The organism is Celeribacter sp. PS-C1 (genome assembly GCF_019429625.1).
In the GTDB taxonomy this organism is placed as follows: domain Bacteria; phylum Pseudomonadota; class Alphaproteobacteria; order Rhodobacterales; family Rhodobacteraceae; genus Celeribacter.
Map to the genome: position 1 here is coordinate 1 of NZ_JAHXRW010000012.1, position 57,671 is coordinate 57,671.

Here is a 57,671-nt window from a genome sequence, read left to right on the forward strand (position 1 = left end):
AGCCCCAGTTCAGACAAATCCCGCCCAAGTTTTCGCGCTCGACACAGGCAACCTTGAGCCCCAACTGCGCCGCACGAATGGCGGCAACATAACCGCCAGGGCCGGCGCCGATCACGATGAGGTCGAAGCTTTGATCCGTCCCGCTCATGCGATGCCTCCCAAGCACACGTATTTCAGCTCAAGGAAATCTTCGATGCCGTGGCGCGAGCCTTCGCGGCCCAAGCCCGACATTTTGACCCCGCCAAAGGGCGCTTCGGCGGTAGAGATCAGCCCGGTGTTGACCCCGACCATGCCGTATTCAAGTCCTTCAGACACCCGGAAAATCCGCGCCACATCCTGAGCGTAGAAATAGGAGGCGAGGCCGAATTCGGTGTCATTGGCGGCCCGGATCGCCTCGGCTTCGTCGGTAAAGCGGAACAGAGGGGCGACGGGGCCAAAGGTTTCCTCGCGCGCGACCGCCATGTCCGACGTCACATCCGCCAAAACCGTCGGCTCATAGAAGGTGCCGCCCAGAGCATGGCGTTTGCCACCGGCAAGCACGCGGCCGCCTTTTTCCACCACGTCCGTCACATGGCTCTGCACTTTCTCCAACGCGCTCTCATCAATCAGCGGGCCAAGCTCGACGCCGCTTTCCATGCCGTTGCCGGTGCGCAGAGCCGAGACCGCCTTGGCAAGTTTCTCGGCAAAGGCGTCATAGACCGCGTCCTGCACATAAATGCGGTTGGCGCAGACACAGGTCTGACCATTGTTGCGGAATTTCGCGATCATCGCGCCCTCGACAGCGGCATCGAGATCGGCGTCATCGAAGACGATAAACGGCGCGTTGCCGCCCAGTTCCAGCCCGAGTTTCTTGATCGTCGGCGCTGATTGGGCATAGAGCATGGCGCCGATTTCGGTCGAGCCGGTGAAGGTCAATTTGCGCACCACCGGGTTCTCGGTCAGCTCAGCACCGATCTGCGCGGCGGAGCCGGTGATGACGCTGAAGAGACCTTTGGGAAGCCCCGCGCGCTCGGCTAGAACCGCCAGAGCGATGGCGGAATAGGGCGTTTGGGACGCGGGTTTCAACACCATGCCACAGCCCGCAGCAAAGGCAGGCCCGGCCTTGCGGGTGATCATCGCATTGGGGAAATTCCACGGCGTGATCGCGGCGACCACGCCGATAGGTTGCTTCATCACGAGGATGCGTTTGTCGGGCTGATGGCCGGGAATGGTCTCGCCATAGACGCGACGCGCCTCTTCGGCAAACCATTCTACAAAGCTCGCGCCGTAGGTGATCTCACCTGCGGCTTCCGCGAGAGGTTTGCCCTGTTCCAGCGTCAGGATTTGCGCCAATGCCTCGCGATGCGCGATCATCAGATCGAACCATGCGCGCAGCACGTTTGAGCGGTCTTTCGCGGTGCGCGCAGCCCAGGTTTTTTGCGCCTCTTCCGCCGCCTTGACCGCCTTGGCGACCTCGGCCCGGCCCAGTTTCGGGACGTATCCGATCAGCGCGCCGTCGGCGGGGTTGTGCACGGCAATGCCGGTCTCCGGATCGGCCTCGATCCAGTCTCCGGCCACCAGATTGGCGTCGCGCAAAAGCCCGGTGGCGCGCAGATCTTGCAAACTCAAACTCATTTTCATTCCTCCTCATGCGTCAGAAACCGCAGCATCTCCGTCAACTGCGCCTCCAACATGTGATGCCCCGGATGGATCATAAGCCCGCGCGCCTCGGCGGCGTGCAAAAGCGGCGTGATCTCCGGCTGCATGATGACCTCGGCGACCAATGTGCCGGGGTCGAGTGTGTCAGGATCAAATGGCAGCGCATCGTCGGGCTTCAGCCCCAATGAGGTGCCGTTGATCGCGATGTCATGCCCGGCGGGGTCCGTGGCGGCGGCGAAGTCCACATCGGGGAAATGCGCCGCCAGCCGCGCGATCAGGGCCTCGGCTTTCTCAACGGAGCGGTTCGCGACAGTCAGCGCCGCAATGCCACGTTCCGCAAGCGCAAAGGCGATGGCACTCGCCGCGCCGCCCGCGCCCGCGAGGAACACACGCTTGCCCAAAAGCGTCACACCCGCCTGTTCCAAACCGCGCGCAAATCCTTCGCCATCGAGGATATCGCCGTAGAGCGACCCGTCCGGCCTGCGCCGGATGACATTGACGCTTTGCGCCGCCGCCGCGCGCGCACTCAGCGCATCGCAAAGCGCAGGCACAGCGGTTTTATGCGGTACGGTGACCACGGCGCCCGCGAAATTGCGCGCACCTGCAAGACCTTTCAGCATCGGCTCCAAGGCCTCCGGCGGCACTTCGAGCGGGACCAAAATGGCGTCCACGCCCTCGGCCTCAAAACGCGCGTTGAGTGCCTGTGGTGTGCGCACATGGGTGACCGGATCGGCGAGGATCGCCAGCGTTTTGGTGTGCCCCGTGATCATGTTACACCAACAGGCTCATCGGGTTCTCGATGCCCTCTTTGAAGGCCACCAACCACTGCGCGCCCACGGCGCCATCGACGGTGCGATGATCGACCGACAGGGTCACGCTCATGACCGGAGCCAGCACAATCTGATCGCCCCGTCCAACGGGACGTTTTTCGGCGGCCCCGACGGCGAGGATACAGCTCTGCGGCGGGTTGATGATCGCGGAGAAGCTCTTGACCCCATACATGCCGAGGTTCGAGAGCGAGAACCCACCGCCCTGATATTCATCCGGCTTGAGACGGCCTTCGCGGGCCTTCGCGGCGAGCGCTTTCATCTCCGACGACAGCGTGCCGAGGCTCTTTTGATCGGCATTGCGCAGCACGGGCGTGATCAGCCCGCCGTCGGTCGCGACCGCCACGGAAATGTCGATGGATTTGAGCTGCAACAGCGCCTCATCGGTCCAGATCGCATTGGCCGCGGGCACTTTGGCCAGCGCGTTTGCGACAGCTTTGACGATGAAATCATTGACCGAAATCCGGTCCGCTTTCTCGCGGCCCTCGTTGATTTGGGCCCGGAGCGCCATGAGCGCCTCGATGTCGCAATCGGCCTCAAGGTAGAAATGCGGCACGGTGGTTTTCGACTCGAGCAGCCGCCGCGCGATGGTGCGACGCATGCCGGTATGGGGAACTTCCTCGTAGTCGCCGATGCCCGCAAGGTTGGGTGCAGCGGCGGCCTTTACAGGAGCTGCCACAGGAGCAACAGCCCCGGCCTCGGCAGCACGTTCCACGTCGATGCGCACAATGCGACCGCGCGGGCCGGATCCGGAAAGCCCCGACAGATCAACGCCTTTCTGTGCTGCGATCCGGCGGGCGAGCGGCGAGGCCGCAATCTTGTCGGAGGATTTCGCCACTGGGGCCGCTTCGGCTTTCGGAGCCTCAACCGGCGCTTCGACCGTCTCCGCAGGCGCAGCACCACCCGGCGTATAGCCGTCCAGCACAGAGGCGTCTTCGCCCTCCAACAGCAGGACCGCGATCACCGCATTCACATCGGCGCGCTCTCCGGCGGGGGTGAGGATTTTGCCCAACACCCCGTCAGCGTCGGCCTCGAATTCCATCGTCGCCTTGTCGGTTTCGACCTCGGCCAATGTGTCCCCGGCCTTCACGGCCTCGCCTTCGGCCTTGAGCCAATTGGCGATCACCGCGTCTTCCATTCCGGCGGAGAGCGAGGGCAGTATGATTTCCTTGGGCATCTTGTCTCTCCTTATTCCGCAGCCTCTGCCGCAAGCGGCAAGCCCTGATCGGCCATGACCTCGCGCAGGCCCGCTTCGATGTCTTGCGGACGCGCGCAAGCCGCCGCCTCCAAGACTTTGGAAATGCTGGGCGAGGCTTCCGCGCCATGCACCCGTTTGATCGGCTGATCGAGGAAGTCGAAACAACGGCGCTGAATCTCATCGGCGAGCCAGCCGCCATAAGACGTCCCAGAGGCACCCTGTTCGACGATCAACACATTGCCGGTCTTCTCGATGGAGGCTTCGATGGCCGCCCAATCAAGCCCGGCGCGGTCGAGGCTGCGCAAATCAATAATCTCGGCATCCACGCCCAGACGCTCGACCACCTCACGGGTCTTTTCGACCATGGCGAGATAGGTCAGCACCGTGACCCGCGCACCTTCGCGGACGACTTTGGCCTTGCCGAGCGGGATCATGTAGTCGAGATCATCGGCGGGCCCGACGCCTTTTGAGGCGTATAGATCGACGTGTTCGATCACCAGAACCGGATCCTCACACTGAAGCGCCGCGTTCATCAGACCGACATAATCATAGGGCGTCGAGGGCGCGACGATGCGCCAGCCGGGGGCCGTCGCAAAGATACCCGCCGGGTCCATCGAGTGCTGCGACCCATAGCCCGTACCCATCGCCACTTTCGTGCGCAAAACCAAAGGCATGGCATTGTCGCCGCCGAACATGTGACGCGCCTTGCCGATCTGGTTGAACACCTGATCTGCGGCCACCCACATGAAGTCCGGGTACATGAATTCGATCACCGGACGCACGCGCCCGTCGGCAGCCATACCTGCAGCGAGACCCGTAAAGGCGTTCTCGGCAATCGGGGTGCCGAGGCAGCGATCCGGGAACTTGTCCGAGAGGCCTTTGGTCGCGCCATTGGTGCCGCCTTTGAGACGGTGCACATCCTCGCCCATGACGACGACGCGCTCGTCCGTTTCCATCCGGCGCATCATGACATCGGCCACGGCGTCGATGAATTTCACATTGTCCTTGAGCGTACCGGAAAACTCTTCCTGCTCTTCGAACCGTGCGCCGTCGAATTCCGACAGATCGCCACGCAGACCGAAATCGCGGAAGCTCTCTTCGGGCCAGAGCGCCGGTTTGATGCGGCGTTTGCCGTCGACCTCTTCGATCAGCTCGCCCGCGATCTCTTCCATCATCTCTTGCGCCTGACCACGCAGGTCTTCGACCGCTTGCGCGCCGATGATCTGACGCTCCATCAGGTCGCGCGCCATAGCGTCGAGCGGGTCTCGGCCGCGCCATTCCTGCTCTTCTTCCTTCGTGCGATAGCCAAAGGCAGAGCCCGGAAGCGCGCCGTTTTGGTGGAAATAGCGGTAGACATCGGCCTCGATCACCACCGGGCCTTCGCCCGCACGCATGATCTTATTGGCTTCCTCGGAGGCCAGATACACGGACAGCGTGTCCATGCCGTCGACCTTCAGCGCCGGGATGCCAAAAGCCAGACCGCGCGCCGAAAGCCGCGTCTCTGCGGTGACTTCCTCGACATGGGTCGACACGGCGTAACGGTTATTTTCAATGAAGAAACAAATCGGCAGCTTCCAAGCGGCGGCGACATTCATGGTCTCAAGCACAGAGCCAATATTTACCGCGCCATCGCCGAAGTAGGTATAGACCACATCGCCCGTGCCCGCCTTCTTATGCGCCCAGGCCGCGCCCGCCGCCATAGGGACACCGCCGCCGACGATCGCGTTGGTCCCAAGGTTGCCGCTTTCGGCCCAACGCAGGTGCATCGAGCCGCCGCGGCCTTTGCAGAAGCCTTCGGAGAGGCCGAGAATTTCCGAAAGGGTGCGTTTCGACAGATGCCGCAGCGTCTCGCCAAAGCTTTTCTCCGGGTCGATCCCCTCAGGCGCGGCATAGGCCAGCGCCTTGGCGAGGAACTGATGGTGCGCGCGGTGCGAACCGTTCACCTGATCGGAGCCGCGCATCGCCATGGCGGAGCCGACAGCACCACCTTCTTGGCCAATCGCGGAGTGCGCAGGCCCGTGCACAAGCCCCTGCCCCGCAAGGTCCAACACCTTCTCTTCGAACGCACGAATGAGGTGCAAATGGCTCAGCATCGTGCGCCCGACGGTGGGGTCAAGCTCGGTGCGATCCTCTTTGGAGGCTTTGATGTCACGCCAGAAGGCTTTCGGCGTCAGATCGTCATAGATCGGCATGTGAGATGTCCTTTACAAATAGCTGTAGGAGGACCAGCCACCATCGGCGACCAGCGTTTGGCCGGTCACATAGGCGGAGGCGTCCGAAGCGAGAAACAGGGAGGCGGAGGCGATTTCCTCGGGCGTGCCGAGACGTCCGGCGGGCACCCGCGCGTTGAGAGCGTCCATATCCAAACGGCCTTGCGCGGCGAGCGTTTCGGTCAGAGCGGTGCGCACGTAACCGGGCGCAATGGCGTTGACGCGGATGTTGCGGTCGGCCCATTCGATGGCCAAAACTTTGGTGAGCGCCACAACGCCCGCCTTGGCGGCGCAATAGGCGGCACGTTCCGGCGCCGCGACGACGCCATACATCGAGGCGGTGTTGACGATACTGCCGCCGCCTTGTTCGGCCATGACACGACCGGCGGCCTGGGCCACGAAAAACGCACCGTTGAGATTGATGTCGATGCCCCGACGCCATGTGGCCTCGTCAAGGTCGAGCGAGGGTGCATTGCCGGAGATACCCGCGTTGTTCATAACCACGTCGAGCCGCCCACCAAAGGCCACCGCCGCCTCACAGGCCGCTTCCACCGCCGCAGGATCGGTGATCGAGCCCGCAAGGGCGGTGACCTGTCCGGGGTGATCCGCGTTCAGCGTCTCCGCCGCAGCCCGCACACCGTCCTCATCCAGATCGAAAAGGACGGTCTTCGCGCCCGCGTCCACGAAAGCGCGTGCCATGGCAAGGCCAAGGCCCGAAGCAGCGCCCGTCACAAGCGCGGTGCGTCCAGTGAAATCGAACGTGGTGGTCATGATAATTCTCCTCCGGTCCCGGAAACGCCCTCCTCGGGTCGCCGGGTTGAAAACAGTTAAATTTCTGCGCGCTGCGCTGGCTCAGCTCATGTAGAGCCCGCCGTTGACGTGAAGGGTCTCGCCGTTCACAAAGCTTGCCGCCTCACTGCACAGGAAGGCGATGACACTGGCGATCTCGGACGCCTGTCCGGTCCGCCCCATCGGCGTATGGCGCAGCGTGTCGTCGCCCCGCGTCGCAATCAGATCGCGCGTCATCGGCGTATCGATCACTCCGGGCGCCACGACATTGACCCGCGTTTTCGGCGCCAATTCATTGGCGAGCGCGCGGGTCATGGCGCTGATGGCGCCTTTCGACGCGCCGTAATGCGCGTTGGTCTTGGCGCCACGATGGGCGGCGAGCGAGCTGAGGTTGACGATGGACGATCCGGCTTTCAAATGGTCGACCGAGCGGCGGGTGAGGTAGAAGACGCCATCGAGATTGACGGACAGGGTGCGGCGCCATTGATCGTCGGTCATCTCGGCGAAAGGCTCCGCCATATAGATGCCGGCGGAGGGCACGAGAAAGTCGATGCCGCCGAGTTTGGCCGCGACTGCGACGATCCGGTCGGCGTCATCGGGATTGGCGGCGTCCACGGCGAGCGTTTCAATCGTGCCGCCTTTCGGAGAAGTCAGCGTGGCGGCAAATTCCGCCAGCGCGGCACCATCGAGATCGGCCAGCACCAGATTGGCGCCAGCGGCGTGGAACAATTCAGCCACGGCGCGACCGATGCCGCCATTGGCCCCCGTGAGAACCAGCGTGCGGTTGGTGAAATCGAACATCATGCCGACACCTCCGCAAGGTCTGCGCGATACTCGGTGATGTCGGCATATTCGACGATTTCGACGATATGCCCCTCCGGGTCGCGCAGGAAGGCGAGGAAGGTACCGGGGCGCACCTCAACCGGCTCATCGCCCGTCATCAAAGTGCCACCCGCCGCGACCACGCGGGCCACAACGGCGCGCAGATCGTCGACGATGAAGGTCAGGTACATCGCTTCGTGGCGGTCCAGAATGTGGTCCGTTGGCTCAGGGCGCTCGGCCGGAGCGATCTCTGGCGCGAGCAATTTGATCCGCTCCCCCCAAGAGGTTTGCAGCCGCACAACACGGTAGGCGCCCCGACTGAGCGCCGCGACATCCGCTTTCTCGGCGGGGACTGTCACATCGGCGGCAATCCTGAAGCCAAAGGCCTCTTGGTAAAACTCAAGCATTTTGGGCAGATCGCGCACGGTCAGCCCCATTTCCATCGGTGCGGTCATGTTCATCGCAGATGTCATCACGCGTTCCTCCCTTACACCGCGAGCCATTCGTCGGTGATTTCTGGCTTGGCGTTCAATTCGTCAGGCGTGCCCTCAAAAACGATCTGACCATGGCCCATGACACAAACCCGATGCGAGACCTGCATGGCGATGGTGAGTTTCTGCTCCACCAGCACCACGGAGACGCCGTGTTTGTTGATGTCCTTGATCACTTCGCCCACGACCGTGACGATCTTGGGCGCAAGGCCTTCGGTCGGCTCGTCGATCAGCATCACCAGAGGATTGCCCAGAAGCGAGCGGCACATCGTCAGCATCTGTTGCTCACCGCCCGAGAGGCTTCCAGCGCGGGTGTTGCGGCGCTCCTTGAGACGCGGGAAATAGGTGAACATCTGGTCGACGTCCCATTTCGGCGCGCCCTCCGGCCCGTTTTGGCGCCCCATTTCGAGGTTCTCATCGACGGTGAGGTTGAGGAAAATCTCGCGCTCTTCCGGGACATAGCCGATGCCCCGCCGACAGATCGCGAAGCTGCGCTGTCCGGCCAGATCGACACCGTCGAGACGCACATGGCCCTCAGACGGCGGGACCAGCCCCATGATGGATTTCATCGTGGTCGAGCGGCCTGAACCATTTCGCCCCAGAAGGCTCACGACCTCGCCTCGCGCCACATCGAAAGTGACGCCGTGCAGGATGTGACTTTTGCCGTAATGGGCGTGCAGCCCCTCGACGGACAGGATTGTATCGCTCACAGTCTCCATCACGCCGCCTCCTCGCCCAGATAGGCTTCTTTCACGCGGGCATTGCCGCGAATTTCCTCGGGCGTGCCGGTGGCGATGATCTCGCCGTAGACCAGCACGCTGATGCGATGCGCGAGTGAAAAGACGACGCTCATATCGTGTTCGACGATCAGAAGCGTGCGGCCTTCGGTGATCTCCCGGATCAGGCCGGCGGTGTAATCGGTTTCCTCATGCGACATGCCCGCCATGGGTTCATCGAGCAAAATCACCTGAGGATCGGAAGCCAGCGTCATGCCGATCTCCAGCGAGCGTTGCTCCGAATACGATAGCTGGCTGGCGAGCGTCTGGGCGCGGTCCGTGAGGCGGATTTTGGTCAGCAGATCATCGACCTCCTCATTGACCACCCGAAGCCGCGCGGCAGAGCGCCAGAACACGAATTGCAGGTTGTGCTTGCGCATGACCGCGAGACGCAGGTTCTCGAAGACCGTCACACCGGGGAAGATGTTGGTGATCTGGAACGAGCGCGCCAGACCGCGACGGTTGACCTCCGCCGGTTTCAACCCGGCGATGTTCTTGCCGTTCAAAAGGATCTTGCCCTCGGAGGGCGCGAACTGGCCGGAGCAGAGGTGGAACAGTGTCGACTTGCCCGCCCCGTTCGGCCCGATCACCGCATGGCGTTCGCCGGGGATCACATCGAGATTGGCATCCCGGATGATGTGGGCCTCGCCAAAGGACTTGTGAACATGTTGCAAAGACAGAATGGGATCGCTCATGCCTGTGCCTCCTTGCGCGCCGCGACGCGGCGGTTGACCATGGTGACCAAAGCGATGCCGATGCCGAAGAGACCGAGGCCAAAGGCCCAGGGCAGAACGGAGAGCGGCGCCCAGTCATAAGAGAAAAGCGCGATATCGGGCCAGTTGCCGTCGGTGACACCCGCGCGATATTCCGGCGACAGCACGCGTTGCAGGAATTCGATCAGGAAGACGGCGCCGAAAGCGGCAATCGCGAGGCTCGCCAGACGGGCCAGCAAAGTGCTGAGCGTGCGGGCAAAGCCTTCGCCGCTGGGATTACGGATGCGTTCAACCAGCTCGCCCACGAGACCGCGCGGCAGGAACATCATGACGAGCACGAAGATGATGCCTTGGTACAAGAGCCAAACACGGGTCAGGTCGGAGGTGACATGGCCGAAGAAGGTCATCACAGCACCGCCGATTGCCGGGCCGAGGAAGACGCGCACACCGCCGATGAAGCTGTTGAGCACCACAGCCGTAGAGATGTGGGATTCGAGCACGACGTAGTTCGCGGCTTCGATGTTCATCGACTGAAGCGCGCCTGCAATGCCCGCGAACATGGCGGAGACAGCAAAGATCAACGTGCCAAGCGCATGGGTGTTGTAACCCAGAAAGCGCAGACGGTGCGCGTTTTCACGCAGGCCCAGAGCCAGACGCCCAAGCGGGGTTTTGCTGAAGAGATAAAGCAAACCGATGCACAGAAGCGTCCAGACCAGCGTCAGGAAATAGACGTCATTGAGCGAGCCGAAGCCGATGCCCCAAGCGGGCATACGGAAAGAGGACACGCCCGCCTCGCCGCCAAAAACGGTTTTGAGGTGCGGCGCCAGAGCGTGCAGCAACTCGGCCAGCGCCAGCGTGATCATGGCGAAGTAAACGCCCGTGCGCTTGGTGGAAAAATAGCCCGCCAAAAGCCCGCTCACGAGGCCCGTCGCGCCACCGACCAGCGGCAGGAGCGGCGTCGGCAAAAGCCCTTCGCCCCCGAAGGCGTTCATCGCATGAACGGCGGCAAAGGCGCCGACGCCAAAGTAGGCGGCATGGCCAAAGCTCAGCATCCCAGCCTGCCCGCACAACAGGCCAAAGGCCATGGCGAAAAGAGCGGCGATCAGCATCTGAACAGCGGCGTTGAGCATGGAGCCGGAGACCAGCCACGGCAGGGCGATCAGCACGGCGACCGTGACCAAAAGAAGTAGAGGTGCGTATTTCATGAGTTATTCCTTCTCGCCCATCAGCCCGGAGGGGCGCAGCACCAGCACCAGAAGCATGATGAAGAACGGCAGGGTGGCGGCGAGGCTGGACATGCGCATGGTCAAAAGCCCGCCGATCTCCTCGGCCCAGCCGCCCATGCCGATCCACGTCAGAATATCCGCAATACGGAAATCGCTGCCGACCGCGAGCGAGTTGGTGATGCCGATCAACAGAGACGCCGCCATCGCACCGCCCATGGAGCCAAGCCCCCCGACCACGACGACCACAAAGACCATGACACCAAGCTCCAGAGCCATGTTGGGATTGGTGGTGTAGAAAGCGCCAGCGACAGCGCCCGCAAGACCCGCCAGAGCCGCGCCGATGCCGAAGACGCCCATGAAGACCATGGGGACGTTATGGCCCAGCGCCTCGACCATCTGCGGACGGTAAATCGCGGAGCGCACGACGATGCCCACGCGGGTTTTCGTCAGCAAAAGATAGATCGCGATGAACATGACGACGGCGATGCCGCCCATGAACAGGCGATAGAACGGATAGTCGATGCCCGACAAAGAGAAGGCCGCAAAGTTCAGCTCGGCCGGCACGCGGTAGTCCACCGCGAACTTGCCGTAGACCATCTTGATCATCTCGGCGATCACCACAGACAGACCGAAGGTCACAAGCAATTCATGCGCATGGCCGTGTTCGTGCACGTGGCGCAGGATGAAACGTTCGACCAGAATGCCGACACCCATCACGAGGATCGGGGCCAGAATGATCGCCAGCCAGAACCCGGTCAGGGGCTGAAGCGTGTAGGCGAAATAGGCGCCCAACATGTAAAAGGATGCGTGGGCAAAGTTCAAAACCCCCATCATCCCAAAGATAAGCGTCAAACCGGCGGAAACCATGAAGAGCAAAAGCCCGTAAATGGTGCCGTTGAGCAAAGCGAAGAGTATCTGGTCCACACTGACCTCCGTAGGCATCGGTATAGCTGCGCCCTGACCGGGGCCCTCTGGCCCCGATCACGACATGCTTTTCGTGTGTAAGGGAAGTGTCCGAGGCTTAGCCCGGACGTTTCATTTGGCAGCTGTCCTGCACCGGCTGTTCCGCGTCTGCGGCGGAAATCACCTTGATCGGAACAAAGCCGAATTGGGTGTCATCAGCCTTATACTGCGCCTCAGTGCTGACCTCTTGGACGATCATCGGCAGCACGGCCTGGTGATCCGCATCGCGCATGGAGATGCTGCCCATCGGCGTCTCGGCGGTAGCGTTTTCAAGGGCTGCGGCAAGATCAGCGGCGTTGAGACCGTCTTCTGTCGGCTCAACTTGTTTGAGCGCTTCTTGCAAAAGCATCATCCCGAACACGGTGGCGGGTTCGACATAGCTCGGGTAGTGGCCGGTCACGGATTTGTAGTCCTCCATGAAGACCGCGGTTTCTTCCGGGTTTACCTCCGGGTTGAACGGTGCGGAGAGATAATGCCCCTCGGCCACAGCGCCAGCGTTGCCGATGTTGCCCGGCTGATCGAGGAAGGCCGTGCCGAAACGCACGTCGAGACCTGCGCCGCTGGAGGCTTTCATCAACAGGAGAAGATCGTTGGACCAGTTGCCGGTGATCACCGTGTCAGCACCTGCGGCCTGCACGCGTTGAACATAGGGCGAGAAGTCCTGGATTTTGTTCACGTCATGCAGGGTCTGTTCCACCACGGTGAAGCCGAGACGATCGGCGGCGGCCACGGTGTTGTCCTGAACGTCGACACCCCAGGAGTAGTTCTGGTTCATCGCATAGACATTGTCGCCCAACACGCCCGCTTCGCTCATGCCGTCCAAAAGCGTGTTGACGCGGATTGCGGCGTTCGGGCTGGTGCGGAAGTGGTAGTAGTGACACTTGGAGCCGGTCAGTTCCATCGCCTCGCCACCGAGGTTGATGTAAAGAACTTCGTTGCCAGCGTTGCGCAGATTGTATTTGCGCACGTCTTCGGTCACCTGACCGGCCACAGCAGACGACGAGCCCTGAAGGATCACATCTGCGCCTTCGGAAATCGCGGCGCGGACGCGGTCAGCGGCGCCCACCGGGCCACCCTGGTTGTCGAACTCGAGCAGTTCGATCGGCTCACCGCCGAAGCCGCCTGCTTCGTTGATCTTGCCAATCTGGTATTTCACCGCATCGCGGTAGAGCAAACCGGTCGACGCCTGCGGCCCCGACAAGGTTTCCACGAGGGCGATCTTCAAAGGCTCTGCCTGTGCCGCAGCTGTAGCCCCCATGACAAGCGCCATAGCCGCCGTTCCACGTGCGAATTTCTGGAATCCCATACTGTCCTCCCTGACATATTTGGATTGCGAAGAGATCCTCCACCCCTTCGGCTTTTAATGTGATGGCACGAAATGGTCTTACCAGTCAACAACCTAACTGACCAATTTTATTAGACGCAAAAAATCACGTGAAAACTTGAAATTCACAAATTAAAATATTGAATTTAAATAATAAATTTTTCTTTAACCTGTCAGACCAGTCGGGTATCATGACAAAACAGAGGGAAAGAAATGTCAGTATCCAGTCGACTCACACAAGATCAATCGCGCACTACAACAGGGTCACGCAACGGGCATTTGCCCGATGAGATCGCACAGGACCTGAGCGCAAAAATTGCCTCTGGCGCCTTGTCGGTCGGCGATCGACTTCCCTCCGAACGCGACCTGTGCACGCAATATGCCGTCAGCCGCGCTGTCGTGCGCGAGGCGCTGTCGCAGCTCAAATCAGACGGCCTCGTCGCTGCCCGTGCTGGCAGTGGGGTCTATGTCACCCAACGCGATTCGACCAATGCCTTTCGGTTTCAGAACTTTTCGGTCTCCGATCTCGGGCGGCTCGAAGAGGCGATGGAGCTGCTCGTGACCATCGAGGTTGCAGCCACACGCATCGCCGCCAAACGCCGCACGCCCGAGGATTTGAAAAAAATCAAAAGGGCTTTGATTGGCATGGAATATGCCATCGCCAGCGACCGGTTGGGCGACGAGGAGGACTATCAGTTCCACCAAGCCATTGTCGAAGCTACGCATAATCAGCACTTCATCTCTCTGTGCCAGCACCTTGAGGCCAGCGCGCGCAACATCATTCGCCAAGCCCGTAGCAACACAAAAACCAATCACGCCGACTTGCTGGACGCGGTGCAAGATGAGCACAAGGCCATCTACAAGGCCCTCGAAGACGGCGACGAAGAGGCCGCGGCAGAGGCGGCGGCACGCCACCTTCACAACGCCTCGCAACGCATCCGCATTTATCTGGCCTAACCGCTTGGCGCGTTGTTCGCGCCTGATATGCGGCCTCCACTCCCCCCTGAATCTGGCATTCCTCGCGCGTCAACAGCAACGATCCACCCGACGGAAATGTGACGCATTTGATTCTTTGCATTCGTATTTCTGCACAGTCGCGCCATAGGTCGACCTGCCGCAACGTCGACGCTCAGAGCCCTCCCTCTTGTCAGTTCGCCCATTTCTCAGGCATAATAAAAACAGTTCAGCCATGTAAGATTGGGGTATCGGCGAGTCCTGTCGCAAAAATACCGGCAATTTGACTTACCACTTCTCCCCGCTTTTTGCGCATTTTCAAATGATCATGGGATTGCTCAACCAACAGTGGGCGATACCCCAAGAGCAGGTTACCTGCCGCCATTTAAACAGGGAGACTTAGGGTGCGATCGACAACCCTTGCCAAAGCTCGCGCTTGTCGCGGGTCCTTCGCGCTTCCGCGCATGGCACACCTCCGCTCGTCAGAGCGGGGCTTTCGCACTGCACCCGCTTGCGGTACGATTGGACAAAAGCGGTTCTCCGCCTCGCAACGCACACCCTTCTATCCGGTCCCCTTCCCCCGCCAACACGCAGTAGCCGAGGTACATCAACATGCGTGACTCCGTTAACATCCCCGCCCTCGTTGAACGTCGCGAAGCTTTCAAAAGCTTGGAAGCTCCGTTCTACACGTCTCAGGACGTCCTCGACCTCGATATCGAGGTGATCTTCGGCAACCATTGGATTTTCGTGGGTTCTGAGCCGGAACTGCCCGAGCCGGGCGACTGTATCACCGTCGAAATCGGCCCGGTTTCCGTGCTGCTTCTGCGCGGCGATGACGAAGAGATCCGTGGCTTCCACAACGTCTGCCGTCACCGTGGCGCCAAGCTCATCAACGAGAAATCCACCACCATCGGCAACATCGTCTGCCGCTACCATGGCTGGACCTACAACGAAGATGGCGAACTGATCCTGGCCGAGCACATGGGCAAGGATTTCAAAAAGAACTGCCACAACCTGCGCACCGTGCACGTCCGCTCGATCGCTGGCCTGATCTTCATCTGCCTCGCGAAAGACGCGCCGGCGGACTTCGAAAAGATGGCTGAGACGATGGAAAAATACATCGCTCCGCATGACATCAAGAACACCAAAGTGGCCTTCCAGTCCGAGCTGGTCGAAGAAGGCAACTGGAAGCTGACGCTCGAAAACAACCGCGAGTGCTACCACTGTGAAGGCAACCACCCGCAGCTGACCGTGCCGCTCTCCGAGTTCGGCTTTGGCTTCTCCCCCGACGAGCTCGACGAGCGCCGCTCCGAGGACGTTGCCAAATACGAAAAAGAAGTCGAAGAGAGCCACGCCCGCTGGGTTTCCTGCGGCCTGCCCTCTGCTGAGGAACAGCACCTCTCCGACGTCACCGGCTTCCGCACCATGCGCCTGCCTTTGATGTGGGAAGGCGAAAGCCACACCGTGGACACGAAAGTGGCCTGTAAGAAACTTCTCGGCAACTTCAGCCGTGAAACCACCGGCGCCAAACTCGGCGGTCTGAGCTTCTGGACCCATCCGAACTCTTGGCACCATTTCATGTCCGACCACATCGTGACCTTCTCCGTGCTGCCGCTCTCTCCGGGCCGCACCATGGTGCGCACCACCTGGCTGGTGCACAAAGACGCGATCGAAGGCGAGGATTACAACCTCGACAACCTCACTCAGGTCTGGACCTACACCAACCAGCAAGACGCCGATCTGGTCGCTCTGGCACAAAAGGGCGCGGAAATGTCCGGCTACCAGCCGGGGCCCTACTCGCCCTACACCGAGCCGCATGTGGAATCCTTTGCCGCTTGGTACATTGACCGCCTGAAAGACCATTTCGCCAAAGCTGAAACCCAAAAGGTGGCTGCCGAATGACTGCACCGGCCAACGAAAAGCTGACCGAAGCAACAGGCGTTCCTCTGTGGGACCCGGAGGTAGACGATACGCTCGTCTGCCGCCAGGTCCGGCAGGAAACGCATGACGTGAAGACCTTCGTGTTCTCTGCACGCGAACCGCGCGATTTCCGGTTCTATCCGGGACAGCACATGACCTTTGAGCTGCCGGTCGACGGCATGGTCACGCGCAGCTACACGATTTCCGCCTCTGCGGCGCGTCCTTATCGGATCGAGATCACGGTAAAACGCGTCCCGGGCGGCCCCGGCTCCAACTGGCTGCATGACAACATGTTGCCGGGCAAAGAGTTGACTGTGATTGGCCCGTCGGGGGATTTCACCACCGACGCCAATGCGGAAGAGAAACTTTTGTTCATCTCCGCCGGCAGCGGCATCACGCCTTTGATGTCGATGACCCGCACGGCCTGCGATTTGTCGGAACCCTATGACCTGCACTTCGTCCACGCGGCCCGGACCCCTGCGGATTTGATTTTCCGTAAGGAGCTTGAGCTTCTGGCGATGCAAAACCCGACACTGCGTCTGGCTCTGACGGTCGACACCACCTCCTCCAGCCACGCTTGGAGCGGCTACGTCGGTCGTCTGAACATCCAGATGCTCGCCATGATGTCCCCGGATTACAAAGAGCGCAAAGTGTTCTGCTGTGGTCCGGCGCGTTTCATGGAAGGCGTGCGCGACATGCTGCGCGAGGCCGGGTTCAACATGGACCACTATTACGAGGAAAGCTTTGATTTCGGCGCCGAGACGGCGGGGACCATTGAGGACCCCACATCTGCACCCGAGATCAGCGGTGAAACCTTCCGCGTGAGCTTCCCGAAAACCGGCCATGTGGTCGAGGTCAGCCCTGGCATGACCATTCTGACCGCCGCCAAAGAAGCTGGCCTGCTGCCGATGTCGTCGTGCCAGCGCGGCATTTGCGGCACCTGTAAATCGAAACTTCTCTCCGGCGAAGTCGATATGCAGCACGGTGGGGGCATTCGCAAACGCGAAGTGGATCAGGGCAAAATCCTGATCTGTTGCTCCACGCCGCTTACAGATGTCGAGGTCGAACTCTAAGACCTCGCCCCCCAGCCATGCCCTTCTCGCAGGCAACGCGTTTTGCGCGAACGGCATGGCTGTGCCCTAAAGGCCCGAAAAGAGGCCTGAATACGGACTAAATCCGCGTAATTAACATTGGAGGGATATCCATGACTGACCAGAAAGATCCGGATCCGACGTCCTACGAGGCGCCGCCGGAAAGTGTCATCGACACAGATTACGATATTGGCCAAGACAATATCGAAGGCACCTTCGGGCCGTTCGGGTTCGACCTGCACAAACCGGTGTTCCCCGTATCGGCCGCCGCCGTCATTGCCTTTGTGGTTTTCACCCTGCTGCTTCCCGAAGTGGCGGGCAACACCTTCAGCGCCATGTTCTCTTTCGTCACGAAAGGGTTCGATTGGTTCTTCCTCGGCGCCGCAGACATTTTCGTTATCGTCTGTCTTCTCATCGTCATCAGCCCCTACGGCAAAATCCGTCTGGGTGGCCCCGAAGCAAAGCCGGACTTCACCTACACCAGCTGGTTCGCGATGCTCTTCGCTGCTGGTATGGGCATCGGCCTGATGTTCTACGGGGTGTCTGAGCCGCTCAGCCACTTCTCCTCCTCTCTGGGCGGAATTTCCGTCGGCGAAGACGGCGTGCGCACCGACTGGGCGCCGCTGGGTGCCGCTGGAGGCAACGAAGCCGAAGCCGTGCGTCTCGGCATGGCCGCTTCGATCTTCCACTGGGGCCTGCACCCCTGGGCGATCTATGCCATCGTGGCTCTGAGCCTTGCACTGTTCTCCTACAACAAAGGGCTTCCGCTCACCATCCGCTCCGCATTCTACCCGATCTTCGGTGAACGCGTCTGGGGCTGGCCGGGTCACATCATCGACATCCTCGCCGTGTTCGCGACCCTCTTCGGTCTCGCCACCTCGCTGGGTCTCGGTGCGGCTCAAGCAAACTCGGGTTTCAACAAACTCTTCGGCATGCCGATCAGCGACACCTCGCAGGTGCTTTTGATCTGCGGCATCACCGCGATCGCTCTGTTCTCTGTGATCCGTGGCCTCGAAGCCGGTGTGAAACTGCTGTCCGAGATCAACATGGGCGTGGCCTTCCTGCTCTGGGCCTTCGTGCTCATCGCGGGTCCGACCGTTCTGCTGGCCACCGATATGCTCAGCTTCCTCGGCGCTTACCTGCAATACCTGCCGGAACTGTCCATGCCGATCGGTCGTGAAGACGTGAACTTTGCCCAAGGCTGGACCTCCTTCTACTGGGCTTGGTGGATCTCCTGGTCACCGTTCGTTGGCATGTTCATCGCCCGCGTTTCCCGTGGCCGCACCGTGCGCGAGTTCATCATCTCCGTGCTGCTCGTGCCGTCGCTGGTCTGTGTGCTCTGGATGTCCGTCTTCGGCGGCGCTGCGATCAACCAGGTTGTGCGCGATGGCTACATGGCCGTCACCGAAGCCGCTCTGCCGCTTCAGCTCTTCACCATGCTGGACGCCATGCCCTGGACGGCGATCACCTCCTTCATCGGGATCATTCTGGTCATCGTCTTCTTCGTGACCTCGTCTGACTCCGGCTCGCTCGTGATCGACACCATCGCCGCTGGCGGTAAAGTCGACGCCCCGGTGCCGCAGCGTGTGTTCTGGTGCCTGTTCGAAGGTGTGGTGGCCATCGTGCTTCTGCTCTCCGCAGGTGGCCTTAGCTCGCTGCAGTCCATGGTGATCTCGACCGGTCTTCCCTTCACCGTGGTCCTTTTGGTCATGTGTGTCGCGATCTGGCGCGGTCTGGCTTCCGAGCCTCGCTAAGCTAAACGGGCTTCCCCTGCCCTATGCGCCGCCGGATGGGTCCTCATCTGGCGGCGTTTTTTATACCCCGCCTCTCTTCCTTCCCCTCCCGTCCGATCCACGAGCCCGCCAATGTCCGACCGCATTTTCATCAGCAAACTCTGCCTCTACGGCTTTCACGGCGTCATGCCCGAAGAAAAACGCCTCGGGCAGAGGTTTTACATCGATTTATCCTGCGACATCGACCTCGCACCTGCGGGTCAGGCGGATGACTACGGGCTGACAGTCTGCTATGATGCGCTGTGCACGCTGGCGCAAACGACCTGTGACAGCGGGCCATTTGATCTGATCGAAACGCTGGGCGAACGCATCGCGCAGGAGATTCTCGACCGGTTTACCACCATCCGTTCCGTTCGGGTGACCGTGCGCAAACCCTCCGCTCCGATTCAGGCCGCCCTGGATCACGTCGGCATAGAGATTCTGCGTCACCGCTGAGCGAAAATTGCTGCGTATGCGACAGGACATATGCGGCAGCTGCACAGCCCGCCTTTTTGCGCGGGAAAACCACGCGGCAAAGCGATTCCCTTGCCTGAGCCGCAAAAATGATCGCACGCTTCGGCGTCGCGCCCCAAACGCACCAGAAATCAATCATAGAAAGGAATTTCACGCCCAAAGAATATGCAAAATGCAGACAATCCGCTCCAAAAAGGATATGGTTTTCTGACCAACGCAACAAAAACGTGACGATGACGCATACATTCACAACGCGTGGCGCAAATATCCGATAATTTGCCCCGTTTAGACGCGATCATCGCTCAATTCCTTCTCTCACAGAGAAAGCCTGCACGATGACACGCTTCAATGCACTTAACCTTGTTAAGAACGCCCTGACCGGGCACAAAAACTGGACCGAGCAATGGCCGGAAAGCCAGCCGAAAGCCGAGTATGACGTGGTCATCGTCGGTGCTGGCGGCCACGGGCTTGGTGCCGCTTACTATCTGGCCAAAGAGCACGGCATCACCAATGTCGCCGTGATCGACAAAGGTTGGCTCGGCGGCGGCAACACCGGCCGGAACACCACGATCATTCGCTCGAACTACCTCTACGACGAATCCGCACGGATGTTCGATCACTCGGTGGATCTGTGGCAGAACCTGAGCCAAGAGCTGAACTACAACGTGATGTACTCGAACCGCGGCGTTCTCATGCTCGCGCACACCGTGCATGACGTTCAAAGCTTCAAACGTCACGTGCATGCCAACCGCCTGAACGGCGTCGACAACCGCTGGCTCACGCCGGAGGAGTGCAAGGAATTCTGTCCGCCGGTCAACATCGCACCGGACGCCCGTTACCCCGTAATGGGTGGCGCGCTTCAGGAACGCGCCGGCACCGCCCGTCACGATGCCGTGGCCTGGGGCTATGCCCGCGGCGCTGCAGAGCGTGGTGTGGACATCATCCAGAACTGTGCTGTGACCGCGATCCGTCGTCACCCCGATGGCTCCGTCGCAGGCGTCGAGACCGATAAAGGCTTCATCAAAGCCAAAAAGGTCGCCGTGTCCGCCTCGGGTCACAACTCGATGGTCATGGAAACCGCAGGCGTCCGTCTGCCGCTCGAATCCATGCCGCTTCAGGCGCTGGTCTCCGAGCCGATCAAACCGATCTTCCCCTGCGTTGTGATGTCGAACGCCGTGCACGCCTATTGTTCCCAGTCCGACAAAGGCGAATTGGTCATTGGCTCCGGCACCGACCAATATGTGTCCTACTCCCAGCGCGGCGGCCTGCCGCTGATCGAGCACACCATTGCGGCCATCTCCGAAGTGTTCCCGATCTTCAACCGCATGCGCATGCTCCGCAAATGGGGCGGGATCACCGACAACACACCGGACCGTTCGCCGATCGTTGGCAAGACCCCGGTTCAGAACCTCTATGTCAACTGTGGCTGGGGCACGGGCGGGTTCAAAGCCACCCCGGGTGCAGCCCACACGCTGGCCTGGACCGTCGCCAAAGACGAACCGCACCCGATCAACGCGCCTTTCACGCTGGACCGCTTCCGCACCGGCCGCCTGATCGACGAAGCCGCCGCTGCCGCTGTGGCCCACTAAGGAGACCAAAGACATGATCCAGATTCATTGTCCTTATTGCGGCGAAACGCTTCCGGAACTGGAATTCGCCTACGCGGGCGAGGCCCACATCGACCGTCCGGAGAGCCCTTCGGCGCAAACCGACGAAGAATGGGCCGAGTTCCTGTTCATGCGCCAGAACGTCAAGGGCCCGCATTTCGAACGCTGGCGGCACCTGCACGGCTGTGGCCGGTTCTTCAACGCGGTCCGCAACACCATCACCGACCGTTTCTACATCACCTACAAAGCCGGTGAGCCGCGCCCCGACCTCGCCACGCTTCTGGAGGAAGACAACAAATGAGCACTTACCGCGTACGTGGCAAAGGGCGCGTCGACGCCTCCAAGCCGATCGTTTTCACCTTTGACGGCAAACCCTACACCGGTTTGAAAGGCGACACCGTTGCCTCCGCCCTGCTGTCGCACGGCGTGCACCTGATGGGCCGTTCGTTCAAATACCACCGTCCGCGTGGCGCCATCGCCGCCGGTTCCGAAGAGCCCAACGCGCTGATCGGCACCCGTCGTAGCGCTGGCCGCTTCGAGCCGAACACCCGCGCCACGGTGCAGGAAATCTGGGAAGGTCTCGAAACCAACTCCCAGAACAAATTCCCGAGCCTGAAATGGGACGTGGGCGCCGTGAACGACGCCGCCTACATGATGTTCTCCGCCGGCTTCTACTATAAAACCTTCATGTGGCCGCGCTCCTTCTGGGACAAAGTCTATGAGCCCTTCATCCGCGCCGCCGCCGGTCTGGGTGTGTCCCCGACCGAGCACGACCCGGACACCTATGCCTCGCGCAACCTCTACTGCGATCTTCTGATCGTGGGCGCCGGTCCTGCCGGGATCGCAGCCGCACGCGAAGCTGCTGGCAAAGGTCTGTCGGTTGTACTCGTCGACGAGAATGCCGAAATGGGTGGTTCGATCCTCTCTGAGCCGCAAGCCAAGATCGAAGGCAAGACCTCCTGGGATTGGCTCTCGGACGAGTTGGCCGACCTGAAAGCGGCTGGCGTCAAGCTGATGACCCGCACCACCGCGATTGGCTACTATCACGAGAACCTGATCGCTCTGGTTGAGAAACTGACCGACCACCTTCCGACCCTGCCCGCCGACACTCCGCGCGAGCGGATGTGGCGTGTGCGAGCAAAACAGGTCGTTCTGGCCCAAGGCGCGCTGGAAAAACCGCTGGTTTTCCACGGCAACGATCGTCCGGGCGTGATGCTCGCGGGGTCTGCCCAGACCTACCTGCACCGCTACGGCGTCAAGGTCGGCAACAGCCCCGTCGTCGTCACCTCGCATGACAGCGCCTGGTATGCCGCTTTCGATCTTCAGGATGCTGGCGCTTACGTTCAGGCCATCGTCGACACCCGCGCGCAGGTCCGTCAGGACCTTCAGGCCGAGGCCCGCTCCCGTGGCATTCCGGTGAAACTGTCGCACACCGTGACGGCAACCGGTGGTCGTCTGCGCGTCAACAATGTCCGCGTGAACCCGCTCTCCGGCACCAATGTCGGCGCAGGTCAGTGGATCAAATGTGACGCACTTCTGATGTCCGGTGGCTGGACCCCGTCCCTCCACCTCTTCTCCCACACCAAGGGCAGCCTTGCGTGGGACGACGATCTCACCACCTTCTTGCCGAAAGACACGCCAGAAGACTGCGTGATCACCGGCGCATCCCGTGGCCTCTGGGGCACCGAAGCAGCACTTCGTGACGGTGCGACCCGTGTGGGCGAGGCTCTGGCCAAGCTCGGCGTCGAAGCCACCGCGACCGAGTACACCGTGGCGGACGACCGCACCGGCTCTGGCGTCATGATGCGCGAACTGCCGACGGATCGTAGCCCGGGCAAGGCGAAAGCCTTTGTCGACTACCAGAACGACGTGACCGCAAAAGACCTGCGTCTCGCCGTGCGTGAGGGCATGCGCTCCATCGAGCACGTCAAACGCTACACCACCAACGGCATGGCGACCGACCAGGGCAAGATGTCCAACATCAACGGCCTGAACATCGCCGCCGACGCTCTGGGCAAAAAGCAACCGCAGGTGGGTCTGACGACCTTCCGTCCGCCCTACACGCCGACCACCTTCGGCGCCTTCGCGGGCTACCACCGCGGTGAGCATTTCGAAGTGGTGCGCAAAACGCAGATCGACGCCTGGGCCGAAACCCAAGGTGCCGTGTTCGAACCCGTGGGTCAGTGGCGCCGTGCGCGTTACTTCCCGAAAGCGGGCGAGACTATGGATCAGGCCGTGACCCGCGAATGTGCGGCAACGCGTGCCTCCGTGGGCATCTTCGACGCATCTACGCTGGGCAAGATCGAAGTCGTCGGCCCCGACGCCGCCGAATTCGTCAACCGTATGTACACCAACCCGTTCCTGAAACTGGCGCCGGGCAAATGTCGCTACGGTCTGTTGTTGGGTGATGACGGGTTCATCCGCGATGACGGCGTGATCGCCCGCGTCGACGAGAACCGTTTCCACGTCACCACCACCACCGGTGGCGCGGCGCGTGTCCTCAACATGATGGAAGACTACCTCCAAACGGAATGGCCCGATCTGAACGTCTGGCTCACCTCCACCACGGAGCAATGGTCCACCGTTGCCCTGAACGGTCCGAACGCCGCCAAACTGCTCGCCCCCTTCGTCGAAGGCATCGAGCTAACCGAAGAAGCCTTCCCGCATATGTCTTGCGTGAACTGCACCGTGGCTGGCTACCCGGCCCGTCTCTGGCGCGTGAGCTTTACCGGTGAGGTCGGTTTCGAGATCAACGTGGCGGCACCTTACGGTCGCGATCTTTGGGAAAAACTGTGGGAGGCGGGTCAGCAATACGACATCACCCCCTACGGCACCGAGACCATGCACGTTCTGCGCGCGGAAAAAGGCTACATCATCGTCGGTCAGGACACCGATGGCACCGTCACCCCTGCGGATGCGGGCATGGACTGGGCTGTTGGCAAGAAGAAAGACGATTTCGTGGGGATGCGCGGCCTCAAACGCCCGGACCTCGTGGCCGAGAACCGCAAACAGCTTGTGGGTCTTCTGACCGAAGACAACAGCTGGCTCGAGGAAGGCGCTCAGATCGTGTTCGATCCGAAACAGCCGGTTCCGATGACCATGCGCGGTCACGTGACCTCGTCTTACAACCAAGGCACGACCGGTCGTCCGATCGCTCTGGCCGTGATCGAAGGCGGTCACTCGAAAATGGGCGAAACGGTCTACATCCCGATGCCGGATCGGACCATCGCCGCCAAAATCACCGGGACCGTGTTCTACGATCCTGAAAACAGCCGCCTGAAAATCTGATCGGAGGTCAGACATGTCCAAGCATATCTCTTCTCTGGCCCCCTCGGTCGTGGTGGATACCGCTGCTGCCCGTGTGGCCGTCTCGCAAATGATCGGGCGCATCTCTTTGCGCGCCCGTGGTGATCTCGCCGCCGTAGGCCAAGCCATCGGCGTCGAGCTTCCGACCCAGATCGGGGCCCGTGCCAAGGCAGATGGCATCGAAGTCGCCTGTCTCGGCCCGGACGAGTGGACCGTTCTGGTCTCCCTCGGCCAGATCGAAAAGGTGGAGGATGCTCTGGCGGCCCTCTACCCGTCCCTTCCGCATTCGATGACCGAAGTCACAGGGCGCGAAGTGACCTTTACCATTGAGGGTCCGCAGGCGGTCGAGCTTCTGAGCATCGGTGCCCCCCGCGACCTCTCCACGATCAAAGTGGGCCAAGCCCGTCGCATGTTTTTCGACGGCGCCACCGTCGTTCTCTGGCGCGATGCCGAGACCAGCTTCCGCATGGATGTCTGGAACAGCTTCGCGTCCTTCCTTGCCACAACCCTTGAGACCGGCGCGAAAGAACTCGCGGCCGAACTCGCCTGAACCTGAAGGATCATCCGCATGTTTGACCGCCTGCCAAAACAAGAGATTGCAGACGCCGACATCGCCTCCGCCATTGGCGAGGAACTGGAGCGTCAGCAGACCCAGATCGAACTGATCGCCTCCGAGAACATCGTGTCCCCGGACGTGATGGCGGCTCAGGGCTCCGTTCTGACCAACAAATACGCCGAAGGCTACGTCGGCAAACGCTACTACGGTGGCTGTGAGTTCGTGGACAAAGTAGAGGCCGTAGCCATCGACCGTCTGAAACAACTCTTCGGCGCCGAATACGCCAACGTGCAGCCGCACTCCGGCGCACAGGCCAACCAGGCTGTGTTCCTTGCTCTGCTCGAGCCGGGCGACCGCATTATGGGTCTCTCTCTGGCCCATGGTGGTCACCTGACCCACGGTTCGCCGGTGACCATGTCCGGCAAGTGGTTCGATGTCGTCTCCTATGAGGTCGACCCCGAAACCCACCTGATCGACATGGAGAAGGTGCGCGAGAAGGCACTTGAAACCAAACCGAAGCTGATCGTTGCCGGTGCGTCCGCCTACCCGCGCGTCATCGATTTCGAAGGCTTCCGCAAAATCGCCGACGAAGTGGGCGCTTACCTGATGGTCGACATGGCACACTACGCCGGTCTGATCGCAGGCGGCAAATACCCGAACCCGGTGCCGCACGCTCATGTGACCACCTCCACCACCCACAAGACCCTGCGTGGTCCGCGTGGTGGTGTGATCCTGTCCAATGACGAAGCGATCGCCAAGAAACTGAACTCCGCCGTTTTCCCGGGCAACCAGGGTGGCCCGCTGATGCACGTCATCGCCGCGAAAGCCGTGGCTTTCGGTGAGGCGCTTCAGCCGTCCTTCTCTGACTACGCAGGCCAAGTGATCGAGAACGCGAAAGCTCTGGCAGACGTCCTCAAAGTCGGCGGTCTGGGCATCGTTTCCGGTGGTACCGATTGCCACATGGTCCTCGTCGATCTGCGCCCCAAAGGCGTGACCGGCAAAGTGGCCGAGATCGCGCTCGAGCGTGCAGGTCTGACCTGCAACAAGAACTCGATCCCGAACGATCCGGAAAAGCCGTTTGTGACCTCCGGCATCCGTCTCGGCACCTCTGCGGGCACCACCCGTGGCTTCAAAGAGGCCGAGTTCGAACAGATCGGCTCTCTGATCCTCAAAGTGCTCGACGCCCTGTCCGAGAACCCCGAGGGCGATGCCGCCGTGGAAGCAGAAGTGCTGGCAGAAGTCAAAAAACTCTGCGCCGAGCACCCGATCTACGGCGCCTGATCCTATCGCGGCCTCCCTTATAAGTGGGGGGCCGCACCACCGAATTGATCTCTGATCTGAGGGGCCTGACGTTTTACGCGCGGGCCCTGTTTTGCAAAAGGGCTAAGCCATGTTCCTCTCCGTCTTCGACGTTTTCAAAATCGGCATCGGCCCCTCTTCGTCGCATACGATGGGGCCAATGGTCGCCGCGCACCGTTTCATTGAGGATCTGCGCGCCGGTAAGGGCAAATATCCGGGCTGTGGGCCGCTCTCGCGCCTGACCGCCACGCTCTATGGTTCGCTCGCCTTCACCGGCAAAGGCCACGCCACAGACCGCGCCGTCATCCTCGGCCTTTGTGGCCAACTGCCCGACACACTCGATCTGGATCAGGCCGATGCGATGGAACAGGCGGTCTATGACGACAAGAAAATCACCCTCGACGGCCTGCCGGAACTGGATTTCGATCCGAAAACCGATCTGGTGTTCGACTATGGTCCGGCACTCGAAGGTCACGCCAACGGCATGATCCTGCGTGGCCACGACAAGGACGGCAACATCTACTACGCCCAGACCTATTACTCGGTCGGCGGCGGCTTCATCATGACCGATGAGGAACTGGAAGCCTCGAAAACCGGCGTCTCGCTGCATGATGAGAAAGAAGCGCTGAACTTCCCCTACCCGTTTGGCTCTGCAAAAGAGATGCTCGCCATGGGGCTGGAGTCTGGCAAGACGATTGCAGAGATGAAACGCGCCAATGAGCGCAAGGTGCATGGTCCTGATCTCGAACCGAAACTCGACCGTCTGATCGAGACGATGAACGAATGCATCGACCGCGGCCTGTCCCAAGACGGCATCCTGCCCGGCGGTCTCAAGGTCAAACGCCGCGCCAAGGGCATCCATGAATCGCTCAAGGCCGAACAGGGCCTCAACATCACAGCACCCCATGTCGCCAACGACTGGATGAGCGTCTACGCCATGGCGGTGAACGAGGAAAACGCGGCGGGTGGCCGGGTCGTCACCTCGCCCACCAATGGTGCTGCGGGCGTGGTGCCTGCGGTGATGCGGTATTACCGGATGCATTGCCAGGGGGCGACGGACGCCAAGCTCAAGGACTTCTTGCTGGTCGCCGCCGCCATCGGTGGCCTGATCAAGCACAACGCGTCGATCTCTGGCGCCGAAGTGGGCTGTCAGGGCGAAGTGGGCTCCGCCGCCGCCATGGCCGCGGGCGCGCTTTGTGCCGTTTTGGGCGGCACCAACGAGCAGGTCGAAAACGCCGCCGAGATCGCTTTGGAGCACCACCTCGGCATGACCTGCGACCCTGCGGCGGGTCTGGTTCAAGTGCCCTGCATCGAGCGCAACGCCTTGGGCGCAATCAAGGCGGTGTCTGCCGCATCGCTTTCGCTGCGCGGCGACGGCACGCATTTCATGCCGCTCGACAACTGTATTCAAGTGATGCTGGAAACCGGGCGCGACATGAACCTCAAATACAAAGAGACCTCCACCGGCGGCATCGCGGTGAACCTGCCCGAGTGCTAAGACCTGAGTCCTAAGGGTTTCACCCGAAAGATCAAAAACGCGCGGAGGCCAGTCCCCCCGCGCGTTTTTTTATGGCCCTTACGACCTAAGGCCCTACATAGGGTGAAAGACGCCCCGGAGGTCTCATGCCATTCGAACATTTGTCCCGACGAGGTTTCATCGCCTCTGCCGCCGCAACAGCTCTCACAGTCCCCGCCCGCGCCCATGCGCAGAACGCGCTGCGGATGCGGGTCAGCTTTGACGATCAGGAGGCCTTCTACAGCCTCATCGACAACCCGACGACGCGGGACCTGAGTTCAATGCTGCCGGTCGAACTGACGATTCAGGATTTCTCCACCAACGAGAAAATCATCCACCTGCCCCGCCGTCTCGACGAGGGGGGCTATGCGCCATATGACGACGAGACGCCGGGTGATCTGTGCTATTTCCTCGGCTGGGGCAATCTCGCGCTGTTCCACGATGACTATACGTTCCGCAACGACTTGATCCGGCTTGGGCGGCTTGAGGGGCCCGTAACGCCCCTGCTGCACAAGGGGGAATATCCGGTGCGGATCGAGATGATCTAACGCAAAAGGGCGACCAACTAGGGCCGCCCTTTCTGTTTCTGATCGGAGCAGGCTCAGCTCGCCTTGAGCATGCCATGCGGGTCGAGCACGAATTTCTTCGCAGCACCGTGGTCGAAGGCCTCATAGCCCTTCGCCGCATCCTCAAGCGAGATGACCTGTGCGTTCACGATGTCTGCGATCGGCAGACGGCCGTGCAGGATGGCCTGCATGAGTTGACGGTTGTACTTCAGAACCGGGGTCTGTCCGGTGTGGAAGCTCTGCGCCTTTGCCCAGCCGAGGCCGAAGCGGAGCGACAGGCTACCCACTTTGGCGGCCTCATCCACAGCACCCGGATCTTCGGTCACGTAGAGGCCGGGGATGCCGATGTCACCCGCCGGACGTGTGATTTCCATCATCTGGTTCAGAACGATCGCCGGCTGTTCGCCACCGGCGTGACCACGGGCCTCAAAGCCCACGGCGTCGATGGCGGCGTCCACTTCGGGGCTGCCGGTGATCTCGGCGATCATCTCGCCCAGACGGTCACCCTTGGAAAGATCGACAGGGACAAAACCCATTTTCGCTGCGTGGTCGAGACGCTCTTTGTTGAAGTCACCGATCATCACAACAGCCGCGCCGAGAATCTGAGCCGAGGCTGCCGCAGCGAGACCGACGGGGCCAGCGCCCGCAACATAGACAACGGAGCCAACGCCCACGCCCGCTTTGACAGCGCCGTGGAAGCCCGTCGGCAGAATGTCCGAGAGCATGGTCAAATCGGTAATTTTCTCAAGCGCCTGATCACGGTCCGGGAATTTCAACAGGTTGAAGTCCGCGTAAGGCACCATGACATAGCGCGCCTGACCGCCGACCCAGCCGCCCATGTCGACATAGCCATAGGCACCGCCGGCACGTTCCGGGTTCACTGTGAGACAGACGCCGGTGTCCTGTTCTTTACAGCAGCGGCAGCGGCCACAGGCGACGTTGAACGGCACAGACACGATGTCGCCGATGTTGAGCATCTCGACATCGGAGCCTTTTTCGATCACTTCGCCGGTGATCTCGTGACCAAGGACAAGACCCTCAGGCGCGGTGGTGCGTCCACGGACCATGTGCTGATCAGATCCACAGATATTGGTAGAGACCACTTTCAGGATGACAGCGTGATCGAGCTTGCGCCCGTTCGGAGCAGCCATGGTCGGGTCTGCGATATTCTGGACCTCGACCTTGCCGGGGCCCATGTAGACGACGCCTCTGTTGGAACTCATGATTTTCCTCCCACTATTTCTAGCCCAGTGCGGACGTGACACCACGTCCAGTGCGGTTTCAGGATCGGGCCACTCCGTCCTCCCGGATTGGCCCGCCCGCAAACGGATCGCCAAAATGCGGTCCATGCGTCCGACCAGAAGAGCGCGGCAGGCCCCTCTTGCGCGCGGAGCAATGAGGCGAAACCGCAGAACATCTGCGTCACAAACGCAAACGCGCCCGTCCAAGCGGAAGGGCGCGTAGCGATAGTGTAACATGTCAGGCGGCGAAAGTCGCGCCGCTCGGAATGGACGACTTAATGCGCCGCCACGCCGCGCAGCCGTTCGGACCGACGACGCAGGATTTCCACCGTGGTCAGAAGCGCGATGGAAATGATCACAAGGATCGTCGCCACGGCCAAGATCGCAGGGCTGATCTGTTCGCGGATGCCGCTCCACATCTGACGCGGGATGGTCTGTTGATCGGGGCCTGCAATGAAGAGCACGGCGACGACTTCGTCGAAGGAGGTGACGAAGGCAAAGAGACCGCCGGAGATCACGCCCGGCAAGATGAGCGGCATCACCACTTTGAAGAACGTCCGGCGCGGATTGGCACCGAGACTCGCAGACGCGCGGATCAGGGATTGGTCAAAGCCCGACATGGTCGCCGTCACGGTGATGATCACGAAGGGAATGCCAAGCGCTGCGTGAGCCAGAATGACGCCCGTGTAGGTCGAAGTCAGGCGCCCGCATTCCATGCCGACGATGGCACAGGGGTTAGAGTAGAAAAAGAACATCCCCGTTGCGACGATGATGATCGGCACGATCATCGGGCTGATCAGGATCGCCATGATCGTCCGGCGCCACGGCATTTCGGGACGCGCCAAACCCAGCGCGGCCAGAGTGCCCAGAACGGTCGAGAGGATCGTCGCCCAGAAACCGATGATCACGGAGTTCTTCGCCGCTTTCACCCAATCCGCATTGTGCCACAGATCGGACCACCAAGCACCATCGCGCATGGCTTCTGCCGCCTGCATCCCGGAGGTCAGCAGAGAGTCATACCAGCGCAGGCTATAGCCTTCGGAGTCGAGGCTGAGCATCTTCTCGGTATAGGTGAAGTAGGGTTCCGCGTTGAAGGACAGCGGCACGATCACAAGGATCGGCGCGATCAGGAAGACGAACACGAGGACGCAGATCGCCAGATAGGCATAGTGCCAGGCGCGTTCGAGCGGGGAGGCGTAGGTTGGCAGGGCCATCAGTCTCTCTCCTTAACCGAGTTTCAGTTTGTCGATGCCGATCAGGCGATCGTAGAGCCAGTAAAGCACCAGCACGCCCACCAGAAGCATGGTCGCCAGAGCCGCAGCCATCGACCAGTTGGCCTTGGTCATGTGGAACTGCACCATGTTGGAGAACAGCTGACCATCAGCGCCACCGACAAGCGCGGGGGTGATGTAATAGCCGACGGCAAGGATGAAGACCAAGAGCACGCCCGCGCCAATGCCGGGAATGGTCTGCGGCAGGTAGATGCGGCGGAAGGTCGTCCAGCTGGTGGCCCCCAGAGAGCGCGCAGCACGGGTGTAGCTCACCGGAATGACGCGCATCACGGAGTAGAGCGGCAGCACCATGAAGGGCAAAAGGATGTGCACCATGGCAATAATGGTCCCGGTCTGGTTATAGATCATCTGCAGGCGACCATCGTCACCGATGATGCCCAAAGCGACGAGAATGTCATTCACCACGCCCTGCCCCTGCAACAGCACGATCCAGCTTGTCGTCCGCACCAAGAGCGAGGTCCAGAACGGCAGAAGGACAAGGATCATCAACAGGTTGGCTTTGGCCATCGGCAGGGTCGCAAGCAAATGCGCAATCGGGAAGGCCAGCACCAGACAGATCGCGGTGATTACGCCGGCAATCAGGAAAGTCTTGATAAACAGGCGGAAATAGATGCGCTGGGTCTCATCGACCTTGGTAAGTTTGCCGTCTGCATCGCGTTCCAGATCGAAAGCGATGGTGTAGAAATCAAACGTCCAGGGGCTGGCGGCGGAACGCATCGCATTCCAAACCAACGGGTTGTCCCAGTCCTCGTCCAACTCCAGCATGGCCTCCATAAAGGGCGGCTCAAGTTTGTCAGCACCACGGGCCGCCTTGGTGAACATCGAGCGCGTGCCGGAGACAACATAGTTGATCCGCGTGCCCGCATCACCAGCCGCCCGCGTCTCTTTCATCAGCACGAGATCGGAGGCCAGCGCGGCAAAGGCGGCCTCGTCCGGCGCGGTGCCTTTCGGGTTCTCGGCGAACCACTGGCTGAGTGCCGGAACGGATTTGGAAAACTGATCGTTGTAGACCGAGCGTTGCAGCATCTGGCCGATCGGTACGGCGAAGCTGATCAGAATGAACAGCAGCAAAGGCAGCACAAGGAAAAACGCGCGGCGTTTGGCCCGGGCCTGTGCCGAGGCCAGCGCGGCCTTGAGCGGGCGCCCGTCCGCGGTGGTCAACTGAGAGGCGACGTCAGACATCCTGTTTCCTATCTTTATTTTGGTGCCGGAGCAGCGCGGGTCACGCGCTCACGGCCGTGTCAGAACACGCGTCAAAATTCGGGTCGTTAGGGGACCGGCGAAAGAGCAGAGGTAAAGCTCTTTCGCCGATCTGCCGGGGACAAGGGGAGCCCCCGGCAAACTTTTCAAATCCTGAGACAGGATCAGTTGGCGAGGAGCCAAGCGTTGAAACGCTCACCCAGCTCGGTTTCGCGATCGACCCAGAACTCGGCAGAGGACGCCAGAGCGTTGGTCATGTTCTCGGGGTAGGTCGGCAGGTTCGGAGCCATCGGGATGTCGGTGCCGAAGACGTTGCCCACGAGAGGTGCTGCGGATTTACGCGGGGTGCCGTAGGAAATGCGCTCAGAGAAGCTGGCGGATTGCTCAGAAGACGTTGCGTATTTGATGTATTCCATCGCAGCTTCAGCGTTCGGCGCGCCTTCCGGGATCACATAGCCTTCCCACTCATAGACCTGACCGTCCCAAAGCACTTCGAAGGGTTTACCTTCGTTGACGGCGGCATTGAAGATACGGCCGTTGTAGGACATGGTCATGACGACTTCGCCATCGGCCAGAAGCTGCGGCGGTTGCGCACCGGCTTCCCAGTAGATCGCGTCGCCTTTGATGGTGTCGAGTTTCGCGAAGGCACGATCCACACCCTCGTCGGTGTCGAGCACGTCATAGACCTCATCGGCAGGCACGCCATCGGCCATCAGCGCCATTTCCAGAACCACTTTCGGGCTCTTCAGAACGCCGCGCTTGCCCGGGAATTTCTCGGTGTCAAAGAAATCGGCGATGGAGGACGGAGCCGCACCTTCGGCAAATTTCGACGCATCATAGGCCACGGCGGTGGCGTAGATGTCATTCGGCACCATGCATTCGCTCAGCGTGCCTTCGAGGAAGTCCTCTTCCGCCGGGGTGCCGTCAGCGCCTGCGGGCAGGAGCGAGGCATCGATCGGCATCAGCTGACCTTCGTCACAAAGACGCATCGCATCGGAGATCAGGAACAGGGCGACGTCGGTGGTGACGTTGCCAGCATCCACCTGAGCTTTCACCGGGGTCGCCGGGTTGTCTGCGTCCACGGAGACGACACCGATGCCGGTCTCTGCGGTGAAGGGCTTGTAGTAAGCCTCGGTTTCAGCGGCGGCATAGGACCCGCCCCAGCTCATGATGGTGATGTCCTCGGCCAGAGCCGGAAGTGCCAGTCCGCCAAAAGCGGTGGTCAGGGCCAAAAGGGTCTTTTTATTCATGTTGGTCTCCATGTTGGATCAGGATGAAACGCGGGCGGCCTTTGTGCCTCTCGCGTGTATGGCCTCGCCCCGGTCCTGAACGCCGGGACGAAGAAACTCAGATCATATCGAGCGCGCGTGCATCGAGCGGGTTCCAACCGATGCGAATGCGCTGGCCTGGGGTCAGAGGCATCTGGTCGATGGTGTTGCGGCATTTCACGACGAATTCGTCATGACCGGCGACACGCATCCGGGTGCGCAGAATATCGCCCATGTAGATGACTTCGAGCACCTCGGCGTCGATCGTATGCGCGCCTTCGGGGATCAGTTCCGGTTTGAATTCGACGCGCTCGGGACGGATCGACACGAGGGTCTTTTCCCCCTTGGCTTTCACGTTCACGGCGGTCGCGTCGATCAACTCGCCATTCTCGAGACGCACCACGGCGCGCTCGCCGTTCAAGTCCTCGACCACGCCCGGCAGTTTGTTGTTTTCGCCGATGAAGCCCGCGACAAAGCTGTTGTCGGGACGCTCATAAAGTTCGGCGGGCGGGGCGAGTTGTTGGATGCGGCCATCGTTGAACACTGCCACGCGGTCGGACATGGTGAGCGCTTCGCCCTGATCGTGGGTCACGTAGACCACGGTGATGCCGAGGCTTTCATGCAGGTGTTTGATCTCGAACTGCATGTGTTCCCGCAGCTGTTTGTCGAGCGCGCCCAGAGGTTCGTCCATCAGCACGAGTTTCGGGTCGAACACCAATGCGCGGGCCAGTGCGATCCGCTGTTGCTGACCGCCGGACATCTGCGCCGGGCGACGGTTCGCGAAGGCGCCCATCTGCACCATATCGAGCGCACGTTTGATTTTCGCCTCGCGCTCGGATTTGCCCATGCCGCGCACTTCGAGCGGGAAGGACAGGTTTTCGCCCACAGTCATATGCGGGAAGAGCGCGTAGTTCTGGAACACCATGCCGATACCGCGTTTGTGCGGCGGCACCTGGTTGATCGGTTTGCCATCGAGGCGGATCTCGCCATGCGTGGCGGTCTCGAAGCCCGCGAGCATCATAAGACAGGTGGTCTTGCCGGAGCCCGACGGCCCAAGCATGGTCAGGAATTCACCCTTGGCCAATTGCAGATTGAGGTCTTTCACCACGAGGGTCTCACCGTCGTAGCTTTTCTGTACATGTTCGAAAGACACGAACGCGTCGTCGCGGGATGCCACCATGACCCAAACTCTCCCTGAGTTCTTGTTGTTGAGCCTACGAAGACGCCCGAGAGCGGCACCGTGGCCAGGAATTTCAGGGAATATTGAGAGAAGGCCGAAGCGCAGGGAGTATGGCTGCGTCAAACCCGCTGTATTATTGCGCCGCCGCTCTGGGCGATTTGACGCAGAATTTTATATCTGCCTGTTTTGCGGTCAGAATCGCCCAGAAAAAGAACATTTGCGACCGGTTTACGGGCAGGAAATTAATCTTCCTGTCCAGCAGATGAGCGAAAAGCCTGCGGCGTGTCGCCATAACGGCGCCGAAACATGCGGCTCAAATGCGAAGAATCACAGAATCCGGCGTCCACGGCGATCCGCGCGATGGATTTCTGCGACTTCTCGATCAGGTGTTTGGCGAAATTCAGGCGCATGTCGAGAAAGGCCGCCTGCGGCGAGGTGTTGAGCGCCAAACGGAAATGGCGTTCGACCTGACGTTTGCTGTTGCCCATCCGCTGCGCGATGTCCTGCACCGTGATCGGCGTGTCGATATTCTGCTGCATCAACAAGAGTGCGCGCTGCACGATCGGGTCCTGGGTCTTGAGATCAAGCGGCAGACCGGGCTGTGGTTTGTCCTCTTGCAGCGCGTCGTCGATGATCATGATGTGCAGGCTCTTGCTGGCCTGCGCGCGCCCCACATGTTTGTCCACCAGATAGGCCGCGAGATGTGCGGAGCTTGCCCCGCCCGAACAGGTCAGGCGATCTCTATCGACGACGAAAATCTGATCCGCGACCGGATTGAGACCCTCGAATTGCTCAAGAAAATCAGAGTGATGGAACCAGCTCACACAGCAGCGATAGCCATCCAAAAGCCCGACCTGGTGCAAAAAGAACGCGCCGGTGCAGACCCCGATCAGGGGAATATTCGCCTCCGCCGCCTGATGCAGGAAACGGTGATAGGCCTGCCCCAGAGAGGGGGTTTCATCCATTAAGCCGCCGACCACGACGATATAATCAAAGCGGCGCGGATCGCCCAAACGCTCTTTGGGTTGCACGGTGATACCGCTGCTCGACGCGACAGGGTCCATCGTATCCGACAGCACCGTCCAGTCGCAGAGAATCGGACGACTGCGGTCGCCATCGTCGGCCGCTAACCGCAACACATCGACAAAATTGGCAAAGGCACAGAGCGTAAACCGGCGCGCAAGGATAAAGCCGACCGACAGGCGCGGCCCCTCGGAGCGCGGTTTTTGCGCCCGTAACGTAGTGTTACGCGACACAGCGGCTGAGTCTCGACCGTATGGCTCTCGGGAAGAAGGCGTCGTCATCTTTGTCCCTCCAAGCAGGAAACCCCAGATATCCTGTCGTAGCGATAATCTTCGATTGACGCAATCATTCTATTTTCCGACGCAAAAGTCGTCATATTGCCCAGCACGATCAGAAATCCGGTCGCCTTATCGAAGAAACGAGTCGAAATATCGAGTCGGGACACCATCGAAAGTGCGAGAGGTCAGGGATCACGAAGCGCCACATAAGTGGCCTGTCGAACCTTCGTGAAACCCGCTTAGCCTCTCTCTTTCAGTCCTCGTCTGGCGTCGGATTTGTGAAGGTAAACCTGGCTAGACCGGGAACGCCTGGAGCATCGCTACGGCACCTTGCTCCTTCATCTTGGAAATAATGCAAAGGCCTCAACGGGGCCGCCCCGGACAACAGCTTTCGGGCCGACAGAGAGGGAAAAATGAAAGTACTCGTTCCTGTAAAACGGGTGGTCGACTACAACGTGAAAATCCGTGTCAAAGCGGACAATTCCGGTGTCGAACTCGCCAACGTCAAAATGTCCATGAACCCCTTCGACGAAATCGCCGTCGAAGAGGCCGTGCGCCTGAAAGAAGCTGGCAAAGCTGATGAGATCGTTGTTGTCTCCGTCGGCCCCGCTCAGGCGCAAGACGTTCTGCGCACCGCACTCGCCATGGGTGCCGACCGTGCCATTCTCATCACCGTTGACGGCACTGTCGAGCCGCTGACCGTCGCCAAACTCCTCAAAGGCGTTGCCACCGAGGAAGAGGCCGGTCTCGTGATCCTCGGCAAACAGGCCATCGACGACGACGCCAACCAGACCGGCCAGATGCTCTCCGCTCTCTTGGGCTGGTCGCAAGGCACCTTTGCCTCCGAGGTTGAGCTTGGCGACGGTTCCGCGAAAGTCACTCGTGAGGTGGACGGCGGTCTGCAAGCCATCGAGATCAAACTCCCCGCCGTGGTCACCGCCGACCTGCGTCTCAACGAGCCGCGCTATGCCTCTTTGCCGAACATCATGAAGGCCAAGAAAAAGCCGCTCGATCAAAAGACCCCCGCCGATTACGGCGTGACGGTCGAAAACCGCCTCAACGTGCTGCGTGTCGAAGAGCCTGCACAGCGTGAGGCCGGGATCAAAGTCGCCTCCCCCGCCGAGCTGATCGAAAAGCTCAAAAACGAAGCTGGCGTGATCTGAACGTAGGGACCTGAACACATGGCTATTCTTCTTTTTGCAGAACATGACAACGCGACCCTGTCCGATCAGACCGCCAAGGCTCTGACCGCAGCGTCTCAAATCGGCGGCGACGTCGACATCCTGATCGCGGGCAAAGACGCCTCTGCCGCCGCTGACGCCGCCGCCAAACTGGCCGGTGTGCGCAAGGTGCTTGTGGCCGAAAGCGATGCGCTGGCCGAGCGTCTCGCCGAAGCCTCCGCAGCGCTGATCGTTTCGATCGCAGGCGATTACGACACCATTCTGGCCCCTGCCACCACGACCGGCAAAAACGTGCTGCCGCGCGTTGCTGCTCTTTTGGACGTGATGCAGGTCTCCGAAGTGATCGAAGTGGTCTCCGCTGACACCTTCAAACGTCCGATCTATGCGGGCAACGCCATCGAAGTGGTGCAAGCCACCGACGCGACCAAGGTTCTGACCGTCCGCACCGCCGGTTTCGCCGCTGCAAGCGAGGGTGGCTCCGCCGCCGTGTCTTCCGTGGACGCCCCGGCTGAGGGAAGCGATCTGTCCAGCTTCGTCAAGAACATCCTCTCCGAGAGCGACCGCCCGGAACTGAACTCCGCGAAGATCATCGTCTCCGGTGGCCGTGCGCTTGGCTCCGAAGAGAAGTTCCAAGAGGTCATCACCCCCTTGGCCGACAAACTCGGTGCCGCCATCGGCGCGTCTCGCGCGGCTGTGGATGCCGGCTATGCCGCCAACGATCTTCAGGTCGGTCAAACCGGCAAAGTCGTGGCGCCGGACCTCTACATCGCATGCGGCATCTCCGGTGCAATCCAGCACCTTGCCGGGATGAAGGACAGCAAAATCATCGTTGCGATCAACACCGATGAGGATGCGCCGATCTTCCAAGTGGCCGATTACGGCATCGTTGGCGATCTCTTCGAGATCGTGCCTGAGCTTGAGCGTCAACTCTGACGCTCACCCATCAGACATTTATGAACGGAACCAACCCAATGAGCTCCAATTCCTACACCCTGCGCATCGCCTGTGACGACCAGCCGGGCATCGTTTCCGCCGTCACCACCGCCATGGCATCCCGTGGTGCGAACATCGCCGAATCCAACCAGTTCTGGGACCGCAAGACGAACAAGTTCTTCCTGCGCATGTCCTGCCTCTTCCCCGAGGCCATCGAACGTGACGCCATCGAACTGGCTCTGAAGCCTTCCGTCGATCGCTTCAACTTGAACCTCAAGATCGCGGACGAGACCCGTAAGCCGAAGATCATCATCATGGTGTCGAAATTCGACCACGCCATGCTGCACCTTCTTTACCAGATCAAAACCGGCTGGCTCGACGCCGAAGTGGTGGCCATCGTGTCCAACCACGAAGACGCCCGCAAAGTCGCAGATCAAGAAGGCATCCCGTTCCACTGCTGGCCGGTGAACAAGGAAAACAAAGCCGAGCAGGAAGAGAAACTTGCCGCGCTCGTGCAGGAAACCGGTGCAGAGCTGGTGATCCTCGCCCGCTACATGCAGGTGATTTCCAACGAGTTGTCGACCCAGCTTTTCGGCATGATCATCAACATCCACCACTCCTTCCTGCCGTCTTTCAAAGGCGCGAAACCCTATCACCAGGCTTACGACCGTGGCGTCAAACTCATCGGGGCCACCGCGCACTATGTGACGCCGGACCTCGACGAAGGCCCGATCATCGAGCAGGAAACCGAGCGCGTCACCCACACCATGTCTGCTGAGGACTTCGTGGCCACCGGTCGCGACATCGAGTCCCGCGTTCTGGCCCGTGCGGTGAAATACCACCTCGAAGGCCGCGTCATGTTGAATGATCACCGCACCGTGGTCTTCACGCCGTAATTTCCCTGTCCGGAAGGGGGCCGGTCATCCGGTCCCCTTTTTTGCTTCTTCAAGGAGGTGCGTTCATGACCGCACAAATCATCGACGGAAAGGCTTTTGCAGCCGGGCTTGGGGATCGGATCGCCGAAAAAGCCGCCGTTTTCACCGAAAAGTCCGGCCGCGCGCCCGGTCTGGCCGTCGTGCTGGTGGGCTCTGACCCCGCCAGCGAAATCTACGTCCGCTCGAAAGGCCGCATGGCCCGCAAGCTGGGCATGGAGAGCTTTGAGCACACGCTGCCCGAAGACACGACGCAGGAAACCCTCATGAACCTCGTGGCACGGTTGAATGCCGACGAGACCGTGGACGGCATCCTCGTCCAACTGCCCCTGCCCCGTCATCTCGACAGCCTGCAAGTGATCGAAGCCATCGATCCCGCGAAAGATGTCGACGGTCTGCACCCGCTGAGCGCGGGCTATCTGGCCTCCGGTCTGCCGGGTCTGGTGTCCTGCACACCGCTCGGCTGCCTGATGCTTTTGAAAGATCAGCTCGGGTCTCTGTCGGGTCTCGACGCAATTGTCGTGGGCCGGTCCATTTTGGTCGGCAAGCCGATGGCGCAACTTCTGCTCGCAGAGAACTGCACCGTCACCATGGCGCATTCGCGCACCGCGGACCTGCCGGAGAAAGTCGGCAAGGCAGACATCGTCGTGGCCGCTGTCGGTCAGGCCGAGATGGTCAAAGGCGAATGGATCAAAGAAGGCGCCACGGTCATCGACGTGGGCACCAGCCGCGTCATCCGCGACGGGGAAAAGCACCTCGTAGGAGATGTCGACTTTGCTTCTGCCTCCGAGCGCGCCCGTGCGATTACGCCGGTTCCGGGTGGGGTTGGTCCGATGACCATCATGACCCTCATGCACAACACTCTGATCGCGGCGTATCGCCGAAAAGGCTATGATGTACCGGAGCTGGGTGCATGACGCCAAGCCGTGATATAGTTGACGGCGAAGATTCTGGCCGCGCGGGGGGAACCTTCCTCCGCGCGGCTATCGTCGGTTTCGGGGCCGACCTTTTTCCCCGTAGATCGCGGCGCGTCCTCCCAGCGCCATACATAGACAAGCACCTCGAAAAGAAGGATTGAGAGATATGTCTTCGTTCCCCAACAGGGCCAAAGTCGTCATCGTCGGTCTCGGCGGCATCGTCGGCGCCTCCGTGGCACACCACCTCATCGAAAACGGCTGGGATGATATTGTCGGCATCGACAAATCCGCCGTTCCCACCGACATCGGCTCCACGGGCCACGCGTCGGACTTCTGCTTTGCCACGAGCCACGATCTGTTGAGCACGTGGAGCACCATGTACTCCATGGACTTCTACGAGAAGATGGGCCGCTATTCCCGCATCGGCGGCATCGAAGTGTGCCGCAAAGGCGACGAAGACCGTCTGACCGAACTGAAGCGTCGCTGCGACTCCGGTCGTGCGTTCGGCTCCAACGTGAAGATGATCACGGCGGCCGAAGCCAAAGAGAAATTCCCGCTTCTCGAAGAAGACGAGATCGAATGCGCCATGTGGGACCCGGATGCCGGTCTCGTTGTGCCGCGCTCCCAAGCCGTCGCAGGCGAGCTGATCGACACTGCCGAGAAATCCGGCAAGCTCAAGGTCTTCGCCAACACCCCGGCGCTTGAACTGCTGACCGAGAACGGTCGCGTCACCGGCGTGAAAACCCACCGCGGCACCATCATGGCCGACTACGTTGTGGTCTGTGCCGGTCTCTGGGGCCGTCTGATTGCCGAAATGGCTGGCGAAGACCTCCCGGTCATGCCGGTCGACCACCCGCTGACCTTCTTCGGGCCCTATGATGAATTCGCAGGCACCGGCCTCGAAATCGGTCGTCCGCTGCTGCGCGACCAGGGCAACTCCGCCTATATGCGCGACACCGGCGATCCTGCGACCACCGAGGGTGGCCAGATGGAATGGGGCTACTACTACGAGAAAGACGTGCGCATGGTTCACCCGCGCGACATTCTCGAAAAAGAAGAGGCCCGCATGGGTCCGTCCATGCGCGATCTGAGCTTGGAGGACGTGATCGAGCCGCTTGAAAAAGCCATGGAACTGACGCCGATCCTCGCAGAGCTTGGTTTCAACGAAGGTCACTCCTTCAACGGCCTTCTGCAAACCACCACCGATGGCGGCCCGTCCATGGGCGAAAGCCGCAAGCTGCGTGGCCTCTGGTATGCGGTCGCGATCTGGGTCAAAGACGGCCCCGGCATGGGCAAGCTCATCGCCGACTGGATGACCAAAGGCCGTACCGATGTGGACCACAACGGCATCGACTACGCGCGTTTCAGCGACTACCAGCTGACCGAAGAGTGGATCTGGGGCCGTTGCGAAGAAACCGCTGCCAAAATCTACAACCCGCCAGTGCACCCGCGCGAGCCCTTCGCCAACGGTCGCGGCGTGCGTCGCTCGCCCTTCTACGAGCGCGAAGTTGAGCTTGGCGGCTACTTCATGGAGCTTGGCGGCTGGGAACGTGCTCACGGCTACGCCGCGAACGAGCACCTTCTCGAGAAATACGCCGATCAAGTTCCGGTGCGTGAGGCCGAGTGGGACAACCGTCACTTCTGGCGCGTCTCCAACGCCGAACAGCTTGAGATGTCCGCCGATTGCGGCATCATCAACCTGTCGCACTTCCACATGACCGACATCTCGGGTCCCGACCACGTCGAGCTGATGGAATACCTCTGTGCGGCGAAAATCGGTGGCGACAACAACATCGGCAAGGGTATCTACACCCACATGCTCGATGCCGAGGGCATGGTCCGCGCCGACTTCACGGTGTTCCGCATGGAAGACCGCTGCCGTCTCGTGAACGGTGCAGACGCCGGTCCGCGCGATCTCATGTATATGAAGCGTATGGCCGAAGACCGCGGTCTTGACGTGACCATCACCGAGACGACCGAGGACTTCACCACCATCGGCATCTGGGGTCCGAACGCGCGTGAGAACCTGAAAAAGGTTGTCGCCGATCCGGACATGCTGGACATCGAGAACTTCCCGTTTGCAGCGATCAAAACGATCGAAATCGCAGGCAAGAAAGTCTCCGCCTTCCGCATCTCCTACGTGGGTGAGCAAGGTTGGGAACTTCACATGCGCTACGAAGACGGCCTCGCTGTCTGGGACGCGCTGCGCTCGACCGGCGTGATGGCCGTGGGTGTTGAAACCTACGCCAACTCCCGTCGTCTGGAGAAATCCCTGCGTCTGCAGAACGCCGATCTGAACACGATGTACAACCTCTATGAGGCCGACCTGTCGCGCCCCAAAGTGAAAGAGGCGGACTTCGTCGGCAAAGAGAAGCACCTCGAATACCGTGCCCGCGAACAGCAACCGGCGATGCTATGCACATTGGTGATGCTCGAGCACACGGACTCTAACGGTGTGAAACGTTACCCGAACACCACCATGCCTGTGATGGACCCGGAAACGGGTGAGGTTCTGATCGACGAGCTTGGCCGTCGTTCGTTCACCTCCTCGGTGGCTTACGGTCCGACCGTGGGCAAGAACATCGCGCTCGCCTACCTGCCGAAAGAGTATTGTGAAGTGGGCCGCACGCTCCACGTCACCTATCTCGACGAGACCTACCCGGTCGAGGTGGCTGGCGTCGGCTACGCGCCGCTCTACGATCCGGAAAACTCCAAACCGCGCAGCTAAGGCGCGCCGTTTCCGGTCACATAAAAGGGGCGCCCAGTGCGCCCCTTTTTCTTTGGCTCAATTTACCGTTTTAGAACGGTCGGACGACATTGCCCGAATAGAAAAACACCCCCATCCCGAGGGTGAAAAGCACATTGCCCGCAATCGCATGCAGCACCACGGCGAGAGGGAAGGATTTGCGCACCTCATAGGCCCAGGCAAAAACGATCCCGCCCGCAAAGGTCATCAAAGCGACGATCCAGTTCCAATACAAAAGATGCGCCAACGAAAAGAGCCCCGCGTTCAACGTCAGCGCCATCCGCCCCTCAGGCAAGATTGTCCCGTAACGGCGGAAAAACAGCGGGCGAAACACCACCTCCTGCGGCAGCGCCGACATCAGCGGGTAGAGCAGCATAATCATCAGCCAAAGCTCCGGGTTCGCTCGGAACAGCGCAAAGATCGCGTTGGGCGCGGTGGTGGCCAAAACCGCATAGGAAATACCGGCGGTGATCGCAGCGAAGGTGATAAGCGTCACGGGCGAAAAACTCCCCCGCCCCGCCAAAAGATCTCGCCATCGAAACCCAGGTGTAAAATGCAGCAGCACAACGCCCAAAAGGGTCGAGGCAAAAAGCGCCGTGAACATTGCACTCGGTGGCAGAACCACCGCCACGGCAACCGGCACAGCGATGAAAAGCACGATGAATTCGAGCCATAGCAAGGCCCGGCTCGGCACGGTGGCGCGGTCTCTGTCGGTCATCTCTGTCATCATCTGGTCCGAGGCAACAGCACGACACATTCGTCGCGCCCTTCCTAGTTAGCGCGGGCCTGTGTCTGTGCAATGACGCGGCTGACGTTTTTGACCACCTCAGACCAAAGACACCACCGCAATGGTGAAGAGCGCCAAAAACACCGTCTCGCCAACGACCATGACAATCGCCGGACCGCCCACTGCAAAGCTCTTTCCCGGCGATGTCTTGATCCCGACAGCAGCAATCGCAATCAAAAGCGCCCAGCTCGACAGCTGCGTCAGGACAGATTGCAGTGCAGCCGGAATGACCCCGAGCGAGTTCAGGACGGCAAAAATCACGAAAGCGATCAGGAACCCCGGCAGGAGTTGCACCTCTCCCCGCTCACGCCCTGTCATATACCGACGCCCGCGCAGTGCCAGCAAAAGCACCACTGGGGCGAGCATCGAAACCCGGATGAGCTTGACCAGCACGGCGATCTCGCCCGCCTCGTCCGAGACGGAAAAGCCCGCGCCGACGACCTGCGCCACATCATGAATCGTGGCGCCGAGGAACACACCGGACAATTCGGTGTCGAGTCCCAGAAGACTGACCAGCATCGGATAGAGGATCATCGCCAATGTCGACAGGATCGTCACGCCAAGCACCGTGAAACTCAGGTCGCGTTCGCTGGTCTCCCGCGCGGGCAAGACGGCGGAGATCGCCATCGCCGCCGAGGCGCCACAGATCGCGACAGACCCACCGGTCAACAGTCCGAACTCTGTGTCTTTGCCCAAAAGCCGCGCCAAGAGGACGCCGAAGCCGATGGTCAGGACCACACCTGCGATGACACAGATCACAATTCCCGGTCCCAGATCGCGCAGCATCTCCCAACTGATCCGCACGCCCAAAAGCGCGACACCGATGCGCAATACGCTCCGCGCCGTAAAGTCGATCCCGGCATGGGTGCGCGGATCGTCGGAAAGAAAATTCATCGCGATGCCCAACAGAAGCGCCATCAACATCGCGGGCGCGCCGTAATGTTCCGACAGGAACTTGGCCGCCACAGCGACCAGCACGGCAACAAGAACCCCTTTGCTGTAGTCCCGCATCATGTCAGACCCAATGCGTGTCACCGTTGCGATATGTCTGCGCATTTGCTGTGTCTTTCTCGAAAATATCGTTTCGGACCTGTCGTCCGGACAATCCCGCAGGGGGCACGGAAAATCAACGCCGCGTCGCGCACAACGCATAGCGCAGGGATTTCAAGCCGTGATAACAGGGACACCATGACAGGATATATTCAAAACGCCAGCCATTGGGGCACCTTCGAAGCGCGCTACACAGAGGGGCTCCTTGACGTGCGCCCTGCGCCCAATGATCCGCATCCCTCGCCCATGCTCGGCAATATCGACGCCATGGTGCATGGGCCGCAGCGCCTCTGCAGGCCTTTGATCCGGCGCGCCTTTTTGGATGGCGATTTTGAGGCCGCACAGGCCGCACGCGGCGGCGATGATTTCGTGCCTGTCTCTTGGGAGACGGCGCTGGAAATCACCGCACGGGAGCTGGCCCGCGTGCGCGACACGTATGGCAACGAGGCGATTTTCGGTGGTTCCTATGGTTGGGCCAGCGCTGGGAGGTTCCACCATGCCCGAACCCAATTGCAGCGCTTCCTCGGCCAATTCGGCGGCTATACCGCGCAGGAACAGAATTACAGCTACGCCACCGCAATCACCTTTCTGCCGCATATTTTAGGCGACATCGACACGGTGCAAGGCCCGGTCAGTTCGCTCGACGGGATTGTAAAACACACCGGGCTTTTGCTGAATTTCGGCGGCATTTCTCCGGGCAACATGCAGGTCGAAGCAGGCGGCATGGGCCAGCACACAGGCTTCGAATGGCTCGCGGCCTGTCGTCAAAGCGGCATGGAAATCCTCAATATTTCGCCGACGGATCAGGAGCTTCCCGGTGAGGGCGATCCGATCCCATGGCTGCCCATACGCCCCGGCACGGACACGGCGCTCTTGCTGGCGATGTGTTACACGCTTCTGAACGAGGGCCTCGCCGATCTCGATTTCGTCGCGCGCTATTGTGTGGGCGGCGCAGAGGTCACGGCCTATATTCGTGGCGAAAGCGATGGCATCGCAAAGACGCCCGACTGGGCCAGCGCGATTTGCGGCATTCCGGCGGAGCGCATCGCTGATCTCGCCCGCAAATGTGCCGCGACACGGTGTTTTCTCACCATGTCCTGGTCGGTGCAACGCGCAGATCATGGCGAGCAACCGATGTGGGCGCTGATCACCTTTGCCGCGCTTCTGGGCCAGATCGGCCTGCCGGGGGGCGGCCTGGCGATTGGTCTCTGGTCGCTCTGCGGCATGGGCAATCCGCGCCCCGCACTACCGTCTCCGGCGCTGCGCCCCGGCCCGAATCCGGTCAAGGCCTGCATCCCCGTGGCGCGGATTTCCGACATGTTGCTGAACCCCGGCGCCACCTATCCGTTCAACGGCGAGACCCGGACCTATCCCGACATTCGTCTGATCTATTGGTGCGGCGGCAATCCGTTTCACCACCATCAGGACCTCGCCAAGCTGACCCGCGCCTTTCGACGTCCTGAGGTGGTGATCGTGCAGGAAATCGCCATGACCGCCACCGCGCGCCATGCCGACATCGTCCTGCCCGCGACCACCACGCTGGAGCGCAATGACATTGCCTCCAGCGCGCGCGACCGCTTTATCACCGCCATGTACCGCGTGCTGCCGCCCGTTGGCGAGGCACGAGACGATCATGCGATCTTTGCCGATCTGGCGGAACGTCTGGGCTTTGCCGACGCCTTCACCCAAGGGCGCGATGAGATGGCTTGGCTGCGGTCAATCTATGAGGAGGCGCGCGAAACGGGCGCAAAACGCGATCTGCCCCTGCCCGATTTCGACACCTTTTGGCGGGACGGCCAAGTCGAACTGCCCGCGCCTGAAGCACCCTACGTGCAATTTTCCGCCTTCCGTGCCGATCCCGAAAGCGCGCCGCTAAAGACGCCGAGCGGCAAGATCGAGCTTTATAGCAAAACCATCGCCGCCATAGGCTATGACGATTGCCCCGGCCATGTGACTTGGTTGCCGCCGCGCGAATGGCTTGGGGCGGAGGAGGCGCAAAACGGCCCGGAGGCCCTGCGCCCGCTGCATATGTTGTCGCTGCAACCGGCAACCCGCCTGCATTCCCAGATGGACCCCGGCCCCCTCGGTCAAGCGACAAAGATCCACGGCGCAGAACCTTGTTTGATCCACCCCGAAGACGCCCTGCTGCGCAGCATTCAGGACGGCGATCTGATCGAGCTGTTCAATGCCCGAGGGCGCTGTTTGGCGGGCGCGCGCCTGTCGGAACGGGTCATACGCGGGGTGATCGTCCTGCCGACCGGAGCATGGTATCGGCCCGAGGCACCTGAGGGCCGTGACCTGTCGGGCAACCCCAACACATTGACCGAAGATCGCGGCAGTTCGAAACTGACACAGGCGCCGATCCCGCAGACCACATTGGTGTCCCTAAAACGGTATGAAGGACCGGCGCCTCTTACGCCGTAACCCCCAACAACCGCATGGCATTTTCCTTCAAAATCAAAGGCCGCACCTCGTCGCGGAACTCGGCTTTGTCGAAGGCATCCAGCCATTTCTCCGGCGCGATCATCGGCCAGTCGGAGCCGAACAACATCTTGTTTTTCAACAAAGTATTCGCGTAGCGCACCAGGATCGGCGGGAAGTATTTCGGCGACCAGCCCGACAGGTCGATGTAGACATTCGGCTTGTGGGTCGCGACCGACAGGGCCTCTTCCTGCCACGGAAACGACGGGTGCGCGAGGATGATCGGCATATCGGGAAAATCGACCGCCAGATCGTCCATATACATCGGATTCGAGTATTTCAGCCGCATGCCATTGCCGCCCTTCATCCCCGATCCGACCCCCGTCTGGCCGGTGTGAAACAGCGCCGGTTTTCCCGCCTCGGCGATGGCCTCATAGAGCACATAGGCGCTCCGGTCGTTCGGATAAAACCCCTGCATCGTCGGGTGGAATTTAAAGCCCTGAATGCCGTGGTTCTCCACCAGATCGCGCGCCTCACGGGCACCCAGTTTGCCTTTCGCGGGGTCGATGGAGGCGAAGGGAATGAGGATGTCGGAGTGCTTGGCGGCGGCGTCCGCGACCTCGTAATTGTCGTAGCGGCGGTAGCCCGTCTCGCGCTCGGCATCGACCGGAAAGATCACGGCGGCGATGTTTTTCTCACGGTAATGCGCAGCGGTTTGGTCGATGGTGGGCGGATGGGCCCAGGGCGCGTTGAAATATTTCGCCATCGCGGATTGCAGATCGTCGTAGCCATCATCGTGGTGACAGCCGCAGGCCTCCTCGGCATGGGTGTGAAAATCAATCGCGCGGACGCTCGTAAAATCTACCATCGGTCTTTCAGTCTGTCGTGTGAGAAATAGGACCGGGCGCAGCGCACCGCGCCCGGTGTGGTCTTTGCAAGGAGGAAGGCGTTACGCCATCGCCGGCACGCGCGTCACCTCGCGCACGGCCGCCAAAAGCGCATCGGCAAAGACCGGATCGTTGATGTGGCCATCAATGCCTTCGACCGGGGCGTAGTCACCAAAGGCCTCCTTGCATTGCGCCTCAAACACCGGCGGCAGGTTCGGACGCGGCAGCGGGCCATCCGGGCTGTCGTGATGCGAAAAGCCTTTGCGCGGCACAAAGAACCGCACGGGGCCGGTCGCGTCTTTGATGATCCCGGCCATGTGATCGGCCAGATGCATCAAGTCCTCTTCGGTGGTGCGCACGGCCGTCAGCGCGCTGTTGTGCACGTGATAGCCCCGGCCTTCGAACGGCGCGGCGCCGACCGCAAGCTGCGAGGGCATGATGTAGAAATCCACATTGCCGGGGGCAAAGACCACGGGGATGCCCTTTTGCACAGCGGTCGCGGCGCGGTACGGCCCCACGGCGCACATGCCACCGCGCAGGAAATCGTTGATCTCGACCAGAGACATATCGACGACGGCGGCCACTTCGCGCTCAGAACAAATGGTCTCAAGCGTCCGCCCGCCATTTCCGGTGGTGTGGAACACCATGACCTCAAAGCCATCGGCCTCAAGCCCCTCGCGCACCCGACGCGAACAGGCTTCGGTCGTGCCCAATGTCGAGACCAGAACCAGAGGTTTCTCGCCCGAATGGATCGGCTCATAGCCCTTCGCCATGCCCGCCACAGCCAGTGCGCCGTTGCGGTAAACATCATGGGAAATCGAATTCAGCCCGGAAATATCGCAAACCGAATTGAGCATGCAGATGTCTTTGACGCCCACGAAGCCTGCCGTCATGCCCGAGGCCAGCGTCGAGATCATCATCTTCGGCATGCCATAGGGGAAGGCGCGCATCACGGTGGTGCCCATGGTGGTGCCCATCGAGCCGCCGATAGAAAGAATCCCGGAGATCGGCGTTTTCTCATGCACAGCCAGCGCGCAGGCCACCGCGCCCTCGATCATCTTGTCGAGGATCTTGCCCTCATGGTGAATGGCGCGGACCTCGGCGAGCGTTTTACCCGTGGCGGCGGCGACCTCTTCAGGCCCGATCTCAGCGCCGCCGATCACTTTGCGCACCGAAGGGTCGAGATGGATGACATCCACCCCTGCGCCTTCGAGTGTCGCGCGCAAGTAGGCGGCCTCCTCCCGTTTCGTGTCCTGAGTGACAATCATCAGAACCTTTGGACGCGATGCGCCCGTTGTTTGTGCGTTATGTTCAGCCATGTTTTCCTCCCTGAACATGTTAATGATAGCGGATCAATGTGCCGTCTGTCCTCCATCGACGACATGCACTGTTCCATTTGTGAAACTTGCGGCCTCGGAACACAGATGCAGCACTGTCCCCGAGATCTCGGCGGGATCTGCGGCCCGTCCGATGATGTTGTGTTTGAACATTTCCTCGCGGAAGTCTTCGTCCTCGAGCCAGGCCTCTGTCATCGGCGTCGCCACAAAGCCCGGCGCGATGGCGTTCACGCGAATGCCGCGCGTGGCGTATTCGACGGCAGCCGCTTTGGTGAGGCCCACGACCGCATGTTTGGCGGCGACATAGACCGACATCATCGGATCAGCGATCAGACCGGCGACCGAGGCGGTGTTGACGATGGCCCCGCCGCCCGTGGTCAGAAACTGCGCGATCTGGGCCTGCATACAGTGGAACACGCCTTTAAGGTCGACTTCCATCACGCGGTCAAACCCGGCATCCGTGACCTCATGCATCGGCTCAGGTTTCGGCAGGACGCCCGCGTTGTTGAAGGCCGCATGCAGCCCGCCGTGGTCTTGCACCGCCTTGGCCACCGCCGCGCGCACCTGTGCGGCGTCGGTGACATCGCATTGGGCAAATTGCGCCACACCGCCCATTCCCGAGATCTCGGCCACCACATCGGCTGCGCGCTTGTCCACGTCAGCGATCAGAACCTTCGCGCCCTGAGAAGCAAAGGCCAGCGCCGTCGCCCGCCCAATGCCCGTCGCGGCGCCACTGATGAAGACGGATTTGTTTTCGAATGTCATAGCATCCTCCCTCAGCGTGCCGCGCAGCCGCCGTCGATCACGAGGCTGGTGCCCGTGACGAAATCCGACGCTGACGAGGCGAGATAGAGCACTGAGCCCATGATCTCCTCCGCCTTGGCGGTGCGGCCCATGGGCGTGAACTCCACGGTCGCCTTGGCAAAATCCGGATCGTTCGGATCGCCGATGGCGGTGTCGAAAAAGCCCGGACAGATCGCGTTCACCTGCACGTTGTCTTTCGCGTACTCAAGGCCAAGTTCCCGCGTCAGGTTCACCACCGCGCCCTTGGTCGCCGTATAGGCCGGAAGCGGCGCAACGGCTGCCGCGCCCGCAAGCCCCCACATGGAGGCAGTGTTGATCACCTTGCCGCCGCCCGTTTTGAGCATCTCGCGGATTGCGGCGCGGTTCACGTAGAACACGCCGTCGAGGTTGATCCCGACCGTCTTATGCCAGTTCTCGCTCTTGTAGCCGTCCAACCGCGCGGGCTCCGGATCGGCGATGCCCGCATTGGCGCAGGCGATGTCGAGCCGACCGAACCGCCCGATACAGGTGGCGATGGCGCCTTCGACGGCGGCCTCGTCCGACACATCGCCAACCACGGTTTCGACCTCGGTCGCGCCCAGCCCCGAGACGGTGGTCGCAAGCCCCTTGGCGCTCACATCGAAGAGCACGAGCTTGGCCCCATTGGCGGCCAGCACTTCGGCCATCGCGCGACCAAGTCCGGAACCCGCGCCGGTGATAAAGGCCACCTTGCCAGTGACATCGAAAATCTTCTGTGCGGTTGTCATGCGCGTTCCTCCTCGCGTGATTGGGTTTCGCGCCAGTCGGCGGCATAGTCCGCGAACCAGCGCAGAGCGTGGGGATTGCGGGTTGCGCCTTCGCTCGCCACATCCTCCATGGCCGCGCCCAAGAGCAGTTTGCGCACCGGCACTTCCATTTTCTTGCCCGTCAGCGTCAGCGGAATTTCCGGCGCCTGCAAAATCACATCCGGCACATGGCGCGGACTGCGATCCTTGCGCAGCGTCGTGCGGATCGCGCCGATCAGCTCTTCGGTCAGCGCCACGCCCTCGGCCAACTCCAAAAACAGCGGCATGAAATAGCCGCCCTGCCCGTCCTCGACACAGACGATGAGGCTGTCCTTAACGCCCTCGAAACTGTCGACCGTGCGGTAAATCTCCGCCGAGCCGATGCGCACGCCAAAGCGGTTGAGCGTCGCGTCCGAGCGCCCGAGCACAAGGCAGGTGCCATCCTCGTGAAACACCACCCGGTCGCCATGGGTCCAGACACCGGGGAAGCGCTCGAAATAGCTCGACCGGTAGCGCGCATTGCCCTCGTCGCCCCAAAAGAACAGTGGCATCGAGGGCATCGGCTTGCGGATCACCAATTCGCCCACCTCACCGGTGAGCGGCTCACCCGCCTCGGAAAAGGCCTGCGCATCGGTGGCGAGGCCGCGCGACTGGATCACGCCCGCGCGCACCGGCTGGATCGGCGCACCGGCGAGAATGCCCGAACAGAACTCCGTGCCGCCCGATTGCGAGGTGACCCAGAGATCGGATTTAACGTTGGCGTAGACCCACTCAAACACCTCCGGCGTGGCGGGCGAACCGACCAGCATGACGGATTGCAGGGCTGAGAGATCAAAGCGCTCTTTCGGCACGATGCCTTGCTGTTTGACGATCTGCAAAAACGTCGGATTGGTGCCAAAGACGGTCGCACCTGTGGTCTCGGCCAGTTCGAACAAGGACGTGATTTCGGGAAAAGCCGGATGCCCGTCATAGAGCACGGCGGAGGCGCCCATGAGCGGCCCCCACATCAGCGTGTTCCACATCATCCAGCCGGTGGTGGAGTAAAAGAACAGCGTGTCGGAGGGCTTCAGATCGAAATGCACCGCCGCGGATTTCAGGTGTTCGACCACGATGCCATGATGCCCATGCACAATGGGTTTCGGCAGGCCGGTCGTGCCTGAGGAGAACAGCACCCAAAGCGGATGATCGGACGCCACACGGGTGTAGGTGAAGGCCTCGCGGGTCACTTCCTCGCCGGAGAGCATGTCGTCCCAAGTGTGGATCGTGCCATCGAACGCTGGGGCCTTGGCCGCCGTCGGTTGGTAATCAAGCATCACCAGATCGCGCGCCTCGGGCAGCGCCGCGAGGATCATCGCAAGGTCCTCGGTGCGGTCGAAATCCTTGCCGCCGTAGCGATAGCCATTGGCCGCAAACACCAGTTTCGGCGCGATCTGACCGAAGCGGTCGATCACCGTCTGCGCGCCGAACTCGGGCGCAGCAGAGGACCATGTGGCGCCAATGGCCGTGGTCGCGAGCATAGCGATCACCGCCTCCGGAATGTTAGGCATATAAGCGGCGACGCAATCTCCCTCGCCGAGGCCCATGCCGCGCAGTTTGGTCGCCAGTTTCCGTACGGCGGACCCAACCTCCCCCCAGCTCATCGTCGCATGAGGCCGCAACTCCGACGAGTGATGCAGCATCACACGGGCCGGATCACCCGCCTCTTCGAGCCGCAGCACATGTTCGGCGTAGTTGAGCTTGGTGCCGGTGAACCAGCGCGTGTCGGGCATCGGGTCGGCGCTCATCACCTCTTTGATGTCGCCATCATGGATTACATCAAAATAGGTCCATATATGTCGCCAAAAATCCTCCGGTTCGTCAATCGACCATGCAAGCATGGCATCGTAATCGTCGAAACTCAGACCCTGTTCTGCGAGCCAATCCAAGAGTTTCGTGGCATTGGCTGCGGCATGACGGGCCGAGGGCGCGGTCCAGAGAATATCAGTGTGTGTGGTCATGTCAGGCTCTCCTCCTGCGCAAAGAGCCAGTCTTGCGCTTCGAATTCTTCAAGGCTTTTCAAAACGATGTCGGCGCGCCAATCGGGCGGTGCAGCCAGGAAATCGTGGCGCTCTGCGATCCCAGTCGTGACACCCACGGTGATGGCGCCCCCGACCCGGCCCATGCGGATTTCGAGTTTCGGATCGTCGCCGATCACCACCATGTTGCGCGCGGCAACACCGGTTTGCTCGGCGATCATCTCAAGACCCCAGGGCGCGGGTTTGCCGATCACCGTCGGCTCCACGCCGCTGGTGTGGGCGATCATCGCGCCGACCGAGCCGGAGACGCCCAACACGCGGCCCTTTGCGCCCGCAAAATAGGGGGCATCCGAGACGGAATAGGGCATCGCGCCTTCCCAGACCGCTTCGACCATGGAGGTGAGTTGCGCGAGGTTGAAATCCCGTGCCCAGCCGACCAGAACGGCGTCCACATCGCGCGCCTCCTCTCCGGTCACTTCTCCGGCGAGCACCACATCGAACCCCGCCGCGCGCATCGGCTCCACCGTGCCTTCGGCGCCCAGAACCATCACACGTTTGTGCCCGGTCTGGTGAAGGTGATGCGCCGCCACGCTGGCGGGGGTCATCACGCGGCCCTCGTCCAACACGATCCCGGCATCCGCCAGACGCGGGTAGTAATGCTCCGGCGTGAAGAACGTCCCGTTGGTGTAGGCCCAGACATCCATGCCGGCTTCGCGACAAATCTCCATCGCGCGGATCGCGCCGGGCAAAGCCTCATAGGTGCCTTTCGCCTTGTCCATCATCGCCAGCGTGCCATCGATGTCGAAGACTGCGACATTCAGAGAACGACCGTCCATCAGCGGCCTCCTTTCAGTTCAAGAGTGAGACCGGGTTTGGACAATTTCACCTCCCCCAGATCGCGCCGCGACGTCAGCTCGCGGATCAGATCGACCGTGGGCCGGGTTTTCGGGTCATAGCCCCGGCGCGCCGGACCGGCGGCCTTCATGGCGTCGACCTGTTCAGCGGGCATCACGGCACGGAGCAGGAATTCCTCATCCGACAGGTCCTTGCCGATCTTGGCGCGGAGCTCGTCGAGCGAGGCCATATGCGGCTCTTCGGTCAGTTCTTTCGCGCGTTTCGAGCTTTTGATCCGGTCCTCCAACGCGCTGTCCATCGGCATCGCCGGTTGCCCGAAGCGCCCCAAAGCGTATCGCACCACCTCATCGGGGATGGTCGAATAGCGCTCGCCGCCAATGACGTTCAAAAGCGCCTGCGTGCCGACCACCTGCGAAAACGGCGTCACCATGATCGGATAGCCCAGATCGGCGCGGACGCGTTCGACCTCTTCGAGCACCTGCGGCAAAAGATGCAGACGTTTGGTCTCCGAGAGTTGCCGTTTCAGCGTTCCCATCATGCCGCCGGGCATCTGGTGACGGAAATAGCTGCGGTCGAATTCCTGCGGCTGACCGTGGCTCAGCCCCTCGGCCTGCGCCAGCGCGTTAAAATAGGTGTCGATCTCGGAAATCGCTTCATTATCCACATCGACGCTCACCCCCATGTCACGCAGGTTGCGCAGCGTTGAGGCCACGGCGGGTTGCGACGTACCATTCGCCGCCGCTGCCGATGCCGTGTGCAGACAATCGACACCCTGCCCCGCGGCCTCCAGATAGGAGAACTGCGCCAGCGCGATGGTCGAATGCGAATGGAACTCCAAAGGCATCTGACCGACCGCCTTGCGCAGCGCCGGGAAAAGTGTCGCGGCACGCTCGGCGGATACCAGCCCGCCGGGGTCTTTCAGGTAAAGCCGGTCGAATTTGCCGGACTTCGCCAACGCCTCGGCAGCCTTCGCGAAATGCGCATCGTCATGGAGCGGCGAGAGCGTAAAGGTCAGCGCGGCGACAATGCTCTCGCCCCCGGCCTTGCGCGTCAGATCGGCCATGGTGGTCATGGCGGCGATATTATTCATCGGATCCATGACGGCAAATCGCCGGATGCCGCGATTGACCAAAAGACGGAAGGCAAATTCCATCAGCTCATGACTGGCCACCTCCCAGGAGATAAACCGCATCCCCGTCGTCAAAAACGACAGCGGCGTCTCCGGCATGGCCTCACGCATCAGCGACAGACGCTCCCAGGGGTCTTCTTTGGTGAACCGCACGGCGACGGCCATATGGGTCGAGGTCGAGAAATCAATCGCCTCATAACCCACCCGGTCCATTGTCGGCGCGATTTGCAGCATCTGCGCGGTATCGAGGCCGGTAGCCCCCCAAAGGCTCTGGTTGCCGTCGCGCAGCGTGGTGTCGATCAGGGACAGGCTCATTGGCAAACCTCCGCGCCATGATGTTCAAGGAAACGCGGCAGGTAGGTCGTATCGACCCCGCCCGCGCGAAATTCACCCTCGGAGAGGATCGCGTGATGCAGCGGCGCGTTGGTTTTGACGCCTTCGAGCACACAGACATCGAGCGCCTTGAGCATCCGGTCCATCGCCTCTTCGCGGGTGGCGGCATGGACGATGAGCTTGGCGATCATCGAGTCGTAATAGGGCGAGATCATCGCACCGGGCACCATATGGGTGTCGACCCGAAGGCCCTCCATCGGCGGAAACCAAGCCATGGTGACGCGCCCCGGTGCGGGGCGAAACTCATGGGCGAGGTCTTCTGCGTTGAGACGACATTCGATGGCATGGCCGGTGAGACGGATGTCATCTTGCGTCAGTGTCAGGGGCTTGCCCTCGGCCACCTCGATCTGCTGCGCCACGAGATCGAGGCCGGAGATCATTTCCGTCACCGGATGTTCGACCTGAATCCGGGCGTTCATTTCCAGAAAATAAAAGTTCTGCCGCTCCATATCGACGAGGAATTCGACGGTGCCCAGCGAGCGATAGCCAAGGTGGCGGGCGAATTTCACCGCCGCCGCCAAAAGCCCGTCTCTGAGCGCCTTGGGCAGTTCCGGCGCGGGGGCCTCCTCGATCACCTTTTGATAGCGTCGTTGCACCGAACAATCGCGTTCGCCGACGTGCAAGACCGTCTCGCCATCGGAGAGGATTTGCACCTCGACATGGCGTCCGACTGTCACAAACCGTTCGAGATAGACCCGCCCGTCGCCAAAGGCAGCGGCGGCTTCAGAGGTCGCCAAATCGAGCTGGCTTTCCAGATCTTCCATCCGGTCCACACGTTTCATGCCGCGCCCGCCGCCGCCGGAAACGGCTTTGATCAGCAAAGGAAATCCGATTTCTTCGGCGATCTTACGAGCGTCTTCCACGGTCTCGGCAGAGCCCCCCGGCACCAGCGGCACCTGAGCGGCTTCGGCATGGCTACGCGCGGTGAGCTTGTCACCCACGGCGTCGAGATGCGGCAGGTCAGGACCGATGAAGATGATCCCCTCCTCGGCACAGGCCTCGGCCAGCGCGCGGTTCTCGGAGAGAAAGCCGTAGCCCGGATGAATGGCGTCACAGCCTGTGCCCTTGGCGGCCTCCACGACGGTGCCGACAGAGAGATAGCTTTCCGTGGCCCGCGCGGGGCCGAGGCACACCGCGCGGGTGGCAAGTTTCGCGCCCAAAGTGTCGCGATCCGCCTCCGAGACGCCCAGCACGGTTTCGATGCCCAAGGCCCGGCAGGTCTTGATCACACGCACGGCGATCTCGCCGCGGTTGGCGATGAAAATTCGTTTGATCGGGGTCATCGGTTCACTCCGGCTGAACGGAGATCAGCGCCTGACCGTGTTCGACCAGCACGCCGTCCTCGGCATGGATCGCGGTGACGATGCCCGCCACATCGGCGGTGACGGAGTTCATCAACTTCATCACCTCGATGATGCCGATCACCGTGTCCGGCTCGACGCGATCTCCGACTTTGACGAAGGGTGCAGCGCCCGGTTTCGGCGCGGAATAATAAGTGCCCAAAAGCGGCGCGGGCACTTCGGAGCCGCCACCCGAGGCGACGACAGGGGCCGCAACCGGAGTTGCCTCTGTCGGCTTCGGCGCAGGAGCCGCCTGCGCAACAGGGGCCTCTGCGACAGGCGCGGCAGCCCCGGATTGACCCGCCCCACGGCGGCGCAGCTCGATCTTCGTGTCGCCGATCTCAAGGCGCAGCTCGTCGAAATCGGATTGATCGACCAGCGCGAGAATGTCGTTGATGTCTTGTCGTGTCAGCGCGCTCATGCCCCGGTCTCCGTCACAAAACGGGCGTTCAGGCACAGCGTCGCCATGCACGCAAATTGCGTGTTCAATGCGGTCATTCGGTATTCCTCCCAATCGAGACCCACGTTGTGAGATGTGCGTTTCACTGCGGGTCTTCTTACAGTTTGAGGCTAGGCGCTGAGCCCCGCCCCATCAATCGCGTGCGACCAAAGTTTCACAGTGTGAAATTCACGAGGTGAAATTTATGATGCGGCTTTCTTACGGGGCCGCGATTTTCGGCCCTGCACTTTGCTGCGTGAAACTGTTCTGAGCTTCCATCAAGCCTTCGGAAATCTCACGCGCCGCCGCTTGCAGCGGCCCAACAAAGCGTTCGATGGCTTGCGCGCGCGGCAGCACCTTTTTGGCCCAAGTGATGTTGATCGCGCCAACAGTGGAATAACCGACGACAATCGGCACACCGACGGAATCGCGCCCATCATCATGGCTGGCGCGGCCTTCGTCATAAGAGCCGCCGAAATCGACATCGCGCAGGCCGAATCCCTGCTCGCGGGTGACGGCGATGGCCTCTGCGACCATTTCCGGCACGGCGGCCATAAGATCGCCCTTGCGGCCCGTGCGGCGCAGCGCATCGAGGATCGCCTCGCGTTTGGCATCCTCGCAATAGGCGATGTAGGCGCGCCCCGTGGCGGAGCGCAACATATTGATCTTGAACCCCAAAGGCCCGAGGGGGATGTGGTGAAAATAGCTGCGCGGCGTGTTGGCCTCGATCACCTCCATGCAGGTGAGACGCGGCGCCGCCAGCACGGAGGGCCATTTCACCTCGCCCGTCAGAGCCTCCAGAACCGGCGAGGCGACCTCGACCAGTCGGGTTTCGCGGTCGACCCGGTTGGCCAGTTCCGAAAGCGAATAAGACGGGATGTAATGGTCGTCCAAGATGCGTTGCCAAATCATGCCGCGCTCGGCCAAGGTTTTCAGGATGCGCAAAAGCGAGGCCTTAGGAATGCCCGACATGCGGTGCAGATCATGCAGGCTAACGGCGCCCGCGGCCTGGATGAGTTGCAACACCTCCAGCCCGCGGGCAAGCGATTCAATGGATTTCACCTGAACCTGTTTCACCCGTCCGCGCTCCATCCCGATCCTTTCCCGCTCTTCTTGGTTTCAGGCGCCTCAAGATGCCGCCCGACCATCACCAATGACAGGCCGTGCCGCGATTTGAGATAGCCCCAGATACCCTGCGGAAATCCGAGCGCCATGACGATG

The 57,671-nt window shown here is 61.1% G+C and carries 51 protein-coding genes (1 of these 51 running past the window's edge); 18 read left to right on the plus strand and 33 right to left on the minus strand.

The window, feature by feature from the left end; genetic code table 11:
* From J5Y17_RS15545 to J5Y17_RS15605, 13 genes are all read right to left on the minus strand, one after another.
* The coding region (locus tag J5Y17_RS15545) for an FAD-dependent oxidoreductase (protein ID WP_219786498.1) at nt 1–148 on the minus strand (148 nt) is incomplete at its 3' end.
* On the minus strand, nt 145–1,614 hold the full coding sequence (locus tag J5Y17_RS15550; RefSeq protein ID WP_219786326.1) for an NAD-dependent succinate-semialdehyde dehydrogenase: 1,470 nt from the start codon (nt 1,612–1,614) through the stop codon (nt 145–147). The genes J5Y17_RS15550 and J5Y17_RS15545, both read right to left, overlap by 4 nt.
* 2 nt (nt 1,615–1,616) lie before the next feature.
* Nucleotides 1,617–2,408 (minus strand): shikimate dehydrogenase, encoded by a 792-nt coding sequence (locus J5Y17_RS15555; protein WP_219786328.1) that lies wholly within the window; start codon nt 2,406–2,408, stop codon nt 1,617–1,619.
* A gap of 1 nt (nt 2,409) precedes the next feature.
* On the minus strand, nt 2,410–3,642 hold the full coding sequence (locus J5Y17_RS15560; RefSeq protein WP_219786330.1) for a pyruvate dehydrogenase complex dihydrolipoamide acetyltransferase: 1,233 nt from the start codon (nt 3,640–3,642) through the stop codon (nt 2,410–2,412).
* Between the two features lie 11 nt (nt 3,643–3,653).
* Entirely contained in the window at nt 3,654–5,855 is a 2,202-nt protein-coding gene (locus J5Y17_RS15565) for a thiamine pyrophosphate-dependent enzyme (protein WP_219786332.1), read from the minus strand.
* Between the two features lie 12 nt (nt 5,856–5,867).
* Nucleotides 5,868–6,644, minus strand: a complete 777-nt coding sequence (locus tag J5Y17_RS15570) for an SDR family NAD(P)-dependent oxidoreductase (protein ID WP_219786334.1) — start codon at nt 6,642–6,644, stop codon at nt 5,868–5,870.
* An 81-nt stretch (nt 6,645–6,725) separates the two neighbouring features.
* A complete protein-coding gene (locus tag J5Y17_RS15575) occupies nt 6,726–7,466 on the minus strand; it encodes an SDR family NAD(P)-dependent oxidoreductase (RefSeq protein ID WP_219786336.1) in 741 nt (246 codons plus the stop codon).
* On the minus strand, nt 7,463–7,957 hold the full coding sequence (locus tag J5Y17_RS15580) for a VOC family protein (protein WP_219786338.1): 495 nt from the start codon (nt 7,955–7,957) through the stop codon (nt 7,463–7,465). The genes J5Y17_RS15575 and J5Y17_RS15580 overlap by 4 nt, the downstream gene beginning before the upstream one ends.
* Nucleotides 7,958–7,971: 14 nt before the next feature.
* On the minus strand, nt 7,972–8,694 hold the full coding sequence (locus J5Y17_RS15585; protein WP_255572139.1) for an ABC transporter ATP-binding protein: 723 nt from the start codon (nt 8,692–8,694) through the stop codon (nt 7,972–7,974).
* Nucleotides 8,694–9,446 (minus strand): ABC transporter ATP-binding protein, encoded by a 753-nt coding sequence (locus tag J5Y17_RS15590; protein WP_219786340.1) that lies wholly within the window; start codon nt 9,444–9,446, stop codon nt 8,694–8,696. Before J5Y17_RS15590 ends, J5Y17_RS15585 begins: the two co-directional genes overlap by 1 nt.
* Entirely contained in the window at nt 9,443–10,669 is a 1,227-nt protein-coding gene (locus J5Y17_RS15595; protein WP_219786342.1) for a branched-chain amino acid ABC transporter permease, read from the minus strand. The genes J5Y17_RS15590 and J5Y17_RS15595 overlap by 4 nt, the downstream gene beginning before the upstream one ends.
* A gap of 3 nt (nt 10,670–10,672) precedes the next feature.
* Complete coding sequence (locus tag J5Y17_RS15600) at nt 10,673–11,614, minus strand: branched-chain amino acid ABC transporter permease (protein ID WP_219786343.1); 942 nt, start codon at nt 11,612–11,614, stop codon at nt 10,673–10,675.
* A gap of 97 nt (nt 11,615–11,711) precedes the next feature.
* A complete protein-coding gene (locus J5Y17_RS15605) occupies nt 11,712–12,959 on the minus strand; it encodes an ABC transporter substrate-binding protein (protein WP_219786345.1) in 1,248 nt (415 codons plus the stop codon).
* Between the two features lie 297 nt (nt 12,960–13,256).
* On the opposite strand from J5Y17_RS15605, the gene J5Y17_RS15610 reads away from it, so the two are divergent.
* The 12 genes from J5Y17_RS15610 to J5Y17_RS15665 all read left to right on the plus strand — a co-directional run bounded on the left by J5Y17_RS15610 (nt 13,257) and on the right by J5Y17_RS15665 (nt 28,020).
* Nucleotides 13,257–13,934 carry a FadR/GntR family transcriptional regulator gene (locus tag J5Y17_RS15610; RefSeq protein WP_219786347.1) on the plus strand — a complete coding sequence of 226 codons (678 nt, stop codon included), beginning with the start codon at nt 13,257–13,259 and terminating at the stop codon, nt 13,932–13,934.
* Between the two features lie 609 nt (nt 13,935–14,543).
* On the plus strand, nt 14,544–15,833 hold the full coding sequence (locus tag J5Y17_RS15615) for an SRPBCC family protein (RefSeq protein WP_219786349.1): 1,290 nt from the start codon (nt 14,544–14,546) through the stop codon (nt 15,831–15,833).
* The gene (locus J5Y17_RS15620; protein ID WP_219786350.1) at nt 15,830–16,924 is read left to right on the plus strand and encodes a hybrid-cluster NAD(P)-dependent oxidoreductase; all 1,095 of its coding nucleotides are present in this window, start codon (nt 15,830–15,832) and stop codon (nt 16,922–16,924) included. The genes J5Y17_RS15615 and J5Y17_RS15620 overlap by 4 nt, the downstream gene beginning before the upstream one ends.
* A 131-nt stretch (nt 16,925–17,055) precedes the next feature.
* The gene (locus J5Y17_RS15625) at nt 17,056–18,696 is read left to right on the plus strand and encodes a BCCT family transporter (RefSeq protein ID WP_219786352.1); all 1,641 of its coding nucleotides are present in this window, start codon (nt 17,056–17,058) and stop codon (nt 18,694–18,696) included.
* 111 nt (nt 18,697–18,807) lie between these two features.
* Nucleotides 18,808–19,170 carry a dihydroneopterin aldolase gene (gene folB / locus J5Y17_RS15630; RefSeq protein WP_219786354.1) on the plus strand — a complete coding sequence of 121 codons (363 nt, stop codon included), beginning with the start codon at nt 18,808–18,810 and terminating at the stop codon, nt 19,168–19,170.
* A 353-nt stretch (nt 19,171–19,523) separates the two neighbouring features.
* A complete protein-coding gene (locus tag J5Y17_RS15635; RefSeq protein ID WP_219786355.1) occupies nt 19,524–20,777 on the plus strand; it encodes a sarcosine oxidase subunit beta family protein in 1,254 nt (417 codons plus the stop codon).
* A 13-nt stretch (nt 20,778–20,790) separates the two neighbouring features.
* The gene (locus tag J5Y17_RS15640) at nt 20,791–21,096 is read left to right on the plus strand and encodes a sarcosine oxidase subunit delta (protein ID WP_219786357.1); all 306 of its coding nucleotides are present in this window, start codon (nt 20,791–20,793) and stop codon (nt 21,094–21,096) included.
* Nucleotides 21,093–24,083, plus strand: a complete 2,991-nt coding sequence (locus tag J5Y17_RS15645; RefSeq protein ID WP_219786359.1) for a sarcosine oxidase subunit alpha — start codon at nt 21,093–21,095, stop codon at nt 24,081–24,083. The genes J5Y17_RS15640 and J5Y17_RS15645 overlap by 4 nt, the downstream gene beginning before the upstream one ends.
* Before the next feature lie 13 nt (nt 24,084–24,096).
* Complete coding sequence (locus J5Y17_RS15650) at nt 24,097–24,651, plus strand: sarcosine oxidase subunit gamma (protein ID WP_219786360.1); 555 nt, start codon at nt 24,097–24,099, stop codon at nt 24,649–24,651.
* Nucleotides 24,652–24,669: 18 nt separating this feature from the next.
* A complete protein-coding gene (gene glyA, locus J5Y17_RS15655) occupies nt 24,670–25,938 on the plus strand; it encodes a serine hydroxymethyltransferase (RefSeq protein ID WP_219786362.1) in 1,269 nt (422 codons plus the stop codon).
* 109 nt (nt 25,939–26,047) lie between these two features.
* Nucleotides 26,048–27,454, plus strand: a complete 1,407-nt coding sequence (locus tag J5Y17_RS15660; protein WP_219786364.1) for an L-serine ammonia-lyase — start codon at nt 26,048–26,050, stop codon at nt 27,452–27,454.
* Between the two features lie 125 nt (nt 27,455–27,579).
* Nucleotides 27,580–28,020, plus strand: a complete 441-nt coding sequence (locus J5Y17_RS15665) for a cyclophilin-like fold protein (protein ID WP_219786365.1) — start codon at nt 27,580–27,582, stop codon at nt 28,018–28,020.
* Nucleotides 28,021–28,073: 53 nt separating this feature from the next.
* On the opposite strand, the gene fdhA is transcribed toward J5Y17_RS15665, so the two are convergent.
* From fdhA to J5Y17_RS15695, 6 genes are all read right to left on the minus strand, one after another.
* Nucleotides 28,074–29,261, minus strand: a complete 1,188-nt coding sequence (fdhA, locus tag J5Y17_RS15670) for a formaldehyde dehydrogenase, glutathione-independent (RefSeq protein WP_219786367.1) — start codon at nt 29,259–29,261, stop codon at nt 28,074–28,076.
* Between the two features lie 293 nt (nt 29,262–29,554).
* Nucleotides 29,555–30,493, minus strand: coding sequence for an ABC transporter permease (locus J5Y17_RS15675; protein WP_219786369.1), 939 nt, complete (start codon nt 30,491–30,493; stop codon nt 29,555–29,557).
* A gap of 12 nt (nt 30,494–30,505) precedes the next feature.
* The gene (locus J5Y17_RS15680; protein ID WP_219786371.1) at nt 30,506–31,753 is read right to left on the minus strand and encodes an ABC transporter permease; all 1,248 of its coding nucleotides are present in this window, start codon (nt 31,751–31,753) and stop codon (nt 30,506–30,508) included.
* A gap of 182 nt (nt 31,754–31,935) precedes the next feature.
* Nucleotides 31,936–33,021: an ABC transporter substrate-binding protein gene (locus tag J5Y17_RS15685; protein WP_219786372.1), complete on the minus strand. Its 1,086-nt coding sequence runs from the start codon at nt 33,019–33,021 to the stop codon at nt 31,936–31,938.
* A gap of 97 nt (nt 33,022–33,118) precedes the next feature.
* Nucleotides 33,119–34,219, minus strand: a complete 1,101-nt coding sequence (locus J5Y17_RS15690) for an ABC transporter ATP-binding protein (RefSeq protein ID WP_219786375.1) — start codon at nt 34,217–34,219, stop codon at nt 33,119–33,121.
* 242 nt (nt 34,220–34,461) lie between these two features.
* Nucleotides 34,462–35,523, minus strand: coding sequence for a GlxA family transcriptional regulator (locus tag J5Y17_RS15695; RefSeq protein ID WP_219786376.1), 1,062 nt, complete (start codon nt 35,521–35,523; stop codon nt 34,462–34,464).
* 410 nt (nt 35,524–35,933) lie between these two features.
* On the opposite strand from J5Y17_RS15695, the gene J5Y17_RS15700 reads away from it, so the two are divergent.
* The 5 genes from J5Y17_RS15700 (at nt 35,934) to J5Y17_RS15720 (ending at nt 42,211) form a co-directional block, all read left to right on the plus strand.
* Nucleotides 35,934–36,683 (plus strand): electron transfer flavoprotein subunit beta/FixA family protein, encoded by a 750-nt coding sequence (locus J5Y17_RS15700; protein ID WP_219786378.1) that lies wholly within the window; start codon nt 35,934–35,936, stop codon nt 36,681–36,683.
* 18 nt (nt 36,684–36,701) lie between these two features.
* A complete protein-coding gene (locus tag J5Y17_RS15705; protein WP_219786380.1) occupies nt 36,702–37,634 on the plus strand; it encodes an electron transfer flavoprotein subunit alpha/FixB family protein in 933 nt (310 codons plus the stop codon).
* Between the two features lie 38 nt (nt 37,635–37,672).
* Complete coding sequence (gene purU / locus J5Y17_RS15710) at nt 37,673–38,530, plus strand: formyltetrahydrofolate deformylase (RefSeq protein ID WP_219786382.1); 858 nt, start codon at nt 37,673–37,675, stop codon at nt 38,528–38,530.
* A gap of 65 nt (nt 38,531–38,595) precedes the next feature.
* Nucleotides 38,596–39,483: a bifunctional methylenetetrahydrofolate dehydrogenase/methenyltetrahydrofolate cyclohydrolase FolD gene (folD, locus tag J5Y17_RS15715; RefSeq protein WP_219786384.1), complete on the plus strand. Its 888-nt coding sequence runs from the start codon at nt 38,596–38,598 to the stop codon at nt 39,481–39,483.
* A gap of 166 nt (nt 39,484–39,649) precedes the next feature.
* Nucleotides 39,650–42,211, plus strand: coding sequence for an FAD-dependent oxidoreductase (locus J5Y17_RS15720; RefSeq protein WP_219786386.1), 2,562 nt, complete (start codon nt 39,650–39,652; stop codon nt 42,209–42,211).
* A gap of 70 nt (nt 42,212–42,281) precedes the next feature.
* Here the strand turns inward: J5Y17_RS15720 and J5Y17_RS15725 are convergent, their stop codons facing one another.
* Both J5Y17_RS15725 and J5Y17_RS15730 read right to left on the minus strand, forming a co-directional pair.
* Nucleotides 42,282–42,986: a CPBP family intramembrane glutamic endopeptidase gene (locus J5Y17_RS15725; protein WP_255572142.1), complete on the minus strand. Its 705-nt coding sequence runs from the start codon at nt 42,984–42,986 to the stop codon at nt 42,282–42,284.
* A gap of 69 nt (nt 42,987–43,055) precedes the next feature.
* Nucleotides 43,056–44,072, minus strand: coding sequence for a putative sulfate exporter family transporter (locus J5Y17_RS15730; RefSeq protein ID WP_219786389.1), 1,017 nt, complete (start codon nt 44,070–44,072; stop codon nt 43,056–43,058).
* Nucleotides 44,073–44,204: 132 nt separating this feature from the next.
* On the opposite strand from J5Y17_RS15730, the gene J5Y17_RS15735 reads away from it, so the two are divergent.
* Nucleotides 44,205–46,490, plus strand: a complete 2,286-nt coding sequence (locus J5Y17_RS15735; protein WP_219786391.1) for a molybdopterin-dependent oxidoreductase — start codon at nt 44,205–44,207, stop codon at nt 46,488–46,490.
* Here the strand turns inward: J5Y17_RS15735 and J5Y17_RS15740 are convergent.
* The 12 genes from J5Y17_RS15740 to J5Y17_RS15790 all read right to left on the minus strand — a co-directional run.
* Nucleotides 46,480–47,355, minus strand: coding sequence for an amidohydrolase family protein (locus tag J5Y17_RS15740; RefSeq protein WP_219786393.1), 876 nt, complete (start codon nt 47,353–47,355; stop codon nt 46,480–46,482). The genes J5Y17_RS15735 and J5Y17_RS15740 overlap by 11 nt on opposite strands.
* An 81-nt stretch (nt 47,356–47,436) precedes the next feature.
* Nucleotides 47,437–48,693 carry a Tm-1-like ATP-binding domain-containing protein gene (locus J5Y17_RS15745; protein WP_219786395.1) on the minus strand — a complete coding sequence of 419 codons (1,257 nt, stop codon included), beginning with the start codon at nt 48,691–48,693 and terminating at the stop codon, nt 47,437–47,439.
* A 33-nt stretch (nt 48,694–48,726) separates the two neighbouring features.
* Nucleotides 48,727–49,476, minus strand: coding sequence for an SDR family NAD(P)-dependent oxidoreductase (locus J5Y17_RS15750; protein ID WP_219786396.1), 750 nt, complete (start codon nt 49,474–49,476; stop codon nt 48,727–48,729).
* A gap of 11 nt (nt 49,477–49,487) precedes the next feature.
* Nucleotides 49,488–50,261, minus strand: coding sequence for an SDR family NAD(P)-dependent oxidoreductase (locus J5Y17_RS15755; RefSeq protein WP_219786398.1), 774 nt, complete (start codon nt 50,259–50,261; stop codon nt 49,488–49,490).
* Nucleotides 50,258–52,276, minus strand: a complete 2,019-nt coding sequence (locus J5Y17_RS15760; RefSeq protein WP_219786400.1) for an acetoacetate--CoA ligase — start codon at nt 52,274–52,276, stop codon at nt 50,258–50,260. The genes J5Y17_RS15755 and J5Y17_RS15760 overlap by 4 nt, the downstream gene beginning before the upstream one ends.
* The gene (locus tag J5Y17_RS15765) at nt 52,273–53,130 is read right to left on the minus strand and encodes an HAD-IIA family hydrolase (protein WP_219786402.1); all 858 of its coding nucleotides are present in this window, start codon (nt 53,128–53,130) and stop codon (nt 52,273–52,275) included. Before J5Y17_RS15765 ends, J5Y17_RS15760 begins: the two co-directional genes overlap by 4 nt.
* Nucleotides 53,130–54,593, minus strand: coding sequence for a hypothetical protein (locus J5Y17_RS15770; protein ID WP_219786404.1), 1,464 nt, complete (start codon nt 54,591–54,593; stop codon nt 53,130–53,132). The genes J5Y17_RS15765 and J5Y17_RS15770 overlap by 1 nt, the downstream gene beginning before the upstream one ends.
* The gene (locus J5Y17_RS15775) at nt 54,590–55,954 is read right to left on the minus strand and encodes an acetyl/propionyl/methylcrotonyl-CoA carboxylase subunit alpha (RefSeq protein ID WP_219786406.1); all 1,365 of its coding nucleotides are present in this window, start codon (nt 55,952–55,954) and stop codon (nt 54,590–54,592) included. The genes J5Y17_RS15770 and J5Y17_RS15775 overlap by 4 nt, the downstream gene beginning before the upstream one ends.
* Nucleotides 55,955–55,958: 4 nt before the next feature.
* Complete coding sequence (accB, locus tag J5Y17_RS15780) at nt 55,959–56,432, minus strand: acetyl-CoA carboxylase biotin carboxyl carrier protein (protein WP_219786408.1); 474 nt, start codon at nt 56,430–56,432, stop codon at nt 55,959–55,961.
* Nucleotides 56,429–56,557: a hypothetical protein gene (locus J5Y17_RS19245; RefSeq protein WP_255572143.1), complete on the minus strand. Its 129-nt coding sequence runs from the start codon at nt 56,555–56,557 to the stop codon at nt 56,429–56,431. Before J5Y17_RS19245 ends, accB begins: the two co-directional genes overlap by 4 nt.
* Nucleotides 56,558–56,669: 112 nt before the next feature.
* Complete coding sequence (locus J5Y17_RS15785; protein WP_219786409.1) at nt 56,670–57,542, minus strand: helix-turn-helix domain-containing protein; 873 nt, start codon at nt 57,540–57,542, stop codon at nt 56,670–56,672.
* On the minus strand, nt 57,524–57,671 hold the final stretch of the coding sequence (locus J5Y17_RS15790; protein ID WP_219786411.1) for a branched-chain amino acid ABC transporter permease. Its footprint extends 899 nt past the window's final position; 148 of the gene's 1,047 nt are visible here — the last part of the coding sequence; its start codon lies off the right edge, out of view; its stop codon occupies nt 57,524–57,526. Before J5Y17_RS15790 ends, J5Y17_RS15785 begins: the two co-directional genes overlap by 19 nt.

Bases quoted from the DNA above. Each gene is read 5' to 3' on its own strand.
- J5Y17_RS15550 (WP_219786326.1), bottom strand. From the start codon at position 1,614: ATGAGTTTGAGTTTGCAAGATCTGCGCGCCACCGGGCTTTTGCGCGAC.
- J5Y17_RS15555 (WP_219786328.1), bottom strand. From the start codon at position 2,408: ATGATCACGGGGCACACCAAAACGCTGGCGATCCTCGCCGATCCGGTC.
- J5Y17_RS15560 (WP_219786330.1), bottom strand. From the start codon at position 3,642: ATGCCCAAGGAAATCATACTGCCCTCGCTCTCCGCCGGAATGGAAGAC.
- J5Y17_RS15565 (WP_219786332.1), bottom strand. From the start codon at position 5,855: ATGCCGATCTATGACGATCTGACGCCGAAAGCCTTCTGGCGTGACATC.
- J5Y17_RS15570 (WP_219786334.1), bottom strand. From the start codon at position 6,644: ATGACCACCACGTTCGATTTCACTGGACGCACCGCGCTTGTGACGGGC.
- J5Y17_RS15575 (WP_219786336.1), bottom strand. From the start codon at position 7,466: ATGATGTTCGATTTCACCAACCGCACGCTGGTTCTCACGGGGGCCAAT.
- J5Y17_RS15580 (WP_219786338.1), bottom strand. From the start codon at position 7,957: ATGACATCTGCGATGAACATGACCGCACCGATGGAAATGGGGCTGACC.
- J5Y17_RS15585 (WP_255572139.1), bottom strand. From the start codon at position 8,694: ATGGAGACTGTGAGCGATACAATCCTGTCCGTCGAGGGGCTGCACGCC.
- J5Y17_RS15590 (WP_219786340.1), bottom strand. From the start codon at position 9,446: ATGAGCGATCCCATTCTGTCTTTGCAACATGTTCACAAGTCCTTTGGC.
- J5Y17_RS15595 (WP_219786342.1), bottom strand. From the start codon at position 10,669: ATGAAATACGCACCTCTACTTCTTTTGGTCACGGTCGCCGTGCTGATC.
- J5Y17_RS15605 (WP_219786345.1), bottom strand. From the start codon at position 12,959: ATGGGATTCCAGAAATTCGCACGTGGAACGGCGGCTATGGCGCTTGTC.
- J5Y17_RS15615 (WP_219786349.1), top strand. From the start codon at position 14,544: ATGCGTGACTCCGTTAACATCCCCGCCCTCGTTGAACGTCGCGAAGCT.
- J5Y17_RS15620 (WP_219786350.1), top strand. From the start codon at position 15,830: ATGACTGCACCGGCCAACGAAAAGCTGACCGAAGCAACAGGCGTTCCT.
- J5Y17_RS15625 (WP_219786352.1), top strand. From the start codon at position 17,056: ATGACTGACCAGAAAGATCCGGATCCGACGTCCTACGAGGCGCCGCCG.
- folB (WP_219786354.1), top strand. From the start codon at position 18,808: ATGTCCGACCGCATTTTCATCAGCAAACTCTGCCTCTACGGCTTTCAC.
- J5Y17_RS15635 (WP_219786355.1), top strand. From the start codon at position 19,524: ATGACACGCTTCAATGCACTTAACCTTGTTAAGAACGCCCTGACCGGG.
- J5Y17_RS15640 (WP_219786357.1), top strand. From the start codon at position 20,791: ATGATCCAGATTCATTGTCCTTATTGCGGCGAAACGCTTCCGGAACTG.
- J5Y17_RS15645 (WP_219786359.1), top strand. From the start codon at position 21,093: ATGAGCACTTACCGCGTACGTGGCAAAGGGCGCGTCGACGCCTCCAAG.
- J5Y17_RS15650 (WP_219786360.1), top strand. From the start codon at position 24,097: ATGTCCAAGCATATCTCTTCTCTGGCCCCCTCGGTCGTGGTGGATACC.
- glyA (WP_219786362.1), top strand. From the start codon at position 24,670: ATGTTTGACCGCCTGCCAAAACAAGAGATTGCAGACGCCGACATCGCC.
- J5Y17_RS15660 (WP_219786364.1), top strand. From the start codon at position 26,048: ATGTTCCTCTCCGTCTTCGACGTTTTCAAAATCGGCATCGGCCCCTCT.
- J5Y17_RS15665 (WP_219786365.1), top strand. From the start codon at position 27,580: ATGCCATTCGAACATTTGTCCCGACGAGGTTTCATCGCCTCTGCCGCC.
- fdhA (WP_219786367.1), bottom strand. From the start codon at position 29,261: ATGAGTTCCAACAGAGGCGTCGTCTACATGGGCCCCGGCAAGGTCGAG.
- J5Y17_RS15675 (WP_219786369.1), bottom strand. From the start codon at position 30,493: ATGGCCCTGCCAACCTACGCCTCCCCGCTCGAACGCGCCTGGCACTAT.
- J5Y17_RS15680 (WP_219786371.1), bottom strand. From the start codon at position 31,753: ATGTCTGACGTCGCCTCTCAGTTGACCACCGCGGACGGGCGCCCGCTC.
- J5Y17_RS15685 (WP_219786372.1), bottom strand. From the start codon at position 33,021: ATGAATAAAAAGACCCTTTTGGCCCTGACCACCGCTTTTGGCGGACTG.
- J5Y17_RS15690 (WP_219786375.1), bottom strand. From the start codon at position 34,219: ATGGTGGCATCCCGCGACGACGCGTTCGTGTCTTTCGAACATGTACAG.
- J5Y17_RS15695 (WP_219786376.1), bottom strand. From the start codon at position 35,523: ATGACGACGCCTTCTTCCCGAGAGCCATACGGTCGAGACTCAGCCGCT.
- J5Y17_RS15700 (WP_219786378.1), top strand. From the start codon at position 35,934: ATGAAAGTACTCGTTCCTGTAAAACGGGTGGTCGACTACAACGTGAAA.
- J5Y17_RS15705 (WP_219786380.1), top strand. From the start codon at position 36,702: ATGGCTATTCTTCTTTTTGCAGAACATGACAACGCGACCCTGTCCGAT.
- purU (WP_219786382.1), top strand. From the start codon at position 37,673: ATGAGCTCCAATTCCTACACCCTGCGCATCGCCTGTGACGACCAGCCG.
- folD (WP_219786384.1), top strand. From the start codon at position 38,596: ATGACCGCACAAATCATCGACGGAAAGGCTTTTGCAGCCGGGCTTGGG.
- J5Y17_RS15720 (WP_219786386.1), top strand. From the start codon at position 39,650: ATGTCTTCGTTCCCCAACAGGGCCAAAGTCGTCATCGTCGGTCTCGGC.
- J5Y17_RS15725 (WP_255572142.1), bottom strand. From the start codon at position 42,986: ATGTGTCGTGCTGTTGCCTCGGACCAGATGATGACAGAGATGACCGAC.
- J5Y17_RS15730 (WP_219786389.1), bottom strand. From the start codon at position 44,072: ATGCGCAGACATATCGCAACGGTGACACGCATTGGGTCTGACATGATG.
- J5Y17_RS15735 (WP_219786391.1), top strand. From the start codon at position 44,205: ATGACAGGATATATTCAAAACGCCAGCCATTGGGGCACCTTCGAAGCG.
- J5Y17_RS15740 (WP_219786393.1), bottom strand. From the start codon at position 47,355: ATGGTAGATTTTACGAGCGTCCGCGCGATTGATTTTCACACCCATGCC.
- J5Y17_RS15745 (WP_219786395.1), bottom strand. From the start codon at position 48,693: ATGGCTGAACATAACGCACAAACAACGGGCGCATCGCGTCCAAAGGTT.
- J5Y17_RS15750 (WP_219786396.1), bottom strand. From the start codon at position 49,476: ATGACATTCGAAAACAAATCCGTCTTCATCAGTGGCGCCGCGACGGGC.
- J5Y17_RS15755 (WP_219786398.1), bottom strand. From the start codon at position 50,261: ATGACAACCGCACAGAAGATTTTCGATGTCACTGGCAAGGTGGCCTTT.
- J5Y17_RS15760 (WP_219786400.1), bottom strand. From the start codon at position 52,276: ATGACCACACACACTGATATTCTCTGGACCGCGCCCTCGGCCCGTCAT.
- J5Y17_RS15765 (WP_219786402.1), bottom strand. From the start codon at position 53,130: ATGGACGGTCGTTCTCTGAATGTCGCAGTCTTCGACATCGATGGCACG.
- J5Y17_RS15770 (WP_219786404.1), bottom strand. From the start codon at position 54,593: ATGAGCCTGTCCCTGATCGACACCACGCTGCGCGACGGCAACCAGAGC.
- J5Y17_RS15775 (WP_219786406.1), bottom strand. From the start codon at position 55,954: ATGACCCCGATCAAACGAATTTTCATCGCCAACCGCGGCGAGATCGCC.
- accB (WP_219786408.1), bottom strand. From the start codon at position 56,432: ATGAGCGCGCTGACACGACAAGACATCAACGACATTCTCGCGCTGGTC.
- J5Y17_RS15785 (WP_219786409.1), bottom strand. From the start codon at position 57,542: ATGGAGCGCGGACGGGTGAAACAGGTTCAGGTGAAATCCATTGAATCG.